Source organism: Henriciella barbarensis, from assembly GCF_003576345.1.
Classification (GTDB): domain Bacteria; phylum Pseudomonadota; class Alphaproteobacteria; order Caulobacterales; family Hyphomonadaceae; genus Henriciella; species Henriciella barbarensis.
Map to the genome: position 1 here is coordinate 1 of NZ_QWGB01000014.1, position 54,615 is coordinate 54,615.

The window sequence follows — 54,615 nt, forward strand, 5'->3', positions numbered from 1 at the left end:
TGACCCAGCCCCGTGATCCGGGCCGTTCATTCGGAGAGTCTGTTCGCCTTTCTTTCTGTTGGTTGGTTTGAGGTCAAGGCCCGGCGAGCGGAGCCACCGCGACGCTCAAGCGAGCCGGGCCGGTGTCTGCGGTGCTGAGCGGCATAGGTCAACGGAGCAAGTCCGCCGAGTGCGGTGTGCGGCCGTGTCGTGTTGTAATCGATCCGCCAGGCTTCGATGATGCGCCGGGCGTCACCGAGACTGTCGAAGAGATGCTCGTTCAGGCACTCGTCGCGCAGCCGGCCGTTGAAGCTTTCGACGAAGGCATTCTGTGTCGGCTTTCCCGGCGCGATGTAATGCCACTCGATGCCGACCTCGCGGACCCATTTCAGGATCGCATGACTGGTGAGCTCAGTGCCATTGTCGGAGACGATCATCTTCGGAGCGCCCCGCTGGGCGATGAGGCGGGACAGCTCCCTCGCGACCCGCACGCCGGACAAGGAGACATCGACGACCACAGCCAGGGCTTCCCGGGAGAAGTCGTCGACAACACAGAGCGTGCGGAACCGGCGGCCATCGCTGAGGGCATCCGACACGAAGTCCAGGCTCCATCGCTCATTCGCCTGTTCCGGCAGGAGCATGGGCGAACGCGTGCCTGTCGCCCGCTTTCGCCCGCGTCGTCGTTTCACGGCCAACCCCTCCTCGGCATAGATGCGGTAGATCTTCTTGTGATTGGCACTGAGGCCCTCGCGGTCCAGCAGGATGCCGAGCCTGCGATAGCCGAACCGGCGGCGTTCACCAGCCAGCTCCCGTAGCCTCTGGCGCAGCTTCTCGTCACCGCCATCGCGTTTCTCATACTGGAAGGTGGACCGATCGAGATCGGCCAGCAGGCAGGCCCGACGCTCCGACAGGCCATGCGTTTCCATCACGTGGTGCACGGCCTTCCGCTTCGCATCGGGCGTCAGAAGTTTTTTGTCGCCAGGTCCTTCAGGGCGGCATTGTCCAGCATGGCATCGGCCAGGAGGCGCTTCAGCTTCGAGTTCTCCTCCTCCAGCGTCTTCAACCGCCGGGCGTCCGACACCGTCATGCCGCCGAACTTCGCCTTGTACTTGTAGAAGGTCGCATCCGAGATGCCGTACTTGCGGCAGATATCGGCCGTCTTCACACCAGCTTCGTGCTCCCGGATCATCCCAATGATCTGTTCTTCGGAAAATCGTGATTTGCGCATCTGTCATCCTCTTCGTGTCGAGGACTCTGCAAATTCATGGCCGGAAATTACGGGGCTGGGTCAGATCGCATCGAGCGAGGCGTAGATTTCTGCAAATGCGGCCCCCTTAGAACTAGGCAGACGATCCTTCTGCGGGTACTTGGTGTCAATTTCGCCTTTGATACGGCTCAGGATGATTGCCCAGTTGCGCTCCGCAGGTTTTACCGGATCGGGAATATTCAGCAGCTCCGAAAACTTCTGAATGCCCACTTCCAACATGCGCATGGCGTGAAAAACCGCTGCAGTAGAACGCTGCAATGCCAAGCATTTGGATGCTTCTGAAAGTTCTCGTGCCGCATCAGGGAAAATGCGCTCAATGTCCCAATCGACCAGCTTCGCGGCGGGCTGCAACAAACCGTATTGAGCGCGGTCCAGTACCATAAACCCCATAAGGCCGACCTCGTCCGTAAGGCGAGTTTCAACGTCCTTAATAGCGACCCGCATGTCATCGACGCTCAATACGCTAGAGTTATTGTCCAATTCGTTTCGATATCTCTCGGCAGCCATATGGGCCAGCTCAGCGCCCACGAAACCAGTTGCCGCCGAAAGGTCCTTAAATTGGTTCGCCATAAAGGTACGAAACTCCGGGGTCAGCAATTCGCCCTTCGCCTCAATTGACCACTGCTCAATCTGTGCCCGAATGTTTGAAACGAGCGTCACAGTCTGGATGAAGCGTTGAGCGTTTAGATCCTTCATAAGTCTCGCAAAGCTCCAAATTTCTCCAGCCAGCGGGATGCGCCCGCAAGGCGATTCGATCTCAAGTTTCATAGGATATATCCAAACTCAAAGCGCTTGGGTACGCTTTGTATGATATTAGGAAAAATATCCTAATTATATACTTGACAAAGCAGGCCCTTTGGCTACCTTAGCAGCCAAGGAGAACAGCCAATGTCTATCGCTCTTACAGATCCGATCTTCACCGACGAGGACGCAGCGCGCGAGCATCTTGAGGCGCAGCGCTGGCCTGACGGCGCGGTGTGCCCACACTGCGGTTGCGTAGGCGAGGATCACGTAACTCCGATCAAGGGTGCCCGTGCGCGTCCATCCAAAGCCCATCCAGAGGGCAAGGAGCGCAAGGGCCTCTATCAATGCAACGGCTGCCGCAAGCAGTTCACCGTCACCGTTAAAACCGTGTTCGAACGCTCCAAGGTACCGCTCAACAAATGGCTGGCCGCTACCTACCTTCTGGCGTCTTCAAAGAAGGGCATGTCAGCCCACCAGCTGCACCGTATGCTTGGCGTTACCTACAAGACCGCTTGGTTCATGTTTCACCGCATCCGCGAAGCCATGAAGGAAGACAACTCCACGTCTGGCCCGCTCGGTGGCGAGGGCAAGATTGTCGAAGCCGACGAAACCTATATCGGCAAGCGTGACGTGCCTTACGTCTCCCCGCGCCGCATCAAGGAAGGTCGCCCGTTCCTCAAGTCGGGTGGCAACCAGAAGCGCCCTGTCGTCTCCCTCGTGGAGCGCGGTGGCCGTGTCCGTTCCTTCCATGTCCGTATCGCCAACAAGGCGCAGGTGCGTGACATTCTGGTCCGCAATGCAGACCGCAAGTCCCGCCTGTTCACTGACGAGTCGCGCCTCTACACCACGACCGGCCAAGAGTACGCAGACCACAAGACCGTCAATCACTCCGCCAAGGAGTATGCGCGCGGCGAGGTTCACACCAACACGATTGAGAACGTCTTTTCTGTCTTCAAGCGTGGCATGACTGGCGTGTACCAGCATTGCGGCGAAGCCCATCTTCACCGCTACCTCTCAGAGTTTGACTTCCGCTATAACCGCCGTCAGGCGCTAGGCGTGAATGACGAGGACCGTCACAACCAGCTTCTCAAAGCCGTGGCAGGCAAGCGCCTGACCTATCGGCGGACTGGTGAAGCCGCGCTCGCCTAAGCAGCTGGCGCGCGCCTTCAAGCGTCATCGAAAACGCAAAAAGACTCGACTTTGAAGAATCCTGTACGCCTAGTCCGCAGAGGAGGGGCGCATGGAGATTTACTCAGCACGTGTTGTTGTCGGCAGCAACTTATGCCGCTGTGATGTCATCTATCACGACGACGAGTATTGGCTTGTTGCAGAATGGCTCGACACCCCATCAGAAGGATGGTCATCCCCAGCGCGATTAGTTGGGCTGCGCGGGGTCGATCATAAGATTCTTCAGGGGAATGATCCCCGTATAGTGGTAAGCTACTCACTACCCACATTTCTTTTCGACACGCAGACCCCGTTACCGCAAGAACACGAGTACGAGGTTTGGGATCTCCCGCCAATCCGTATCCGCGATAAGAGGGGGATGAGCTAGTCATTCGCCCTTGCGGCGACGCCTCAGCGGATCAATCGGCCCCATCTTGTGCCGTCGCTCGGACTCGCGCTTAGCTTTAGCCTCGTCCTTTACGTCACCCTGCGGCTTTGGCTTCTGATCCATCAGCCGCTTCAGGGTGTCATTGAATTTCTTTTCGTCTTTTGAGTCTGTCATGCCTAAACGTAAGCCTAAAGTTCGCGTCGGGGTCAGGTGCGATGGATTCTTGCGCGAAATCCTCACAATACGAGAGTCGCCAAAAGGTGAGCTTCGCATTATGCCGCGCGTCGAGCGGTTTAGCACTAGCCACCCACTATCCGCGACCATCCTTACACCGCCGCCACGGATAACAGGAACGTACTTCTCAGTTCACAACTCACCGCGAAGCGACGGTGTTCTTTTCAAGTTTTCCCAGGAATTAGGCGACGGGCGCAGAAGCACCGTCGCTCAATTCGTAGAGGACGGGAAAACATCCGTGTGCAACGTTCTGTTCTCAAAAATCTGTCCCGAGCTTGACGAAACCTACACCCTTCGAGCGGGCAGACGAGATGAAACCGTAGAGCTAATGTCGTTCTCGTTGCGAGACCGAGCGTCTTTCGCTTTTTCTGTCGTCATAACCAACGCAGTTGATACCGCCGCCATTCCAGACGGGCACACCATGACAGCGCTTCGCTTCAGAAATTGGTTTGTGTGCATCCACTATAGTCTTTGCACGCTACCGTCTCGCGCTTTTGGGTCGATGCAGGTGGTTGGCACCAGTCCCATGCAAATGAACGGCGTCCCCGTGAACGAAGATGAACCTCGAAAGGTGAGGGCCAAAAACAGAGGCCAGCTAATCTCCGACATACTTGGGTATGAATCGGCCTGTGGTCGCCACCTACAGTTAGAGATTGCTAGCGCCATGTCTGAGCCACTCCGAAGCGCCTTTCTAGCTCAAGACTTTTACTTCCACACAAACCCAGCCGCACTATTGAGACGGCGCATGCAGCGCGGCGACATAATATTCGAATAGCTCCGCCGCTAGGTCGAATAGCGATGCGTCAGCAGTGTTTTCCCATTGCGCGATTATCTCAGTCGCCTTGACCGCCATATCTGGTGTCATGCGGTCTGGAAGGCTGCGCCCCCACATCGCGTCTTCATTCCCATCCTTCATAGGTATCCTTCCAGATACTCAACAATGGCGGGCGAATCGGGAGCCTGCTTTGTCAAGTATATAATTAGGAAAAATATCCTACACCTGTCTCGCGCACCTTAAGGTGGGACGCACGAGACAACAGGAGTAGGAAATGAACTCTACCAAAAACAGGCTCCATGACGAGCACAGCGTCCGCCTCGCAGTCGGGCTGACAGGATATGCGCTGCAAATCCCTTCTGAGGCGATCCTGTCTTCATCCGCGCGCGACCATCAGGTGGTGCGGGCCCGTCAGGTTGCAATGTATCTCTCGCATGTCGGGCTGGGGATGAGCCTTGCGCGCGTCGCAACAGCGTTGGAGCGGGACCGCTCTACCGTCGCGCATGGTTGCCACAGGATCGAGGATATGCGCGACGACCCGGACATCGATGCCTGGCTGGACCTGATGGAGAACAAGCTGCGCGAGGCTGCGGATGTCGGCCTATCTGGCGGCGGGCAGGGGTTTAGCCAGCGGCCGCTTCGGTGCCGGCGACCGACTTGATCCGTTCCAGCATGGAAGCAAGACCATTGGAGCGCTGCGCCGACAGCGCTTCGCTGACACCAATCTCATCGAAAAAGGACATCGCATCGAAGGCTGAAATTTCCGACGCCTTTGCACCGGAATAGAGCCGGATGAGGATGGCAATCAGGCCCGACACAATGAGTGCATCGGACTCAGCGCGGATCTTCAGTTGATCGCTATTCTCTGGCTCAATCACCATCCATACTTGGGAGGCGCAGCCGCGAACCCGAGTGTCTTCGCTCCGTTCGCTGGAGTCGAGTGGCGGGTTCGCCTTGCCCATATCAATGATGTGGGCGTAGCGGGTCTCCCAATCGTCGAGAAACTCAAACTCTGCAGAAATGTCCTGGGCGCGTTCTGTAACTGTCATGCCGCTCATTTGGGGCAGAAACAGGTAAAAGAAAACCCCGGCCCCCAGCTGAGGGTCGGGGCGAGAGATTGAATACGTGTGATCCTAGTTGCTGACCTTGGCGATGCAACTTCCAATCTCAGCAAGTGCATGCTCCCCAAGGCAGAATGGCACCTCGAAATGCTGGTGCGTCGCCGCGATGCACTGCTGAAGGTTGAGGTTGGCCATATTCATGCAGCCGGAGGTCTGACTTTCGGTCATAGCGCCCTGAATCGGTGCAGGGCCGGTCTGTTCACTGCCAAGCACGCGGTAGGCTGCAAGCGTGGCGATCTTGTCGGCGACCTGCTCACTGCCTGGGGCGACGCTGCGGCGGGTGCCGCCCGTAATGGTGCGTACATTTGCGACACGGACGCGATCCGAAGCACCGTTGATGTTGCGCCAGATCGATGGGGCACCGACCCGGCCGGCCGTCGAAAGGACATTGCCGATATCGGGCGCGCGGAAAGCGGTCGTCATGTCATTGCTGGCGGTACGGCCAATCAGCGATTCGGCGCGAAGGCGGGTCGCCAGTGCGCCGGAGTCGCCGAGCTTGCCCTTGGCCCAGCCATAGGACTGAAGGCTGTAGGCCTGCTGCTTGACCGTTTGCGCGGTAGCCTGGAGTCGCTGTGCATCAGCTGCGCCTGCATTGAGGGCTGCGCTGACAGCAGCAGAGCCGCCATGAAGTGTGCGGGCATAGCGCACATCATTCTGCAGGCCACGAACGAGGAAGTCGCGGCCATAATAGGCTTCGCCATCGCGGACGGCGGCGCGGAATTCAGGGTCCTGCGAGGCGATCAGCGCCGAATAGGCGATCCAGCCACGAGAGAGTTGGTTATGGTTCTGGCTGCCTAGATCGTTGAGCGCCGACTGGATCGACGCGACGTCCTCGAACCTTTTCTGTTCAAGTCGGGTCACGTCATTCTGATAGGTGGCATATACCGCTGCGGCCGTCGCGAGCGGGTCTGGTGCGGGCGCGATGCTGTAGGGCTGAACTGTCGGAATGGCCGCCGTGGAGGCAGGCTCAGAGGCCTGTTCAGACGTGTTGTCCTGGGCCGTGGCGGTAAGTGCCAAAAGCGTGCCGGCGGTCACTGCTGCGTGAATTCTTCCGAGTTTCATTCTGTTTCCCCTGAGACGCGAAGGCATGCCTCGCTCTATCATTCTGGCGCAACTCGCCATAATCTAGGGCATAATAGGCAACCGACTCAACTTGAATTCTTCACCCGCAAGGATGCGTGGCATTTCTAACCGACAGATGAACAGCTCGTCTAAAATCGCGGTAATATCTGCCTCCCTGATCTGGCTGGCGGGTGCCGTCGCTGCGGCTGTGCTGGCGGCGCGTGAGGGCATGCAGGGTTTGGTCGCGGTGGCGGTGTGTGCCTGCGCAGCGCTTCCAGCTGTTCTGACCATACTTGTCGCCTTGCGGGGGCGTCGTTGGCCGGTCGCACGAAAGTCCGTGCTCGCGATCCTGCCATGGATTGCGCTCGCATCCGGTCTCGTTTTCGTTACCGGTGGTTTCTACTCACCTGCGATTGCAACAGGCGCGCTTGCGCCGCTTCTCGTACTGGCCTTTGGCTGGCGCTCGCATGTGATCGAAGTCTGCGTGTTTGCGTTCCTCGGACTTGCAGGCAGCCTGGTGGCTGCAGCGTTTCTCAACGGCGCGCTGGATGACCCGGCGCTGAATATGTTCAGCGGCGTACTGTCCCTTAATGCCATCCTCGCTGGCGCTCTGCTGCTGGTCGCCATTCTTCAGCGCCAGTCCGCCGATGTCGCCGCAGCAGCTGCGCTGGAGCCGGTCCGCGCCGGTCCGGAGATCGACGAGGACAAACCTGCACGAACAGGCCCCGTCATGATCGTCGATGTTGCCGATGATGGCCGCGTGCGCATGGTGTCGGGCGAGATCGATGCGCCGGTCAAACCGCGCCAGAAGGAGCCTTTCGTCGACGCGTTCGATACCCCGTATCGTCCAAGGATCGAAGCAGCCCTCTCATCCGACGGCACGCGTCTTGATGTCGATATCGGGCGTTCTCCGCTTGAGCTGATCTTTGACCCGCACGCCGCCGGCATGCGGGTCTTCATGAGCCTGATGGAGGAGGCTGACGCAGAAGAGGGGGAGGAGGGCGCGCCCGACGAAGCCCCGGTCGATCGGGCAAGTGCGGCCGAAGAAGCGCTTGCAGAACGGACGGCCTTCTTTGCTAGCCTCGGTCATGAGCTCAAGACCCCGCTCAATGCCATCCTCGGCTTCTCCGACCTGATGCGCAATGAACTGCGCGGCGACCTGCCAGAAGCTTACCGCGAATATGTCGAGCTTATCCATGAAAGCGGCCAGGACCTGCTTCTTACGGTCGAGGACATTCTGGATTACGCCAAGGCTGAGTCCGGCCATATCCGGCTCGACCTGGAACCGGTTGATCTCGTCGCCAGCAGCGAGTCCGTCATTGCCCAGCTATCGGCCTTTGCTGATCGGGCAGGTGTATCCATCCGTCAGAAAGCGGGCAATGAAGTCTGGGCGCTGGCCGATGCGCGCGCAGTGCGCCAGATCTGGCAGAACCTTCTCTCCAATGCAATCAAGTACTCTCCTAGAGGGGCGATGGTCAGCATTGATGCGCGTGCGGGCTCTTCCACGGTCGCGCTTTCGGTTCGGGATATGGGCGCCGGAATGAGCGCCAGCGACCTTGAACAGGTTGCGCGTCCCTTCCAGCAGGGCAGTAATTCCAAGGGCAGGGCGGGCACTGGCCTCGGCCTTGCCGTCGTGAAGACGTTTGCGGACTTGATGCAGGGCAAGGTCATCATCGACACCGCGCCCGGAGAAGGCACGCGGGTTCGCGTCATTCTGCCGAAGGCGGAGCTTGAAGAGACTGAAGGCGCGATATTGGAAACGACCAGCGTCTAATTTGGTGTTGAAAGCCGGATGCGATCAGGATTTGAATTTGCGCCGCTCGATCCGAGTTTCGCGCAAGAGTAGCGCAAAGCCACTGACCAGCAGCGCGCCGATCATGACGATGACGACTTCGAGGGGCAGGACGGGCGAGCCGGTGACTTCGACAGCACGCGCAGACAGGAAATCCTTGCCGCCGAGCGACAGGGCATTCACGCTGGACGCTTCAGTTGCAGCTTTGATGGCTGCGCCTGTTTGAATGATTGTGCTGAACATGGCCCACTCCCTGACGGCGTATTAGTAAACTGTTAACGCTTGCGCAACTTGCAAGCATTGTGCCGTGAGAGAGAGGAGCGTGCTGCCTTGTTTGATGAACGCCTGCCGAGCTGGGTCTGGGTCGATGCCCTGATGCGCCGCGTACAGATCGCCGGGGCAAGCTGTTTCGTCTTGCAGAAGGGCGACAGGGAGCGCGGCGATGTGATCGTGAAAGTCGCGGACCTTCAGGGTAGCGCGCGGGTCTATGTGCCGCGCACCAGTATGGAAGGTACGCGCATCTTCTCCGATGTCCGCTTGCAGGGCGTGGGCGAAAGCGAAAGAGAGGCTGATGAGTATGTCAGCCGCGCCCGTAATCGCGACAGCGACCTTTGGGTGATCGAGATTGAAGATCGCGAGGCGCGCCACTTTCTGACAGAAGACATCGAAGCGCCTGCCGATTGAGTGTCCGGCCGGCGACGGAATCAGGCCAAGCCATTCATCATTGGAAAGGCGGATCCTGACTGCGAAAGGGAGAGACCGTGGCGAAGCTCTATTTCACCTATTCGGCAATGAATGCCGGCAAATCGACGATCCTCCTGCAATCGGCGCACAACTACCGTGAGCGCGGCATGACCGTCATGCTCTGGACATCTCATTTCACCAGGGCCGATGACGCGGAGGATGCGCGTATATCTTCTCGCATTGGCCTCGCCTCCGATGCGCACCGGTTCAATGGCGACGTTGACCTCTTCTCCGCGATTGAGACAGCGAATGCAGGCACGCCGCTGAGCGCGGTCCTGCTGGACGAGGCGCAATTCCTCAGCCGCGGGCAGGTCTGGCAGCTGTCACGGGTCGCAGACGAGCTGGGGATCCCCGTCCTCTGTTATGGCCTTCGCACAGACTTCCAGGGCAAGCTTTTCGAGGGCTCGGCAGAGCTGCTCGGGATTGCGGACAGCCTTCGCGAAATCCGCACCATCTGTCACTGTGGCAGGAAGGCGACGATGACAGCCCGGGTGGATGAGGCAGGCCAGCCTCAGACGGAAGGCCAGCAGGTCGACATCGACAAGGATCATTACCTTTCTCTCTGCCGCCAGCACTGGAAAGACGTTACTGGATTGCAAGCCGACTGACCGGAACAAGTGGGCTGTCATCTGGTTGATTGAGGCAGGAGCAGAACGCTCACAGCGCAAACCAGAAAGGATTTTGAAAATGCCTACTCCAGACGGACACACGACAGCCATCCGAGCCTCCCGCGTCATCGGGACGGACGTCTATTCCACCAGCGGCGACAAGATCGGTGAGATCGAGGACGTCATGCTGAACAAGCTCGACAACCAGATCATGTTTGCTGTCGTCGGCTTTGGCGGGTTCCTGGGCTTCGGTGAGAAGTTTCACGCTATCCCATGGTCGTCTCTGGACTATGAGAAGGACAAGGGCGGCTACATTGTCCCGTTCAGCGAAGAGCAGCTAAAGCAGGCCCCTTCGCACACGCTGAAAGAGCTGACCAAGGATGACGGCGCTGCCGCGCGCGACGCGGCCTTCGACTACTACAAGGTCGAGCGCTACTGGGTGGTCGGCGCGGACTAAACGGCCCTACATTTCAGGAGAAGCGGCGCTGCGAATGTGGCGCCGCTTTTTCGTGAAACCTTCCTATCGCCCACACCCGACCCGATTGCGGCCCAATTCGCCGGCGAGTGTCCCTCCATCGCATCTGATGAGGAGGACAAGTCATGGGCGTTCGCCGAAACACAGAATTTGCGCTGACTGCGCTGCTTTTATTCGTCATTGCAGGCGTAAGTGTGAAAGCTGACGCGGAGACTTCTGGCTCGCCGCAGATTGATTATGCCGGCTTCATGCAGACAGGCGGGGACGTCATGGCGCTGCGCTCCACGCGCCTCGTCAGCCTCACCGACTTCAATGAAATGGCCAGCGAGCCCGATACCATCATCCTTGATGCGCGAAGCGCCGAGGCTTTCGCGATGGGGCACATCGATGGTGCCATCAATGTCAATTTCGCCGACTTCACAGATGAGAAGCTGGCCGACCTGATCGCACATCGAGGCACGCGCATTCTCATCTATTGCAACAATAATTTCACTGACGATATCGCGCCAGTGATGCTGAAGCGGGCCCCGCTCGCGCTGAACATCCCGACTTTCATCAACCTGCACGGCTATGGCTACACCAATGTCTATGAGCTGGGAGAGCTCGTCAGCACGGATGATCCGGATGTGAACTGGGTGAGTTCGCCGCAAATGCCCTGAACCTCACCTGCGTACCGCCGGCGAAAGGCAGGCCGGCTTCCCCTCGCCGTGCCTGCCTTTCCTTATTTAGTTCTGCTAATGCGACCGTTACGCCGCTTGCACATCGGCGCTTTCGCCGTCATGTCACCCATCGACCATTGAATATTGGGACGACACCATGACGACTGCCAGCCAGCAAACTGCCGCGCCACGCGTCAATCCGAACGCACCAACCGAAGAGACTGTCCTCTCGGTAGAACATTACACCGACCGGCTTTTCTCTTTCCGCATCAGCCGCCCGCAAAGCTTCCGCTTCCGCTCGGGCGAGTTCGTCATGATCGGCCTGCCGCGCGAGAACGGCAAACCGCTCCTGCGCGCCTATTCGGTGGCCTCGCCATCCTGGGATGACTCGCTGGAATTCTATTCGATCAAGGTGCCGGACGGCCCGCTCACCTCGCGGCTTCAGAAGATCCAGCCGGGCGACAAGGTTCTGCTCGGCAAAAAACCGACAGGTACGCTGGTGCTCGACGCGCTGACGCCGGGCAAGCGGCTCTACATGTTCTCCACAGGGACGGGCTTTGCGCCTTTCGCCAGCCTGGTGCGCGACCCGGAGACCTATGAGAAGTTCGAGGACGTGATCGTCACTCATACCTGCCGCCAGAATGGGGAGCTGCAATACTCCACCAAACTGGTCGAGGACCTCGTCAATGATCCGCTCGTCGGTGAGATGGTGCACGGCAAGCTCAAGCTGTTCACCTCCTGCACGCAGGAGCAATCCGAGCGTATGGGGCGCCCGACAGACCTCATCCGCTCTGGCGAACTCTTCAAGCAGCTGGACCTGCCACCGCTCGATCCGTCAACGGACCGCGTGATGATCTGCGGCTCCATGCCAATGACGCTGGAGATGAAAGACCTCATGCAGGAAGCCGGTCTGACTGAGGGCTCGAATGCCGCCCCGGCCGAGTTTGTCATCGAGAAGGCGTTTGTGGGGTAGCCCCACCTCTTAGGTGAAGTGCTCGATTACCGTCTTCCCAGCGAAAGCTGGGACCCATGGCGGTTGATAGCTGACCACCCAGCCGCCATGGACCCTGACTTTCGTCAGGGAGGCGGCAATCCAGTTGTGGAGCGAATAGGTTGGGCTTAGCCCATCTGCCCGCGATGACGCAGCTTTGCGTCCGCCAGCACGCAGGCCATCATCGCTTCAGCGACAGGGACGGCGCGGATGCCGACGCAGGGGTCGTGGCGGCCTTTGGTACGCACATCGACTTCGTCACCGTCGCGGGTCACAGAGCGCGTTTGCGACAGAATAGAAGAGGTCGGCTTGATCGCGACGCGGACCACAACGTCCTGACCCGTGGAAATACCGCCTGCGACGCCGCCATTGTTGTTCGACAGGAAGCGCACGCCTTCATTGCCCATGCGCATCTCGTCGGCATTCTCTTCGCCAGAGTAGGAGGCGGCGGCAAAACCCGCGCCAATCTCGACGCCCTTGGCGGCATTGATACTCATCATGGCGCTCGCAAGCTCGCTGTCGAGCTTGCCATAGATGGGCGCGCCCCATCCGGCAGGCACGCCTGAAGCGTGGACCTCGACAATGGCACCTGCGCTGGAGCCTGCCTTGCGGGTCTCGTCCAGAAAGTCTTCCCACTGCGCGGCGGTCTTGGCGTCCGGGCACCAGAATGGGTTGTTGCCGGTCTCGTCCCAGTCCCAGTTCTCCGGGTCGATCATGTGCGGGCCAATCTGGATGACGGCGCCGCGAATGGTGATGCCATCACCGAGAACACGGCGCGCCACGGCGCCTGCGGCAACCCGCATGGCGGTTTCGCGCGCAGAGCTGCGCCCCCCGCCGCGATAGTCGCGGATGCCGTATTTCTGGTCATAGGCATAGTCGGCATGTCCGGGGCGGTAACGGTCGCGGATCTCCGAATAGTCCTTGGAGCGCTGGTCGACATTCTCGATCATCATCGAGATAGGCGTGCCGGTGGTGACCTGGCCATCGGTGCGGTCGTCAGCGAAGACGCCGGAGAGGATGCGCACCTCGTCCGGCTCCTTGCGCTGGGTCACGAAGCGGCTTGTGCCGGGCTTTCTCTTGTCGAGGAAGCCCTGCACATAAGCCTCATCCAGCGGCAGGTTTGGCGGGCAGCCATCCACCACGCATCCGATGGCCGCCCCGTGGCTTTCGCCCCAAGTGGTCACGCGGAAGAGGTGGCCGAACGTATTATGCGACATGGCTGCCCGTCTTTTTCAGTAAGCCTGCGGCCTTAGCTGAACAGATGCTCGACGGCGGCGCGCTCTTCGCGCAGCTCCGCATCGGTTGCATCCATCTTGCCGCGCGAGAACTCATTGATCTCGAGGCCCTGGACAATCTCATACTTGCCGTCCTTGCAGGTGCATGGATAGCCATAGATGACGCCCGGCTCGATGCCGTAGGAGCCCTCTGACGGAATGCCCATCGAGACCCACTCACCCTCGGGCGTGCCGAGGGCCCAGCTGCGCATATGGTCGATGGCGGCCGACGCAGCCGAAGCGGCAGAGGAAGCACCGCGCGCCTTGATTATCGCCGCGCCGCGTTGCTGCACGTCGGGGATGAAGGTGTCGGTGTACCAGGCGTCATCGACCTGCGGCTTGGCGTCTTTGCCTTTGACCGTCGCGTGGTGAATGTCCGGATACTGGGTCGCCGAGTGGTTGCCCCAGATGATGACGTTCTTGATGTCGGTATTGTGTGCGCCGGTCTTCTCGGCGAGCTGGCTCATCGCGCGATTATGGTCGAGACGGACCATGGCGGTGAAGCATTTCGGGTCGAGGTCCGGTGCGTTCTGCTGTGCGATGAGCGCGTTTGTGTTGGCCGGGTTGCCGACGACGAGGACTTTCACATCGCGCGAGGCGTGATCGTTGATCGCCTTTCCTTGCGGGCCAAAGATGCCGCCATTGGCTGACAGCAGGTCCTTGCGCTCCATGCCCTGCTTGCGCGGCATGGCGCCGACCAGAAGCGCATAGTCGCAATCCTTGAAGGCAACGTTCGGGTCGTCAGTCTGGACAATCTTGTTGAGCAGCGGGAAGGCGCAGTCATTGAGCTCCATCGTCACGCCTTCGAGCGCGCCGAGGGCCGGGGTGATTTCGAGCAGGTGAAGGTCGACGGGCTGGTCGGGGCCCAGCATGTCGCCAGCGGCGATACGGAAGAGCAGGGCGTAACCGATCTGACCAGCGGCACCTGTAACGGCAACTTTGACGGGCTTTTTCATGGGAGGTTTCCTTCCAGCATTGGCGTTCTGTCTATTGCGCGCATCAATGGCGAATTTGGAGAGCAAGGGCAAGCGCCGGACATGACCGCAGCGCGCTCTCCTGCGCCAGTTTGCCATTTGCCGCCGCGCGCGAACGCAATACGCTCATGCCTGAAAAGAAAAGACGAGGAGGATCAGACGATGACTTATGACTTCAAAGGCAAGAATGCGGTTGTGACCGGTGCGAGCCGTGGCATAGGACGCGCAATTGCGAAGACGCTGGCAGAGGGCGGTGCGCGTCTCGCGCTTGTGGCGCGTAGCGTCGAAGCACTGGAAGAGCTTGCCAAAGAGCTCCCAGGCGAGCCAGTCGTCATTCATGCCGACCTTGGGTCTTCCGATGGCTGGAAGCCAACGGCTGAAGCTATCATGGAGCAGCTGGGGCCCGTCGATATTCTCGTGAATAATGCTGGCGTCAGTGTTCATGAGCCGGCTGGCCGCGTCACGGAAGAGGGGCTCGATAACACCCTTAACGTAAACGTCCGCAATCTGATCCTGCTCACCGACGCGCTGACCGACAGCCTGAAGTCGCGCAAGGGGAATGTCGTCAACATTTCGTCCGTTTCGGCCAGCACGGGCAGCATCGGGCAGATCGCCTATTCAGCCTCCAAGGGCGCGGTAAACTCCATGACGCGTAACATGTCGATCGACCTTGGCCGGGCAGGCGTGCGCGTGAATGCCGTCGCCCCTGGCGTAATCGATGACGGCATGTGGACGACAGCCTTCGAGAGCGGGCGTGTCGACCGCGAGAAAACCATGGCCGGTATGGCCAAGGTCATTCCGCTGGAAGGGCGTTGGGGCAGCGCGCAGAATATTGCTGATGCTGTCGCATTCCTCGCCTCGGACAAGGCAGACTATATTACCGGCCAGGTGCTGCGCGTAGATGGCGGCATCCTCGCCTGATCAGGACCGAAAGAGTAGAAGATGAGCGACAAGAGTGTCATCCCGCCAACGCCGACAGAGGCGGACTATAAGCGCGACAGCGAAGGCAATCCGCTGATCCCGGACGTGGCTGATCCGCTGGCCCTGTTCAGGGACTGGATGGCGATAGCGCGCGAGAAGGAGCTCAACGACTCCAACGCCATGTCGCTTGCGACTGTGGATGGTTATGGGCGCCCGGATGTGCGGGTGGTGCTTCTGAAGTCTGTCGGTGAGGAGGGCTTCACCTTCTACACCAACTTTGAGAGCGCCAAGGGCGAACAGCTGAAGGCGAGCCTCCAAGCAGCGCTTGGCTTTCACTGGAAGTCGCTACGCCGGCAGGTCCGCGTGCGCGGTAGCGTCATCTCTGTGCCGGACGCAGAAGCGGATGAGTATTTCGCCTCGCGCGCCAAGGCCAGCCGCATCAGTGCCATCGCTTCGGATCAGTCGCGGCCTCTGCCATCACGAGATGTGTTTGCTGAGCGTATCGAAGCCCTGCAGGACAAGTATGCAGACCGGGACGATATTCCGCGTCCTGACAATTGGGGCGGTTATCGCGTCGTGCCGGAAAGCATCGAGTTCTGGCAGGACCAGGCTTTCCGCATGCATGACCGGCTGAAATTCACCATGAAGAACGGCGTCTGGGCGCCCGAGCGGCTCTACCCCTAGGGGTGGCCGCCCGGGCTACACGGTCAGACAAGTCCGGCGCTTTCGCGCTGAACGATGAGGTGCGGTACGCCATCGCTCGTCTTGTTCCACGAGATACCTTCCTCGGAAATCAACGCGCTTACGCGCTGCCGGATTCCTGAAAAGCTATCGAATTCAACAACATCCACCGGGTTATCAAAGTGGAGTATGATCTCGTACCCCATCCCGCCTGCGAGCTCTCGCACGCCATGGACGCGGCCTTCGAAAGGCTGCTTGAGGTAACGGCCGGACACGCGCTCACCGACCTGAATAGGGATGTCGGCCTGGTTCGACAGGCGTGCGGATGCTGTGTTCCAGTCGCGATAGCCCAGCTCATGGGCAACCGTCTCCAGCGCGCGGGCATGGCTTAGGCTTTCGCCGCGCTGCGCCGCTTCGGCGCGTAATTCTCGCGCATGGGCTTTCGCCTGCGCTCTTGTCGTAATGTTGAGTGACATCTTCCGTTCGTCTTTCACATCGATAGACCGGGCGCATGATGCGGGTGTTCGCCTTGCCGCTGGACCGGTCCCCTGATGGGAAGGACAGTTCCGGGAGGACGAGGCTTTCGCCCCGGAGATCTTCACCATCGGACTTTTCGTCCGGCGAACGGCAGGCGTCTCTCACCTTGGGGCGGGCAGATACGCCTGATCGCGGAAAACGTCAACTCTACCGCTTTGAAACGAGGTAGGGGCGCCTACAGCTCATCCACCCGTGCGCCGCGCGCTTCAAGAACGGGCTTCATCTCCCAGTAGGCTTTTGGCGTTCGGTAGAGCGGAATACGCGGATGAAGATGATGGATCACATGATACTGCATGCCCATCGATCCGATATTGCCGAGAATGGAGCGGAAGCTGCGTGTGTTGCGGTAGCGGCCCTGCTCGGTGGCAGGATGATGCGGCGCCCAGCTGAGATAATACTGGATATAGGTGAGCGCGATGTGACGTGGCAGCCACCAGAGCAACGCTGCCTCCAGCGCAAAACCAGTCCAGGCAAGTGTGAACAGCGTTCCGTAGAAGATCAGTTCATAGGCAATGAAATCGAGCGCGACATCTGCCCGGCCAATGCGGACAAGCGTGTCGCCATACGCATTTTTCTGACCCGGCTGCCGGTTCTGGATGCTTTTCCAGATTGCATAGAGCGGGCTGCGGGCGCTGGTGCCGTGGTCGGGGTCCAGCGCAGGATCATTGGCATGCTTGTGATGCTCAAGATGGGTCAGTTTCGCGACCCGGTAAGGCAATACAAGCGGTATCGTCGACAGATGGCCGACCAGTTCATTCAGCCAGCGCAGCCGCGCGCCGGGGAGGGCGATTATATCATGCTGGGCCTCATGCGAAGGCAGATAGCTGAGCATCACGTTCAGCGTCGCGACGACAAAGCCCGTCCAGAGGGGCATGATTCCTGACAATACCAGCGGCCAGAGGCTGAGCCAGACCGCAAGGTTCGTCAGGGCCCATGTGACCGCGAGCCAGGGGAATTTGCCGATGTGTCTGCGTGCGATGTCGCGCTCGATCCGCATCAGCTCAGCGTGGCTTTTCGAAGCGAGCTCACTCATACCCAGCGCCCCCTCACTTGCGCGGCCAACCCCAGCAGACCGGCAAGAACGAGCCCGACTGCCAGCGGACCGAGACCAAATGGAGGTGTAACTTCAAACGCTTGAATGATTTGCGCGATCAGCGGCGCCAGGAACCCAAAGGCAAAAATGAGCGGTCCGAACCTGAACAGGGTGCGTAATGCGGTTGCCATATGTTTCCTCCGAAGAGGAAAATGACACATGCGTCAACTTTTGGCAATGAGGCAGCTTTGACGTGAGTTCAGAGGTCTTCGACCCGCGCGCCTTGCGCCTCAAGCACAGGCTTCATTTCCCAATAGGCTTGCGGCGTACGCAGGAAGGGAATGCGTGGGTGCAGGTGGTGCACAACATGATACTGCATGCCGAGTGAGCCGATATTGCCCAGGGCGGCGCGGAAGCTGCGCGTATTGCGATAGCGGGCCGTTTCTTTGGCCGGATGGTGCGGCGCCCAGCTCAGATAATACTGGATGTAGACATAGCCGACATGGTGCGGCAGCCACCAGAGCGCTGCGGCTTCGATTGCGTGCCCGGTCCAGGCCATGGTGAACAGGGTCAGAAACCATGTCACCCGATAGAGCGCAGCGCCTTTCAGGACATCTTTTCGGCCAAGCCGTAGCAGCGTGCGGCTATAGGCGTTGTGACCGCCCTTCGACCTTGGCTGAATGTTCTGTATCGCTTTCCAGATCGCCTTCAGAGGCCCTGCGGCGCTAGAGCCATAGTCCGGGTCCAGCTCCGGGTGGTTTGTATGGAGGTGGTGCTCTCTATGTGTCGCCCGCGCGAGATCGAAGGGAAGGGCGAGCGGCACCGTAGAAACATGTCCGACCACTTCGTTTAGCCACCTTAGCCGGGAGCCGGGCCGGGCGATAATGTCGTGCTGGGCCTCATGCGAAGGAAGGTAGCCGATGATTGCCAGCACGGTTGCGGCAACAAACCCTGCCCAGACCGGGATGACATCCATGAATACGAGCGGCCAGAGGGCCAGCCAGCAAAGAAAGACACCGATGCCGGCCGTCACCGACAGCCATGGAAACTTTCCGATATGTTTGCGGGCGATATCGCGCTCGATCCGCGCCAGCTCTTTCGGTGTCAGCATGGAAAGGTCACGGTTCGACATCAGACCCAACGTCCCCGTAGCTGCGCTGGAATGGTGAACGCCATGGCGATCAGCAAACCAGCAAGAAGCGGCGGCATGCCAAACGGCAACGTGACTTTAGACGACTGCAGGATCTGTGCAGCCAGCGGCGTCAGGAAGCCGAGGCCGAAAATCATCGGACTAAGCTTGTATAATCGACGTAGCACGACTTTCTGCATGGTCGGATTGTCCCCCAATTTGCGGAACTCTGACGGGCGCCAGGAAATGCGTTCCCAGCGGCCAGCCGGTTCTTCTACTGAGGATTAATCGCCGAAAATGGTGAATATTATCTTTCTAAAGATAAAATTTTGAGGCTTTCTGGCAAGATTCTTCGCGGCTAGAAGCCAATTCATGCCTAGCGCAAACAGGTTTCAGTCGCGTGAATGAAACGCGCTGGAAGGCCGCTCTCGCTCACGAGCCGGTAAGGCGTGTCCGTCGCGAGGAGAACAAGCCCGTTTTCTATCAGTGATACGTACTCGGACGGGTCACCATCAGCCCAGTATTGATCGTCAAGCCGCTCGCCCGGACGGCCAAGCGTGCCAAAGGCGCTCTCTATATCCTTGCTGGCAAGCCCGCGCCATTTGCCGAAGCTTGGCTCTCGTGTGCCGGTCCAGGCGACGAGCTTGTCAGGATCGACACCGCCTTCGAGAAGGGCGGCTTCATGGTCGCGGTTGCCGACACCGGCGGTCATCATCAGGTCTGGCGCAATCTCTGCGACCTGCCAGGCCTGTTCGTCTGAATAGGTGATGATAATGACATTATTTTCGGCGCCGGCCGCACGAACCTCTCCGATGATATTACGGAAGCTCGTTGTTTCCTTGCGGTCCAGTTCGAGAATCGCACCCGTCTCAACCGCCCAGTCCAGCGCTTCTGCAAGTGTTGGCGGATTGAACGCTGTGACCCGTCCTTCACTGTCGACCAGGCGCAGCCGCGAGATGTTCTGCCAGGCTGTGTCGGCGACTGCGCCTCTGCCAGTCGTCGTGCGGGTGAGGGAGCGGTCGTGCATGAGGAAGAGAACGCCGTCGCGGCTTTCGGCCACGTCGATCTCCATCATGGGGATGCCGGCATCGAGTGCATGCTGAAATGTCTCGACGGCATTTTCAGGAAAGCCCGGGGCAGGCCCGCCGCGATGAGCCGCGATCAGCACACCGCCTTCCTCGCGCACACAATCAAATAGTCGGGGCAGGTCGCGATCAGTTGGGACCTCGGCGACAGCCTGTTCCTGCTCGACAGGTGATTCTGTTGCCGCAGCATCAGAGGTCTCCGCCGGTGCTGTCGCCGCCTCATTGCAGCCGGTCAGAACTGCGCCCAGCAACAGGGCGCCTGCCAGAAAATGGGTCTGGGACATATGACCTCGCTCGCCATCGCTTGCCGTAGAAGTAGCTGGGACATAGAAGAAACCGAACGCCACGGAAACCCGTGAAAACAATTCTGGAGGAAAGAACATGCACGGCTTGATGCAAAACTGGCAGCTGACCGTCGACAAGGTGCTCGACCACGCCGCCCACAATCATGGCGACCGCGAGATCGTTACACGCGAAGTCGAAGGCAACGTCACCCGTACGACTTACAAGGCCCTGCATGAGCGCGCCAAGATGGTCTCCTCCGCGCTGAAGGAAGAAGGCATCAAACTTGGCGACCGCGTCGCAACGCTGGCCTGGAATACGGCCCGCCACATGGAGGCCTGGTATGGCACAATGGGGATTGGCGCGGTGCTGCACACAATCAATCCGCGCCTTCACCCGGACCAGGTTGCCTGGATCGCCAACCACGCCGAAGACCGCATCCTGCTCTTTGATACGACCTTCCTGCCAATCGTTGAAGCGGCCAAGAGCCAGTTCAAAACGATCGAGAAGTTCGTCGTCCTGACATCGCCAGACAACATGCCGGACAATTCTCTTGGTGCGGTATCCTATGAAGACTGGATCAAGGGCAAATCGACCGATGTGGTCTGGGGTGATTTCGACGAGCAGACCGCCTGCGGCCTCTGTTACACGTCGGGCACGACCGGCAATCCGAAGGGCGTGCTCTATTCTCACCGCTCCAATGTGCTGCACACCTACACGACGATGGGCGTCGATACGCTTGGCATGGGCGCCGCTGACGTCGTTCTTCCCGTCGTCCCTATGTTCCACGCCAATGCCTGGGGGCTTGCCTTCGCCTGCCCAGCCACCGGCGCAAAGCTGGTCATGCCGGGCGCCGATATGTCCGGCCAGGCCATCTATGAGCTGCTCGACAAGGAGAAAGTGACGATCACCGCCGCTGTGCCGACGGTCTGGCTGCTGCTGCTCACTTATCTTGAAGAGAACAATCTGAAGCTGCCTCATCTGCGCAAGGTCATTATCGGTGGCTCTGCCGTGCCGGAGCGGATCCTGCGCGCCTTCGAAGAGAATTATGACGTTCAGGTCTTCCACGCCTGGGGCATGACAGAGCTTTCGCCAATGGGCACGCTCGGCGCGCTTCCGGCTGCGCTCATCGATGCGCCGCATGAAGAGCAGATCGCTTTCAAGCTGAAGCAGGGCCGTCCGCCATTTGGTGTCGAGCTCAAGATTGTCGATGATGAAGGCAATGAGCTCCCACGAGACGGCGAAACATCCGGCCGCCTGATGTGCCGCGGGCCTGCTATCTCCAAATCCTACTTCAAGGCTGAAGAGCTGGCAGTGGACGAAGATGGCTGGTTCGATACAGGCGACGTCGCCACGCTGGACCGTCATTCGACCATGCAGATCACCGACCGTGCCAAGGATGTCATCAAGTCCGGCGGTGAGTGGATCAGCTCCATCGACATCGAAAACTTCGCTGTCGGCCATCCAAAGGTCGCGAACGCCGCCGCCATTGGCATCTATCACCCGAAATGGGATGAGCGCCCGCTGCTCGTCGTACAGCCAGCGCCCGGCGAAACGCCAAGCAAGGAAGACGTGCTGAAACAGCTCGAAGGCAAGATCGCCAAATGGTGGACGCCGGATGATGTCCAATTCGTCGATGAAATTCCACTGGGCGCGACCGGCAAGATCAACAAGCTCAGACTCCGCGAGATGTTCTCGGACTACAAGCTGCCGACGGCCTGATCTGATGGATCTGAACCTGAAGGATAAAGTGGTCTTTGTCGCGGGCGCGAGCCGCGGCATCGGGCTCGGTATTGTTGAGACGCTTCTGGAAGAAGGTGCCCGTGTTGCCATCGCGGCACGCGGCGCCGAGAAGCTTGAGGAAGAACGCGCCCGCCTCGCCAGCCAGTATGGCGAGGACCGCCTCTGGGCGCGTGCTGGCGACCTGCGTGAGACGAAAACGCTCGAAGAGATGGTCCAGGCCATCGAGAGCGAGTTTGGTCCGCTATGGGGCGCGGTCGCTAATGTCGGTCTTCATCCATGTCCACCGGGCTTCGATGTCGATGACGACACCTGGACGGCCGGCATGCAGCAGAACCTCGACAGCGCTTTCCGCCTTGCCCGCACCTGCCTGCGCAAGATGGAGCCTCGCGGCGAAGGGTCGATTGTTGCGATTTCCTCCATCGCGGGCATGGGCGCGCTTGGCACGCCGCTTACCTATGGCACCGCCAAGGCGGCGATGAACCATATGGTCAAGGAACTGGCACGGATCACAGGCCCGTCCGGCGTTCGCATCAACGCGATCTCGCCTGGCAACATCATCTTCCCGGGCGGCGCCTGGGAAGAACGTAGCGAAGGGGAACGGGGCGACGCCTGGAAGAAGTGGATCCGGCGTGAAGTCCCGCTGCAACGTTTTGGCAAGCCGGAAGAGATCGGGTCGACGGCCGCCTATCTGCTCAGTGAGCGGGCGAGTTTCGTCACCGGGGCTATCGTCCCGGTCGATGGCGGCCAGACGCGATAGCCGCCGCTTCCTCAAGGGGAAGGTTTGTCAAAGCAGGTTGCCGGGATAGATCTCGGCGCAATCTAACAGGTTACAGTCGGGGAGGCTGAAATGAGCGATACGACGAAAAAGGCTGGATGGCGTCTGACCGTGGCGGGTGTCGCGCTCGGCGTGTCGATCTTCACCGTGCTCTGGTTTGCAGCAGCCGCACTCGGTTCGAAGTTTGGGCTCTGGGGCTGGCAGTTCGGTCTTGGCACCATGATTCTCGGCTGGGGGCCGGGCCTTACTTTCTTCGCGCTCGGCCTCGCTGTGATCGCGATTATCATTGCTCTGATAAAGGCGCCACGTTTCCAACCTACACTGCTTGCACTCGCCGCACTTCTCATCGCGCTCATGGTGTTCTTCCGAATTGCAGGGTTTGGCGCACAGGCCGCTTCACTGCCGCCGATCCATGATGTTCAGACTGATTGGTCAGAGCCGATTGCATTGTCGGAGTCGCTTATCGCCCAACGCCGCAGCGATGGTGCGCTTAATGAGGTCCAGGACGACCCGACGATTACAGAAGGCGCGGACGGCCGCTGGCCGGGCATGGGTGGCCGCCGCGTTGCCGAAGTTCAGGAAGAGGCTGAGCGCGAACGCACTGTGGACGGTGAGACGGTAGAGCCTGCCTATGACCGCCCGATTGAACCGGTCTATTTCGACCAGTCGCCGGGTGAGATTGCGTCCTACGCACTCCAGATTGCAGAGGATCGCGGCTGGGACATCTTCTCGCGCCCCGAAACCGGTCAGGATGTCGAGCGCACTGTGCTGGAAGCGACCGAAACCTCGACCTGGTTCGGCTTCAAGGATGACGTGGCCATCCGCATCCGCGCCGTGGAAGGCGCAACCCGCGTCGACATGCGCTCCATCAGCCGCGTCGGTCTTTCGGACCTCGGCATGAATGCGCGGCGTGTCTCTTCCTTCATGGACGAACTCGAAGCCCGCGCAAACGGCCGCCGCCAGCCTTAAATTTGAGAGTTCTAGCTCAGCCCTAAAGACTACCGCCGCCCCACCGAAAGGTGGGGTCCATGGCGGCTGGGCCGTCGCCTTTCAACCGCCATGGGTCCCAGCTTTTGCTGGGAGGGCGGGGGAAGGTAGGTTTGCGTTTCGCCTTCAATGCATGAGAACGCCCCCTCCGCCCCTCACCCTGAGCCTGTCGAAGGACCCAGCACCTCCCCCGTGCACGGGGGAGGATGGCACTAGGCGGCTGGTTGTCTTTCTTCCCCCGCCTGCGGGGGAAGTGGCTCGCGAATGCGAGTCGAAGGGGGCATCTTCACCAATCGACGATGACGTAAAACCACTATATCCTGGTCAAGCCGCGTGACTGGCGCTTGGGTGGTTCACCACCGGGGAGCGCGGTGCTGACACGCCGTGCGCCTGGGCATGAACCTCACCTTTCAAAGGAGGGCTGCCCATGCCTGAGCTTTCACCAATCTCTGTTGCGTTTCTCGTCTTTCCGAACGTCACCCAGCTTGACCTGACAGGCCCGGCGCAGGTGCTCTCGCGGCTCGGCAACACAACCGTCGATCTACTCTGGAAGACCAAAGCCCCTGTGCCGACGGATGCGGGTTTTTCATTGCTGCCGACGAAAACATTCGCCGATATTGAAAGCGCCGACATTCTTTGCGTGCCGGGCGGCTTTGGCACCATGGATGTTATCCAGGACGAGGAGGCGCTGGGCTGGGTACGGAAGGCGGGCGCTGAAGCAAGTTGGGTTACCAGCGTCTGTACCGGCTCCATCGTGCTCGGCGCAGCAGGCCTCCTCAAAGGCTACCGCGCCACGACGCACTGGGCGTCGCATGAGCAGCTTGAATTCTTCGGCGCCGCACCGGTGAAGCAGCGTGTCGTCTCCGACCGAAACCGTGTGACCGGCGGCGGGGTAACGGCTGGCATTGGCTTCGGTCTCGCGCTCGCGGCAAAGATCAGAGGCGAAGACCACGCCAAATTCATCCAGCTGTCCATCGAGTATGACCCGCAGCCGCCTTTCGACAGCGGCTCACCGGCCAAGGCTGATGCGGTGGCCCCGGAGCGTTATTGGGGGCTGATGAACAAGTCTGCACCCGGACGTGCCGCCAAAGTGAAAGCGATAGCGAAAGGGCTTGGTTTCTAGCCCCTCTTTCCGCCGAGGTCTCTCCATAGTGCACAGGAAGGGGGCCCTGGCGGTCAGTTTAATCCTCTGTCTTCATGACGTGTGGGTAGTATTCCTCGTCCCACTCGTCCGGGCGCAGAAGCACTTTGCCGTGCTTGAAGACCTTGTCTTCTTCGCCATAGGGGACGACCGAGAGCGGAACATCGGTGGCGAACTCAATTGCGGGATCGCCGAAATTATCAAGGTGGAAATGTTCCCATTTCCTGTCCAGCTTCTGTAGCTCAGCCACCAGCAGATCACGGCCGCTCTCGTTCAGATATAGCTCGAACTGGCCGTCCCGATTTATACTAACAGTCACTCTAGGTTTCATGCCTAGAGTTAAGCCACGCATGAAATTCCATGTCTACGACGTCTGCTGCGGCGCCTTCCAGCGGAACTCTGACCGCACCGTCGGATTAGCGTCGGCGGTCTCGACGTGGCCTTCCTCGACGAGCTTCAGCATGTGGCCGAGGACGGACAGGGCGGCGGCCGGATGCAGGCGCTTGTCGACGTCGGCATACATGGTCTCGACCATTTTCGGGATGTTGGTCTCACCCGCTTCGAGATGCTTGATTATAGCCGATTCCCGATCCAGCCGGTGATTGCGATAGGACTGGATGAAGCCGTTCACATCTTCGCGGATCGGTGAGCCGTGCGTCGGCCATAGGATGTCGAAATAGCGTTCCTCGATCTTGTCGAGCGAGCGCATATAGTCGCCCATATTGCCATCCGGCGGGGCAACGATCGTCGTGGACCAGCCCATGATATGATCGCCGGTCAGGCAGGCATTCTCTTCGCGCAGGCCAAAGCAGAGGTGGTTGCAGGTGTGACCGGGCGTCTCAATGACGTCGAGCGTCCAGCCGGGCCCGGAGATGACGTCGCCATCACCGATCTGAACGTCTGGCATGAAGCCGAGGTCGTCGGCGGAGCCGAGCTCGCCTTTTGCCGTCGGCACGCCGGAATTCTTCGCATAGGTCGCGCAGCCTGCCCAGTTTGCGAGCGGTTGTGCCAGCGGGGAGTGGTCCGAGTGACCATGCGTGACGAGGACGTGCGTAATTGTCTCGTTCTTCAGGATTTCTTTCAGCGCGTCGAAGTGCTCTGACAGTTCAGGGCCGGGGTCGATCACGGCAACCTTGCCATGACCGATGATATAGACGCCGGTGCCCACAAAGGTGAACGGGCCGGGATTGTTCGCAACCACCCGGCGGATGAGCGGGGAGACCTGCTCAACCTTGCCATATTCGAAATCGATTTCTTTGATGTATGGAATTCCCAAGTGAACTCCCTCACCCTGGATTGTGAAACTCTGGATTATCTGCCCTAGGCACTGCGCTTTGGCGCGAAGGCGCGGACAAAGGCCCGGGCCATGCGACGTGTCGCCTTCAGCTTGTCACCAAGATTCAGGGCTACAGGCGGCCCCATATCTGTCTTGTTGGCATCGACGATGAAGATCTTGCCGGATTTGCGGTCGCGCAGAACATCCACGCCGCCCCACTCAAGACCGATCTCCTTGGCGAAAGCCGAAATGACGTCGATTTCCTCCGCTGAGTAGCACTTGCGCGGCTCGTCCAGGATGACGTCGACATTCTCATTGAGAAAGCGGCGCGCAATCGGACGGCGCTTGCGGAAAACAACAGTTGGCGTGCCGCCCACGATACAGCAGCGCAGGTCTTCAACCAGGCCGCCTTCGATCTCATTGTCGATCAGGCGCTGATAGGTCTTGTTCTCGAGCGGCTCGATGGGGCCTTCGATGATACGCCCATCATGGCACGCATTCTTTTCGGACTTCTCGACCATCGGCCCTTCATAGCTGAGCGGATCGACCTTCAGGCTGTAGCCTGCCGCGCGTCCAAAGCTCTCCGCGACGCAGGTCTTCGAGATATCATTGCAACCGAAATTGACGAGACGAGCGCCCGGCTTCGTCTTCGGCGTGCTGGAATCGACATGGGTTGAGTCGTCGAACTGGAAGACGATATCGGCCTGTGAGACGTCGGAAATCAGCTTGGACCCCGACGCGTGCATCACGGGCCAGATGAAATACCAGGGGCGCGGCTTGTCGGGATGGAACGCGATGGTCGGGCGTTTGTGCCCGGTAATACGGCGCCAGGTGCGCCAGGATTGCGCCATCGTGTAAAAGGTCAGCCAGGTGAAGATATCGTTGGCCAGCTGGCGGTTCGCAGGCACCCGGTGACCCGTTTTCTTCACGAGCCAGGCACCGTCTTCGTATTTGAAATCTGCCAGCCAGTTTCTGGACATTCAGTATCCCCTGCGTGCGGGCGGTGGTGAACGAATTACCGGCGCCGGAATCGCACGTCTTCCTCAAGGCTTCAATTCATAAAGCCCTGAAGTTTCGTGATCAAACTTTTACTGCCGCTGCGCTGAAACGCGCGAGACCTAGAGCAGAGGCTTCAGGCCGGAGAGATCATAGCCCGCTGCAGCGCCAGCTTCGATGATCTCGTCCGACTGCCCCTGGCCGCCATGGCTGAGTGCCCAAGCGGTGATGGAGCGCGTACCCGTCCGGCAATAGGCCAGCGCAGGGGCGGGGGCTTCGGCAAGGATCGAGTTCATGCGCTCGATGATTTCAGGGGTAGGCGCACCGGAAAAGGGCAGGGCGACAAAGGTCAGGCCAAGCTCTTCGGTACGGGCCCGGATCGAACCCATGCGCGGCTGGTCAACGCCGCCTTCACCATCTGGCCGGTTGGCGATGATGGTCTTGAAACCGGCCTTGGCGATGGCGTCGACATCGTCTTCGGAAATTTGTGGCGCAACAGAAAAACTGTCTGTTACGGTTCGGATATCTGCCATCTGGTACCTCAGTGTCATGTAGCGTTGACAAGCATTCGTCTGGCGTGAACCTAGGAAGCCAGCAGCGGGCTGCCAAGTCCGCCTTTCGCCTATACTTGAAGATCGCCTGAGAGTTTCCCTACGTGTCAGCGCTGCAGCGAAGTCTTTCCCGCATCCCATGGGCCTACGTAATCCGGCGGCTGCTTTTCGCGATCCCGACACTTCTGGTCATCATCGCCGTCGCATTCTTCATGATGCGGCTCGCGCCCGGCGGCCCGTTTGACGGCGAGCGCAAGTTGAATGCAGCAACCGAGGCGGCCATCGCGGCAAAGTTCGGCATGGACCAGCCGCTCTGGAAACAGTTCGTCGACTATGTGCTCGGCGTCTTGCAGGGCGATTTTGGTCCATCGATGAAAACGCTCGGCAAGAGCGTGAACGACCTGATCGCTGACGGCCTTCCGGTCAGCCTGGCAATTGGCTCACTCGCCATGCTCGTCGCGCTGATTGTCGGCACGAGCCTTGGTATTTTCGCGGGCCTTCGCCAGAACACGACCGGTGACTATACCGTCATGGGTTTCGCCATGGCGGGTATTTCGATCCCGACCTTTGTGACAGGCCCGCTCCTGATCCTCGCCTTTGCGCTTGGTGCAGGCTGGTTCGCCGTTGGCGGGCTGGGTGAGTATCCGAACATCGGCATGACATTCAACAACATGACCCTGCCGGTCCTGACGCTTGCCTTGCCGCAGATCGCCATCATCTCACGCCTCATGCGCGCCTCCACGATTGAGACGATGCGCTCACCGCATGTGCGTACGGCGCGTGCCAAGGGCCTGCCAGAGCGCACGGTCATCATGCGGCACGTCCTGCCATCGGCGATCCTGCCGCTGGTCTCCTATGCCGGGCCGGCCATGGCCCGCGTGATGACGGGCTCACTCGTCATCGAACGGATCTTCGGCCTGCCAGGGATGGGGTCCTACTTCGTCGATGGCGCGATCAACCGTGACTATACCCTCGTGATGGGCGCGCTGATCATCTACGCAACGCTGATCGTGCTGTTCAACCTGATCGCCGACATCCTCTACGCCTTGCTCGACCCGAAAGTGAAGTACGACTGATGGTTGATACGCTGGACATGACAGGCCGGAAGGATCCGGTCGAACAGGCTCTCGCTGGCGGCCGCTCGCTCTGGGACGATGCCAAGCGGCGCCTGTTTAACAACAAGGCGGCCGTGATCTCCATGTGGGTGCTCGGTGTGATGATCTTCCTCGCCGCTTTCGGACCGTTCCTCTGGGTACATGACTACAGCCAGATCTCTGCACAGACGGAGCTCGCGCCAACCTTCGACAACTGGCACCTGTTGGGCACGGATGAGCAGGGCCGCGACCTCGTCGCGCGCAACCTGCTCGGGCTTCGCATTTCGCTGGCTGTCGGCATGGTGGCGACGCTTGTCTCGCTTGTCATCGGCGTCACATGGGGTGCGATCGCAGGCTATGTCGGCGGGCGCACAGACAATTTCATGATGCGGTTCGTGGACGTGCTCTACGCCATGCCGTTCATCTTTTTCGTAATCCTGCTGCTGACCGTTTTCGGCCGCAACATCATCCTGATCTTCGCCGCCATTGGCGCGGTCGAGTGGCTGACCATGAGCCGGATCGTGCGTGGCCAGACCCTTGCCATCAAAGGCAAGGAATTCATTGAGGCCGCCCGCGCCGCGGGCGTATCCGGCCCGGCCATTATCCGCCGTCACATCCTGCCCAACGTGGTCGGCCCGGTGGCCGTCTACGTTACACTCACGATCCCGGTCGTTATCATGGCGGAAAGCTTCCTCTCCTTCCTGGGGCTCGGCGTGAATGAGCCGCTGACCTCGCTCGGCGTGCTGATTTCAAACGGTGCGAAGGAAATGCAGGACAAGCCGTGGCTACTTATGGCGCCGGCGATCCTGATGGCGGTGACGCTGCTCTGCCTCAACTTCATCGGCGATGGCCTGCGCGACGCGCTCGACCCGAAAGAGCGCTAGACGCTGCGTCACGTTCAAGGCGGCTTTTCATGGCCGCAAATTTTACGCTAAAGCCCAACGCCATGACAGACGCGCCCTTCATCGACCTGAAATCGACCCATAATCCCTATCGCTGGTACCTGCCGGTAGAGGAACGCTATTGCGTTGGCCCGCCGGGCAAGAAATTCCTGTTTGGCGGCGTCGGCCTTGGCACGGCGATTACAGCGCTGGAGCGTACGACAGGCCGGCCCTGCATCTGGGCCACGGCGCAATATCTTTCCTTTGCCAATCCGCCGGATGTGCTGGACGTCGATGTCCGTTCACCCGTTGTCGGCAAGAATATCACCCAGGCGCGCGTCCTTGGCCATATCAAGGACCGCGAGATCTTCACGGTGAATGCGGCTGTCGGCGAGCGCGAGTCCGAACACTCGAAGCAATGGCAGACAAAACCGGATGTCGCGCGGCCAGAGGATTGCCCGCCCATGCCGCGCTTCGACAAGCACAATGTCGACCTGCACCACTATCTCGACATGCGTGTCGCGCAGGGGCGCTATTCGCCAGACCGCGCGATCGAGGGCGGCAGCAGCAAGGATGGTCGCGTCGTGCTTTGGGGGCGGTCCAAGACAGGCCACCCGATCGATTCGGCCATGCTCGCCATCATCAATGACTTCGTGCCGTCGGGAACCAGCCATGCGCTCGGCCTGCCGGCCGGCGCAAACTCGCTCGATAATACGCTGCGCATCCATAATATCGTCGAGACTGAGTGGGTCTGTTGCGATATCCAGATCGAAGGCGTTCATAATGGCTTCGTGCATGGCCGTGTCGCCATGTTCGCAGATGACGGGACGCTGATGGCCACGGGCAGCCAGTCCGGCATCATCCGCTTCTTCGACCCGGAAGCGTTCAAGGCGCGGTTCGAAAAGTCCTGATTTTTCGGAGAAGAGGCGCCGCCAGAACGCGCCGCAAAAGTGCCGGGGTGCATTCTGTCACCATGTCCGGCTTTTTGGGGACGCAGCCATTCTGGCCGTGCGGGGGATAGGACAGGCTGCAGGCTTTCTGCCTGCAGCTGATCTGTCATTGGATGGCCATTCTGGCTTCCTGACCTAGACTATGCGTGAGCGGCCCGGACCGTTCCCATGTTTCTGCAGAAAAACGTAATGTGCCAGATTGGGGCAACTGCAATGGCTATTGCAGGGCGGCGTGCGTCGCGTCTGAATTGGCTGCGCAGCTGTTCTGCGCGCCATGAACTTCTATGGGACGGCGTTTGTCGGCCGATAGCGCAGCGGCCGCAGCAATGGCCTCAGCGTCCGAAAACATGGTCGCGAGACGCTTCAGGCTTTCTTCGCGCGCAGCCGGTGTTTCGGCGCTCTCCAGCGCCATGAGCTGTGTTTCGCCTTCTTCAGCCATGCCTCGAAAGATGCACCCAAGATCTGACGGCCCGCCTGAGCCATCAATCCAGCTGCCAAGCCGGCCGGCGGTCAGCGCAAAGCGGCCGATCTCGGTCTCATAGCTGGCCGGGATGCTGGCATCGCTTTCCAGAAGATCGATTGTGTCCTCATAAAGCGCGCTTGCTTTCGTCCCCCAGTCGCGGGCGAGGTCCGGCGACGCTGCCGCTGAGAAGGGCAGGACGACGAAGACAAGAGAGGCGATCAGACGTTTCATCAGGACACAACTTTCATAATTCTCCTGAGACGCGAAGCAAGCCAGATGCCAGTCGCCTGAGGGGAGGCGTGGGCCGGCCTCGCCTTGACTTCCCACAACGCGCTCCATATCCACCCCGGTAATGAACACAGAGCTGCATCACCATCATCACCACGCGTGACGCGCCGCATGAGGCGCGACCCAGTCCGGCTGCGCCTCTCTTTCAAGTGTTCATACCATCTTTTTGAACCGCCAGAGGCCAAAGCCGCGACAATGGGTTTCGCGTCTTGTCCAGCGTGTCTGCTTCACACCTTTCCCGGCTTCGTCTAAGCGAAGCGCGACTGACCAGACAGGACCTCCAATATGGCCAAGAAGAAACAGGACCCGGACGCCCCGAAAAGTGGCAAGGACCTCGCGCGAAAGCCGCGCGGCTTTCCAGATCGCCGCGAAGCGCTGATCCATGCCCAGGCCGAGATGATCGACCGGGTCACCTCCGTCTACCGCCGTTGGGGTTTTGAGGCACTTGATACCGGCGCCTGGGAATATGCAGACGCGCTCGGAAAGTTCTTGCCAGACGATGACCGCCCGAATGCCGGTGTCTTCTCCATGCAGGATGATGACGAGCAGTGGGTATCGCTGCGCTATGACCTGACAGCGCCGCTCGCCCGTTTCGCAGCCGAGAACTGGCAAACCCTGCCAAAGCCCTTCCGCCGCTATGCCGCCGGGCCTGTCTGGCGCAATGAAAAGCCGGGCCCGGGCCGTTTCCGTGAATTCCTGCAATGTGACGCTGATACGGTCGGCGCGGCGGGCGCGCATGCCGATGCCGAAATGGTCGCCATGGCCGCCGAAGCCATGCGGGCCGCCGGCGCTGGAGATGGAGAGTTTGCCGTCCGCGTGAATACGCGCCGCCTGCTCAACGCAGTGCTTGAAGGCGTAGGGGCGAATAGTGACACCGCGCGCCTAACAATCCTCCGTGCGCTCGACAAGCTGGACCGGCTTGGCGAAGAAGGCGTCAAACTCCTGCTCGGCCCGGGCCGAGAAGATGAAAGCGGCGACTTCACCAAGGGAGCAGGGCTCGGAACGTCAGAGATTGACCGCGTGATGGCGTTCGCGAAAGCGGGCCGACCGACACGCGGCGAAACGCTTGAGGCGCTCGGCCGCGCGGTCGGCACAGGTGAAGAGGCTGAGGCTGGCCTTGCCGAACTCACTGCCATCGCGCGCGGCCTCGAAGCCTTCAATTGTCCGGACACGGACGTTCTGTTCGACCCGTCCGTTGTGCGTGGGCTTGAATACTATACCGGCCCTGTCTTTGAGGCTGAGCTACTGCGTGAGACGGTCGACGAGGATGGCAACACCGTCCGCATCGGCTCTGTTGGTGGCGGCGGGCGTTATGATGATCTCGTCGCCCGCTTCACAGGCGAGAAAGTCCCCGCGACCGGCTTCTCTGTCGGTATTTCCCGATTGGCGACGGCTTTCGCCATATCCGGTGATATCGAGACGCTGAACGGCCCGGTCGTCATTCTCAACATGAACCGCGATGACCCGACCGAAGCGCTCAAACTCGCGACTGAACTTCGCGCCGCTGGTATCCGCGCCGAGGCCTATATGGGCAGCTCCGGCATGCGCCCTCAGATGAAGTATGCAGACCGGCGCGGCGCGCCCGTCGCTGTCATGGTCGGTGAGGATGAGATCGCCAAAGGCGTTGTCACCATCAAGGATCTGAAAGAGGGCGCCAAGCAGGCAGCCGCAATCAAGTCCAATGAGGAGTACCGTGAAGCCCGCCCCGGCCAGTTCGAAGCTCCGCGCAGCGAAATGGTGGCCCGCATCCGCGAAATCGTGGAGGCGTCGGAATGAGCACACCAGCTGACATCTTCTCCCGCCTTGGTGGCGACATCGTCGATCCGCCAATCGTCATGCCCGCCAGCCAGCCGCTGGAGCTTTCGGGCGAAGCCGTCCGCGCACGCCTCTGCGTTTTCGTGAATGAACTCGGCGAGGAATGCGCGCTCCGCCCCGACCTCACCCTGCCTGTCGCATTGGCGCAAGCCGAAGAGGGCATCAACGGCGAGACAGTGAAACGCTATGCCGCTCGCGCGTTCCGCCTGCCCGTCGTGTCTGGCGATGCGCTTGAATTTACGCAGGTCGGTTTCGAACGCTACGGTGCGCCATCCAATGCGGAAACCGATGCCGAAACCTTCGCGCTCGTTTGTGAAGCAGCTGGCACCGCTGGCGTCGCTGATTGCGAAGCGCGGATGGGTGACCTTGCCGTCTTCCCGGCCTTCGTGGATGCACTCGGTCTCGCGCCGGGGCTCGCCGATGCGCTGAAGCGGGCCTTCCGTCAGGCAGGCGGTGTCTCTGCGCTGCTTAACTCCGGCGGCTCTGAGCCCGTCCACGGCCTTGCCGCCCGCCTCAAGGGCGCGCGCCCGGAGGAGGCGAAGGCTATCGTCGCTGACATCTTTGCACTTGCCGGTATCCAGCCACAGGGTCACCGCACCCTCGACGAGATTGTCGAAGGCCTTCTGGCGCAGGCTGCCGACGCCGAACATGGCGCCGCGCCCGATACCGCGCGCCAGACGCTTGAAGCTGTCATGGCCGTGAACTGCCCGCCCGCGCAGGCGGCTGACAAGCTGCTCGCCACCTCCCGTCAGGCAGGCCTTGAAGGCCTCGACCCGGTCCTGGACCGGCTTCAGACCCGTACCGACCGTATGACAGAGCTCGCGCCCGCCTTCATGACCGATGCGCGCTTCGGCACGCCATTCGGTCGCCGCTTCAACTATTATGATGGCTTCCTGTTTGAGCTGTTTAACCCCGGCGAAGCCGACGGCCGCCGCCCATTCGGGGCAGGCGGGCGCTATGACACGCTTCTGGCACGTCTCTCCGGCGGCAAGGTCGAAGCGACCGGCATCGGCGGCGTCGTCCGCCCTGACCGTCTGACAAAAGGAGCCACCGCATGACCCGGCTCAAACTCGCCATCCCGTCCAAGGGTCGCCTGAAAGACAATGCAGAGAACTGGCTCGCCCGCGCTGGCTTCAAACTGCGCCAGTCCGGCGGTGACCGCGGCTATACCGCAGAGCTGAAAGGCCTGCCGGATGCCGATGTGCTGCTCCTCTCCGCACGAGAGATTGCGCAGGGCCTGATCGACGGTGCATTCCATATCGGCGTGACCGGTGAGGACCTTCTCAACGACCTTTCGGCAGACCTTGCCCGCGACGCATCCGTCATCAAGCGGCTGGAATTTGGCGGGGCCGATGTGGTCGTCGCCGTGCCTGCGGCCTGGCTCGACGTGAACACGATGGCTGACCTTGAAGCTGCCGGGGCGGGCTTCCGCCAGCGCCATGGCCGGCGCATGAAAGTCGCCACGAAATACCTCCGTCTCACCCGTAACTATTTCTCTGAAAAGTCTGTGGGTGAGTACCGTCTCGTCGAAAGCGCCGGCGCGACAGAGGCGGCTCCGGCCTCCGGTCAAGCTGAAGTCATTGTCGATATCACCTCGACCGGTACGACACTGCGCGCCAACAGCCTCAAGGTTCTCGATGACGGCGTGATCCTGAAAAGCCGCGCCGCCCTGGCGGGGTCGCTCCGTGCCGACTGGTCGGGCGGGGCGAAAGACGTGCTCCAGAAACTCCTCGCCTCGATCGAAGCCGTGGAATCGGCGGATGCGACCAGCCTTCTGGTCGTTGGCGGGAAGGTCGAGGAATCACTTCGCGATTCGCTTGGCCTTGCCAAAGTCTCCGCCAATTCCTTCCTCAGCCCATCCGGGAAAGCGGTGGAAAATGCCCGAAAACTTACTGAATCTGGAGTGAATTCGGTCTCTATCCTCAAATCGGACTTCATTTTCTCCCAGGCGACGCCCTCCTATGAGGCATTCATTGCCCAATTTTCGACACGTGCTTGACTCTGTGACAGAAAATTAGCATTCAGATAAGGCAAGTTTCTGGGAGGAAACGCTGCAATACTTTTTACGGGCGCGGCCACAAGCCGCGCCTTTTTTTATGCGCCGTTCAAGTGTCGCTGCACTCCCCTGTTAACTCCCGAAAGAAAAAGGCCCCGGTGGGGCCTTTATAAGTCACTTCCGATTTTTGAAGGGCCCGGCTGGCGGCTCAGGGTCAGGGCGTCAGGGTTTGCTACCAGCCGGGTTTAGTTATTATTGTTTTTCAATATATGACTTATCGATAAACGTCAAGCGCTTATCGAAAAACATAATGAAATATTCGTAATCCAGCCCATTCGGAGAGCGGAAGCGGCGCATTTAATGGGGCGCGCCTTGATTGACCACAGCGCAAGCGACATGGCTTGCATGCAGAGTTGCAATTGCAACTTTCTGTGTTCGCCAGCTTCAGGCTCGCCTTCAGCGCCGCAAAGGCCCATGTGTTGACTTTGAAATCAGCGCCAGCCATCCCCAAGACTAACGCAGTCCTGAACCCTCTAGGAGCTTGAGAAAAATGTCAGATCCGCGCGCCCACATCATGCCCGTCTACGCCCCGCCATCGGAGGTGTTCGTGCGAGGCGAGGGTGTGAACCTCATCACAGAGGAAGGTGACAGCTATCTTGACTTCGTGGCCGGTATCGCGGTCAGCTCGCTCGGCCACTCGCACCCACAGCTGGTCGAAGTCCTTCAGGAACAGGCCGGAAATCTCTGGCACCTCTCCAACATGTTCCGCGTCCGCGCGGGCGAGGAGCTGGCCGACAAGATGTGCGCCCGCACCTTTGCGGATCGTGTCTTCTTCACCAATTCCGGCACCGAAGCGGTTGAGTGCGCGCTGAAAGCCGCCCGCAAGTATCACTGGTCGAAGGGTAATGAGGACCGCATCGAGTTCATCACCTTCACCGGCGCTTTCCATGGCCGCTCGCTAGGCGCGATCAATGCTGGCGGTAACCCGAAATACCTCGAAGGCTTCGGCCCGGAAATTCCCGGCTTCCGCCAGCTTGAGTGGGGCGATCATGACGCCCTGAACGAAGCGGTGACAGACAAGACCTGCGCGGTCTTCGTTGAGCCTGTGCAGGGCGAAGGCGGCGTGCGCGCCATGCCAGAAGAATGCCTGACCGGCCTTCGCAAGCTCTGCGACGAGACCGGCACGCTGCTTATCTATGACGAAGTCCAATGCGGCATGGGCCGGACGGGCAAGCTCTTCGCGCATGAATGGGCCGAGCACGCTGAACCGGACATCATGTGCGTCGCAAAGGGTGTCGGCGGCGGCTTCCCGTTCGGCGCCTGCCTGATGACCGAAGAGGTTGGCCTACCCATGCAGCCCGGCTCCCACGGCTCGACCTATGGCGGCAACCCGCTTGCCATGGCCGTCGGCAATGCTGTCTGGGACATTATTTCGGACGAGGAGTTCCTCGCCGAAGTGCGCCGGGTCGCTGGTACGGTTGCCCAAGGCCTCAAATCCCTCGCAGACAGTCATGCCGACAAGGTCGAAGGCGTCACGGGCAAGGGCCTCCTGACCGGCCTCAAGCTGAAATCAGCGCCAAAGCCTGTCCAGAATGCCTGCCGCGAAAAGGGCCTTCTTGTCGGCGTCGCCGGTAATAATGTCCTGCGCCTCGCGCCGCCGCTCATCATCAAGGACGAAGACGTCCGCAAAGCCGTCAGCGTTATGGATGAGGCGCTGAGCGAGTGGGAAATGGAGGGGTGAGCTGGTTCGAGAATTACACGACGGCGCGCAAATTCGTCGTGATCTGGAACCTACTACTTTTGCCCTTTGTCGGTCTCTTTATCGCGCTGAACTGGCGAATGCTTCTTGAGGACCTCGGCGTTCTCCTGCTCATTCCGTTGGGCGCCGCCGTGATTGTTTTCCCGTTTATCTGGTATCTGACACGACGCGGCGGTCCCATAGACTTCGAACTGTAAACGCAGCCAGCCAGGTTCTTCGCACTGAATTAAAAAAGCCGGCCCCGAAAGGCCGGCTTTCTCATGTCTGGCTAAAGCCAAGACCTACTTCTTGGTCATGCCCTTCATGCCCATGCGGCCGATCTCGTTGCGGCCGACGACCATGTGGTGCACTTCGTCCGGGCCGTCCGCGAGGCGCAGCGTACGCTGGCTGGTGTACATGTCGGCCAGCGGCGTCCACTGGGATACGCCGGTTGCGCCGTGCATCTGGATGGCATCGTCGATGATCTTGCAGACCTTCTCCGGCACCATCGCCTTCACCATGGAAATCCAGACGCGGGCTTCCTTGTTGCCGAGGACGTCCATCGCCTTGGCAGCTTTCAGCACCATCAGGCGGCAAGCCTCGATCTCGATGCGGGCGCGGGAGACTTTCTCCTGATTGCCGCCGAGCTTGATGAGTGGCTGACCGAAGGCATCACGGCTCATGCCGCGTTCCAGCATCAGGTCGAGCGCCTTTTCTGCCGCGCCGATGGAGCGCATGCAGTGGTGGATGCGGCCTGGGCCGAGGCGCAGCTGGGAGATCTCGAAGCCGCGACCAACGCCGAGCAGGATGTTCTCTTCCGGCACTTTCACATCCGTGAAGCGGATATGCATGTGGCCGTGCGGCGCGTCATCCTTGCCGAAGACATGCATCGGGCCGAGAACTTCGACGCCTGGCGTGTCAATCGGGACGAGGATCTGCGACTGCTGCTCGTGGCTCTGGCCGTCAGGATCGGTCTGCACCATGACGATCATGATCTTGCAGCGCGGGTCGCCGGCACCAGAGGCATAGTACTTCTCGCCATTGATGACCCACTCGCCATTTTTCAGGACGGCTTCCGTGCGGACATTACGCGCGTCCGAACAGGCCGTGTGGGGCTCTGTCATTGCGAAGGCAGAGCGGATTTCGCCGGCGAGCAGAGGCTTCAGCCACTGTTCCTTCTGTGCCTTCGTGCCGACGCGTTCGAGCACTTCCATATTGCCGGTGTCAGGCGCAGCGCAGTTCATGCACTCTGATGCGAGTGAGTTCTTGCCAAGCTCGGCGGCGATATACGCATAGTCGAGGTTTGGCAGGCCTTCGCCGGTTTCAGCGTCCGGCAGGAAGAAGTTCCAGAGGCCCTGATCCTTGGCTTTCTGCTTGACCGCGTCGAGCAGCTCAAGCTGGCCGGGAACATAGGAAAAGCGGTCTGCGCGGCCTTCGCCAAGTTCGTGGAACTTGACGCTCATCGGCTCGACTTCTTCCTTGATGAAGCGTTTGACGTGCTCATAGAGCGGCACCGACTTTTCAGACATGCGCAGGTCATTGAGATCGTCGCGTACATTTACTGTACCGAGTGTTGCGGTATCCATTTGGTGATCCTCCCGAAGATCGCGTGTTGGTGGTGGCTGGCTGCCCGGCTGGCCCGAACAGTTGATTGTTTCACTAGTGAAGTATATCCTCCAGGACGAGGACTCGCAAGGGGCAGGAATGACGCACGACACACGAAACCCGCGAATCTACTCGCGCCTTCAGATTGCTGCCCAGCTCTATCGCAAGGTCGCAGATCGCCAGTTGGTCGAGACGGCAGGCCTGACCGCGCCGCAACTTGGCGTGCTGACGCGGGTCGCCTCGGCAAAGGCGCTCAACCAGACGAGCCTCGCGCGCGATCTCCGCCTGAATGACTCCGCCATTACGGCCATGGTACGCCGTCTTATCGGTATGGGAATGCTGGAAAAGACGCGAAGCGAGAGCGACAGCCGCGCCTTCGTCCTGAAGCTGACCGAGCAGGGTCAGGCGGCGATCGACCGCGCGGTCAACCAGCCCATCGCCATCAATCGCCGCATCGAAGAGGAATTCGGCGCAGAGGCGCTACTGCAATTCACCGAAAAGCTGAACCGCATCATCGCCCTCTGCGACGAGGAATCCATGGTCGAGGCTGAAGGGTAGAAGTAGGTCAGAGCCGACTCTTCGGATTGGCGTCACCCTGGATGGCGCAGCCATCTGGGGGGCATCTCCTGTCTCTGAGTTCGGCCGCACAGGTCGAAGGGTGTCCAATTCTCCGAGAATTGGAGGCCCAACTACCGTTGCGATCATATAGAGGCGTCAGAAGCTGGACCCTCAGACCGCTAGCGCGGTCGAGGGTGACGCCAGATAGGCAGGTCAACGCACCAGCTCGAACCAGAGATCACGCCAGTCAGGGTTCTGTGCTTCAATCAGATTGATCTTGTTTTGTCGTCGGTAGGACTTGATAGATTTCTCACGATAGATGGCCTGCGAGACGAGGTCGTGGACCTCGTACCAGACGAGGTGCTTGCAACCATATCGCTTCGTAAATCCCGGAATGTGACCCTCGCGGTGTTCGCCCACGCGTCTTACTAGATCCGATGTGACGCCGGTATAAAGCGTACCATTGCGACGATTGGCCAGCATGTAGACGGCGGTCACCTTATCCCAGCTTGCCATCTTTGCCTGCCATCAGTGTTAGGCGTCACCCTCGACCGCGCTAGCGGTCTGAGGGCCCATCTCCTGCCTTCGCCATGATCGCCACGTGGAAGTTCAGTAGATGGTCTTCCAGATGGGCTTCGCGGCCTTAAGCCGCCGCGCTTTCGCGCTTCGCAACGCGGTCGAACCAGGCAGCGATATTCTTGAAGTCGCGGTTCAGCGGTTGGCCGACTTGTTCACCGAAAGCGAGGAAGCAGAACAGCAGGATGTCGGCGAGGGTGAACTTGTCACCGGCGACATAGTCGCGGTTCGCCATCTGCTTGTCGAGAAACGCGACATTGTCCTGCGTGAAGGCTTTCAGACCATCGGCCGCTTCTGGCAGGCAGCGCACACGGTCCTTGAACATTGGCAGGCCCTCGGCCCCGCGAAAGGCGGTCGTCATGGGCTCGACGATCTTGAGGTCGACCCAGCGGGTCCAGCGGCGGGTCTGGGCGCGCTCTTCCGGCGTCGCGCCGATCAGGCTGTCGCCGGGGCTGGTTTCGTCCAGATACTCGCAGATCGCCGTGATTTCGGTAATGAGCGCGCCGTCATCGAGCACCAGCGCTGGTGACTGACCGTGCGGGTTCTTTTCCAGATAGTCGGGTTGCCGGTTCGCGCCGGCCATGATGTCGATCTCTTCTTTTGGAATATCGACCCCGCGCTCTGCCATGAACATGCGTACGACGTGCGGGTTTGGTCCGACGGAATTATAGAGTTTCATGGCGCGTCTCCTCAGGCGTGTTTGTCTTCTCAGACACCCGAGACTATCGGCGCTAACCAGTGCGGCAAGCCATGACGCAGGGTTCAGCGAGACTTCTTCGAACGCTCGAAACGCTTCGACTTATCTGTTTTTTCGGCCTTCTGCCTGGCCGTTCTGGTCGTCAGGCCGCGCTCGCGACGGCTGATGACGCCATTTACTTCAGCGCCAGCGCAGATCGCAAATGATGAGAGCCAGAGCCACATGAGAAGCGCTGCAACGGCGCCCAGGGACCCGAACGTCTCATTATAATCGGCGAAGGCGCTGAGATAGAAAGAGAAGGCGACCGAGGCGAGCAGCCAGATGACGCCAGCAACAATTGCGCCCGGCAGAATTGGCCGCGAGCGGCTTTCATGTGAACGCACGGTGTGCGGACGGGCTGTTCGCATGAAGGCATAGATGCCAAGCAGGAACAGGCTGACCAGGCCGAGCCAGCGAATGATGCGCAGCAGGGCATCTACGAAAGCGCCAAGCTGAAGCGCTTTGATGATCGGTGGCACCGCGCCAATCGCCGCGAGCGATATAATCGCAAACACAATAGCGCCAGCGGTAAATCCGAGGGCCAGAAGGTTCTGTTTAAGGAAACCACGCTTGGCGGGCCGGTCATAAGTCACCGCGATCGCAAGGAGGAGGGCATTCGCGCCGCGCGATGCCGACCAGAGGGCGATGATGAGTGAGAGAAGCGCGCCCCATGACAGGCCTGACGACTGCGACTCTGCGATGCGGATCATCTGCGCAGTGATGAGCCTGTACGCCTCTTCAGGCAGAAAGGTCTGCATGATCTCAAAATAGTCGCGAAGGTCGGCGGAGCTTGTGAACAGGCCCCAGACCATCAGCGCACAAGCAACGGCCGGGAAAACTGACAGGAAGGCGTAAAAGGCCACGCCGCCAGACACCAGGGCCACATCATCGTCGCCAATGCGCCCGAATGTGCGCGTCACAACGTTCACAACAGGATAGCCCCACCGTTTGTAGAGCGGGGCGTTCCTGATCTTGTAGAGTATTTCCGAACCAATCATCAGCCTAACAACTCCGGCGACAAAGGCCCGTTCCGGCGTCCCCTTGACGCAGGACGCCCCAGCGTCAGTATCGGATGAAGCTGAATTCTGGAGGGACGTGACATGCTGAAGAACCCGAAAAACTGGCTCGCCATTATTCTGGTCGCGCTGATCATCATCTTCGCGCTTCAGAACATGGAGCTCATTAGCGTCAACTTTCTGGGCTTTGGTTTCGAGACGCGCCGGGTGCTTCTGATCTTCTTCTGCGTCGTGATAGGTTTTGTGCTGGGCAAGAGCATCCGCTTCAAACGCAGTTGAGCTGATAGAGGGGTGCAGCCAGTTTGCGCCAGAACGGACAGGTGAGGAATTTCGCAGGTATTTTTCGAGCCGCTCTGATGGCCTGCCTATGCACCGTGGCTGCACCGTCAGTGCACCATGGATACGCTCAATCTTCTGCAGGACAGGTGCAAGACTTTCCGACGGTAGAGAGAAGCGACGCTGAACGCGATGTCGACGCGCTCTGCGCGCTCGTGCGTGAGCACTATGTCTATTTCGCGCCGCGCGAGGATGTCTGGGACGCGACGTGCGAAAGCGCGAAACAGGAGGCCCGAACCGAAGCTGCCGCCACCCCTGCGGGTCACCTCAAACTGCTCGAACACATGCTCGACCAGCTCTGGGACAACCACGTATCGCTCAACGTCAACTCGCCGACCTCACCGCGGCTGGTGCCGTCCGGAAGCGACTACTGGATTGATTTTACAGGTGGAAATGCCGTCGTGACCGCGGTGCGGCCAAGCTCTGGCGCGGCCAAAGCGGGTCTGAAGGTGGGTGACCGCGTGGTCGCGATGAATGGCATGCCTGTGTTGAGCGCGGCCAGCGACCGCATCAGACATGGCCGAAACGCCGTCAGCGAAGCGCGGCTTGTCTGGGCCCTGAATGCGCAGGCGGCTGGATATCGCGGCCAGATGCGCGGTGTGACCGTCGAACGAGGCGGGACGGAGCTGGACCTCTTTCTCGATGAGCCGATGCCTGAGCCGTCTGGCGAACTGGTCACCTATCAGCGCCTTAAAGGCAATATTGGCTATATCAGGATCGATGACTCGCTTGGCGATGACGCTGCGGTGGCCGCGTTTGATGCGGCGCTTGAAAAGCTGGAAGGCGCTTCAGGCTGGGTGATCGACCTTCGAAATACGCCGGGCGGCGGCAATACTAGCGTGGCCGAACCCATGCTCGGCCGCTTCATTCGCGGCGTAAAGCCCTATCAGAAGGCGGGTCCCCGCTGGGAAGGCGAAGCCGTCCGACATGTTGCGTCGAGGGGGCCTTGGCGTGTCAAAGGCCGGGTGGCCGTGCTCGCCGGGCGTTGGACAGGCAGTATGGGCGAGGGGCTGGCGATCGGTTTTGACGGGCTTCGCCGGGCACGGGTCTTCGGGTCACCGATGGCGGCACTGGCAGGCGGAGTTGAAGGTTTTGAACTACCTGCCAGCGGCTGGTCGGTGCGCCTGCCGAGCTATAACCTCTATCATATGAAGGGCATGGAGCGGCATGTCTGGCACCCGCCATACGCTGTGATTGCAGACAATGGCGCAGGTCCGGACGTCGCGCTGCAGGCCGCAAAGGACTGGCTCAACCGCTAGTCGCCAGCATCCCCATCACCATCGTCGCTGTCTGACAGGGAAGACGAGCCACCCGTCTGTTCTTCCTTGGTTGGAGACGCAGGGCTCGCCGATGCCGGGGCAGGTTTAGGCCCGCTGTCGGAGACCTTTGCGCCGTCCTTGAGCAAGGCAAACTCACCGACATTGCGGAAATTGATATCGCGCTGCGGGAAGGGGATCTCGATCTCGTATTTGTAGAGGGCTGTGTGCAGCTCCCAATTATAGTCGGCTTTCACGCGGGACGGCTTCTTCACCGCCTCTTCGGTGAGCCAGACGACGAGCTCGAAATCGAGGCTGGAATCGCCAAAACCGACAAGCCAGACCTGCGGCTCGCGGCCCGGGATGCCGCTGAACGTCCATGGCACGGCTTCGGCAGCTTCGAGCGCTGCTGTCTTTACCAGTTCCTTGTCGGTGCCATAAGCGACACCGAAACCGATCCGCATACGCCGGCGCGCATCGCGCAGGGTCCAGTTGATGACCTGCGCCTTGATGAACTCTTCATTGGGGACGAGGATATCGACATTGTCATTCGTCGTGACGAGTGTCGAGCGGATGTTGATCTCCTTGACGAGGCCCGTCACGCCGGACTGCAGCTCAATAAAATCGCCAACCTTAACAGAGCGCTCGAAGAGGATGATGATGCCGGAGATGAAGTTCGAAAAAATCGACTGAAGGCCAAAACCGATACCAACACCGAGAGCACCGCCAAAGACGGTCAGTGCGGTCAGATTGATGCCCAGCGTCGACATGGCGACGATGATCGCCGCAGCCATGAAGCCCACTTTCAGGACCTGCCCGAGAAGTCCGGCCATCGATGGGTTGAGCGACTTGTTGGATTTCAGCTGAGACTGCGCGGCATCGCCAGCGATGCGTCCAAGCCAGAGCGCGACAACCGCAATGAAAATACTCGTTATGACGCGCAGCAAGGTCACCTTGACGCCGGCTACGGTGAAGGCAGCTGCGTTCAGCGCATCCACGACGGGGTCGAGGAGGTGGAGGATATAGAGCGCGGCGACAGTCCAGGCGATGACGGCAATGGCGGTCTGCCAGAAGCCAGGCTGCATATTGGCCGTAACAAAGCGAACCACGATCCAGGCATTCATCAGGCTGGCCGCAACGCGCAGCCCTTCGTTGGGAAAGCCTAGAGACTCAAAAACGGCCGTCGCGATCCAGAGGCCGACGACGGTGAAGGCAGGCCAGACAATCTTGGCGACCGAGTTGGCGAGACGCGTCAGGACATCACGGGTTTCACGTTCGTCGGCCCAGGCGCGAAGCCGTCTGGCGGGATAGCGGGAGCCCACATAGCCGAGCCCCAGTGCTGCCAGCACGGCCAGAAGCTGCCAGAGCGAGCCCATTGAGATGAAGCTGTCCTGAAAAGACTTGAAGGTCGACATGGCGCCTTCGCTTATCTCTTCCCATTCGATATTGGCTTCAACGAAGCTGTTGCTTTCTTCGCCGGCCTGATCGCCGGAACCATCCTGCGCGGACTGTGCACCCGGCATAGCCTGTCGAGCGAGGAACGAGGCAATCGTCATCAGAGCCATTTGAGTTTCCTGAAAATGAAGAACTGAAAGCCCATAAGGATGACCAGCGCACTGCAGGTGATCCAGAAGGCATTGGTAGAATCGACGCCGGGCATGCCGCCCACATTGATGCCGAGGAGGCCGGTCAGAAAGCCGAGCGGCAGGAAAATCGCCGCAACGATGGACAGCATGTACATCGTCTGGTTCATTTTGGCCTGTGCGCGGTTGTTAAGATCATCCTGCAGCACGATGGCGCTTTCCTTTGAAACATCAAGGTCTTCTAGATACCGTTTGAGGCGTTCGCCGCTCTCCCTGATATCTGTAAGACTGTCTTCCGATAGCCAGGGCGGCGGCGATTTCTGGATCGCCAGCATCGCCTCATGTTGCGGTGACATATAGCGTTTCAGCGCGAGGCAGTTACGCCGGATGGTCGCGATCTCCGAGAGAAGTTCCTCGACATCGGTGTCTTCATCTTCCTCCATCTCATCGATACGATCATTCATATCGACGATGGAGTAATTCATCTTGATGACGAGCTGTTCGGCAAGCGTCGTAAAAAGATCGCCAGCCGAGCAGGGTCCGCGACCAGCGAGCAATTCCTGATGGACATCGCGCGGGGTCTGAAGGCGCCTGCGTCGCAGCGTGATCAGCCGCTGGCCATCACTCCAGATCTGCATGGCGATCATGTCTTCAGGTTCTGCGCCCGGATTGAAATTGATGCCGCGCAGAACAGCGATGAGATTGTCTCTTTCCCGGAAGGCGCGTGGGCGAGTTTCGTTCGAGAGGAGAAGCTCGGCCGTCGCTTCGCACAGGTTAAGGGACTTAATCAGCCAGTCGTCGAGATCCTCATACATCCGGTCGAGGTGAAGCCAGAGGACCTCACCAGACCTTGATGGCGCCCAGTTTCGGGCAGTCTGCCAGTCGATTTCTGTTGCGCCGCCCCGGCCATCCAGAATGCAGCCGATAAGCATGGGCCCATCAGCGGGCTTGTCGGGCAGTACCGGCGCATCTGTTGGAACGAGTGCAGTTGTCATCGTTCAGACTGTACGTCTGGCACGCCCAAAGGCAAGAATGCGCAATCCAGCTCAGTCTTTCGAAAGAGCTGTGCTCATAGCCTGCAGCAGGTCTGCCTGATTGTATGGTTTCTTGAGCACTGGAACGTTTGGGAACTTAGACGAGAGCACGCTGGAGTCGCCATAGCCGGTCGCAAATATGAACGGCGTGCCAGCTTCTTGAAGATCATGCGCCACCGGTTCGCTGGTCTCATTCCCGAGATTGACGTCCAGAAGCGCAATCCGGAACTCTGTCGTTGCCATGGCCTGACGCGCTTCACGCACGGACGAGCAGACGGCAACATTGTCGGCGCCAGCTTCCATGAGAATGTCTTCGGCGTCGAGCGCAATGATCATATTGTCCTCGACCAGAAGGACCGGCCCGTCGAGCCCGGATTGCGGGTCCTGCCGGGCGGCTGACAGAGGCATGCTCATCGTCGAAGCGTAAGCTGCGTCGACAAATTCCGAAACGTGCTTTGCGGGAATGACGAAGTCAGCCTCGAGACCCGTGAAAGCGTAGCGGACATCGGCGGTGCCACCGAGCTCATGCGGAATCGACCGGGTGATGATTGTCGTGCCAAAGCCCTGACGGGTCGGTGCCTGAACCGCCGGCCCGCCGCGCTCGCGCCACTCAAGAACAAGTTCGTTCTCGGCGCCGGGCTTTACTTCCATGATGATTTCGCCTTCGGAATCGGCCAGTGCGCCATACTTGGCCGAATTCGTCGTAAGTTCGTGCAGGACGAGGGACATTGTGCTGAAGGCGTTCGGCATGAGGAGGACGTCGGGACCTTTGACACGAACGCGAGAGGCCTTGTTTCCAAGATAGGCTTCCGTTTCCGTGCGGATCAGCCCCTGCAGGGAAGCGGGCCCCCAATTGTCTTCGGTGAGCTGGTCGTGGGCACGCGCGAGTGCATGCACGCGATTGCCAATAATGTTGCTCAGTTCTTCGACAGAGCCTGCTTCACGCGAACTCTGGCCAACGAGGCCGCGGATCAGGTTCAGGATATTGCGGACACGGTGATTGAGCTCTGCAATGAGGAGTTCCTGGCGCTCGTTCGCGCGCATGCGTTCCTGATTGGCTTCATCAGACATGCGTAGGACAACTTCGAGCAGGGTCACGCGCAGCTGCTCGGCCGCCGCGATCTCAGACTTCAGCCAGGGCATGGATTGGCCCGTGACGGTCTGCTGCCAGGTCTCAAAACTCTTTCGCGGCGTCAGGCGCGCGCCATTCGGACCAAGCGTTACAGGCTTTTCCGGGTTGCCGGCCCAGTTCACCTTGCGAGTAAACTCCTGCCGGAAGAGGACGACGTAATCGCGCGGGCGGCGTGATACGGGCACCGCGAGCAGGCCCGCGGCGCGTGCGACATAGTCCTGCGCGGGTGGATGAACTGCGCCAAGCTCATCGGTGGCATAGGCGCGCCCGCCAGCCGTCGTGTTCAGGAAGCGGATAATACCCATGACTTCGTCGCGTGTGGGCGTGGTGCCAAGCGTGACGAACTCCCCATCGACATAGGCCGCCACGCCGTCATTCGGAATGACAGAACTCAATGCTTCGGCAATCGTCTGAAAGTGCTCGCGCACCGACTGGCCACCGGCAAGCTGGGCCATAAGCCTGTCGTGAAGCACCTGCACACGGCGTGTGTGTTCACTCGCTTCGTCTGCAAGAAGTTGGCCCAGTACGAAGCTGAAGAGCTGGGCGAACAGCTCTGCAGCCGATCGGATTTCGTAGGAGAGGACGCGCGGCTCATAGTGGTGGCACGCAAAGAGGCCCCAGAGGTTTTCGCGGTGCAGGATCGACACTGACAGGGACGCGTCCACGCCCATATTCTTCAGATACTCGATATGGATCGGCGAAACCGCCCGCAGGCCGCTCATGGACAGGTCGAGCGGCTGGCCTTCAGGACTGCGCTCGGGAATGATTGGCGAGACGCTTTCGCGCACATTCGAGATGATGCGAAGCAAATTGCGGCGATAGAGCTCGCGAGCCTGCTGGGGGATGTCGGTGGCCGGGTAATGAAGGCCGAGGAAGGAATCGACATTCGGGCTGACGGCTTCTGCGATGACCTCGCCGGACTGGTCAGCGCCAAAGCGGTACACCATCACACGGTCAAAGCCGGTCAGCGCCTTCATCTGGCGCGCCGCAATCTTGCAAAGCTCACGCACCGTCTTCGCCTTGCGCACGCGGTCGACCATCGGGCGCACATAGGAGGTGTAGTCCGAGGTTATCTCGGCGCGCTGGGGTTCGATCTCGATCAGGACTGATTGTCCTGAAATATGGACCGCCGCGTTGAACTTCTCATCCGACCCGGTCAGCAGGTTGAGGCCAAACAGGCGCTCCACGGCGTCATCGCCTTCGAGGCGCTGCACGCGGCTGCGTATATCCTGCAGGGCAGCGGGGGCGATTATGTCTTTCAGCGGCTCACCGATGAGCGCCTCGGGGTCTTTCGACAGAAAGTCGGCGACGTTCAGAGAGACATGCTGGATCAGCCAGTCAGAATTGACGGCAATCAGGCAGCCGAATTGCTGCACGTGGCCCAGAATATGGATAGGCTCACGATCGCAATTGGTGAGGTCAATCTTCGTGTCGGGCGACACGGTATTCTTAGTCATGCGGGAATACGGGCTTTCTGAACTGAACGATGCGCTGTCTCAAACCACAGGAAAGCCGTTTGAGCCGAAGCGATTATCTTGTTTTCTTCATCTTCGCTGCCTGTCCACAGCTTGAGCGTCGTGCTGACGTTCTTCCACATCTCGTCACTCTCGGGGCAGGAAAAATAGCGGGTCGCGAAGACGACAACTGGATCGCTGGATGCCTTTATATCGGAGAGGAGTATTCGGGCACCAAGGCGTGAACCTGCAATTACATACATCAGCCCGAGTGGGTGAATGTCATTGTCATTCACCTCTACCTGATCGACGCTTGGCGCAGCAACTCCAAGGGTCGCGAGGTCAGCTTCAATCGCGGCGAGCATCACACGCAATGTGCGTTCATGACTGAATGTCTGGCAGCTGGGCAGTGCGGCGAGGCTGCGGCGCAAGGCGACCGCGTGGGCCTGAAGGGTGATGGACAGGCCTTCGCGGGTCGCGATTTCATGCTGTCCGAACAGGGCGTCGACGGACATATGAGCATCGCGGGTTTGTTCTCGAAGGCGTCGCCTCAAGCTCATCATCTGTCCGCTGGCCCCCTGTCCCAGTCGTCGCGGCATTCCGGCACATATTCAATGTATCACTACGTCACAAGCCAGAAGTGTGCGGCGCCAAACGTATGAAATCGTCTGGTGTGCGAATTCGTTCCAGAAGACGAGCTGAAAAATGGTAGTTTTTGCATCCCGTGCTGTTTTGCTCTACAGCGCGCGCTTCGAATTTAGGCGCATCAGGCGCAAAGTGGAAGGCAGACAGGCCATGGCGATCAGGCATTTCCTCGATATCTGGCAGCTTGAAGCCAGCGAGCTTCGCGAGATACTTAATCTGGCGCATTCGATGAAGGCGGCCCGTAAAGGCTGGCCGAAAGGCCGTGTCGACGAAGGTGCCCCGCTGGATGGCCACATCCTGGCGATGATCTTCGAAAAGTCCTCCACCCGTACACGCACCAGCTTTGATGTGGGCATTCGCCAACTTGGTGGCACGTCCATCGTTGTGAACTCAGCCGACATGCAGCTCGGCCGCGGTGAGAGCATTGGCGACACGGCCCGCGTCCTGTCACGCTATGTCGACATGGTGATGATCCGCGCAAATGATCATGGCGATGTCGAAGACTTCGCGGATGCCGCCAGTGTGCCAGTCATCAACGGGCTGACCAACCGCTCGCACCCCTGTCAGATCATGGCGGACCTGCTGACACTCGAGGAGAATGGGCTGGACCTGAAGGGCGCGCGTCTTGCCTGGGTGGGTGATGGCAATAATGTCTGCTCATCCTTTATCCATGCCGCGCCGAAGTTTGGCTTTACCCTCGCTGTTGGTACGCCGGACCGCTATGTGCCGGATGACGATGATATCGAGCTCGCGCGAGAAATGCAGGGCCGGGTGGAGCTTTACAGCAATGCCGAAGATGCCGTCGCTGGCGCTGACGTCGTGATTGCCGACACCTTCGTTTCCATGGGCGACACCGATGCCGATGAGCGTCTCGAAGAGCTCGAGCCGTTTGCCGTCACTGAGGAGCTTATGGATTTGGCCCAGCCGGGCGCGAAGTTCCTGCACTGTCTGCCTGCGCATCGCGGCGAAGAGGTCGACAGCGAAGTGATCGACGGGCCGAACTCGCTGGTCTTCGAGGAGGCCGAAAACCGCCTGCACGCGCAAAAGGCGATCATGCGGTGGTGTCTGGACAAATAGGTTCGCGCCGTCAGAGTGCTGCCCGGTGAATCGACGCCGGGAGGATGAGGCATGCTGACGAAACGCGATCTGTTGAAGAGAGGCGGCGCGGCCGGACTGATTCTGGCGGCGGGCAGTGGTGCAGCCCGCGCGCAGGCCCCGGCGGACGATGCGCTCCAAAGCATGGCTGACGGCGCAGAGCCGATCGGTAAGGCAGAACACGAAGCCCGCATCGACAAAGTCCAAGCTCTCATGCAGGCGCAGGACATCAAGGCGCTGGTCATCGAGGCTGGGTCGGGGCTGGTCTACTTCACGGGGCTGCAATGGTGGCGCTCGGAGCGCTTTACCGGCGTTGTCATTCCGCAAGAAGGCATGCCGGTCGTCATCACGCCTTACTTCGAAGAGCCGTCCGTCCGCGAGACGGTGAAGGCCGACGTCGAGGTGCGGACCTGGCACGAGAATGAGAACCCGTTCGCGCTGGTTGCGGCGACGCTTGGCGATTGGGGTTATGAGGATGGCAAGGTCGCGATTGAGGAAACGGTCCGGCACTTTGTCTCGAACGGCATCGCTGAGGCCGCGCCTGCATTTGACCTCGTGTCCGGCATGAGCGTCACGCGCGGTGTGCGCATGTACAAATCCTCTGCCGAGATCGCCCTGATGCAGACCGCGAACGACATCACGCTGGCTGCCTATAAGTACATCTATCCGCGCGTTGAGCTCGGTATGAGCCAGGGCGACATCTCCGCCATGATGAGCGAGGCCACGCGCCAGCTCGGCGGTGCAGTCGAGTTTTCCATGGTGCTGCTGAACGAGGCGAGCGCCTATCCGCACGGTACACGCAGTCCGCAGACCGTGCGTGAGGGCACTGTCATCCTGATGGATTGCGGCTGCGGAGTGCATGACTACGAGTCCGATATTTCGCGCACCTGGGTGTTCGGTGAGCCGACCGCGAAGCAGCGCGAAGTCTGGAACACGGTGAAGGAAGGGCAGGAGCTGGCGCTGGAAACCGCGCAGCTCGGCGTGCGGGCAGGCCTCGTAGATGAGACGGTACGGGCCTTTTATGAGCAGAAGGGGTACGGACCTCGCTACAGAACGCCGGGCCTTTCTCACAGGCTGGGTCACGGCATCGGCCTTGATGGGCACGAGCCGGTGAATTTCGTCGAAGGCGAAGACACCCCGCTCGCCCCCGGCATGTGCTTTTCCAACGAGCCGGGCATCTATATTTTCGGAGAGTTTGGCGTGCGTCTGGAGGATTGCCTCTACATGACGGACGACGGGCCAAAGCTGTTCAGCCCGTTCTCGAAGTCGATCGACGCCCCATTCGCCTGAGCCGACAAATCGCTAAATCGCCGCGAAGAATCCTCTGGCGAGCCACTTTGCTTTATGCAAACCCTGTTGGCGTTCAGAGGGGGACATCCAATGCGTCAGACTATTCCTGCACTCGCAATCTTCGCGCTCGCCGCGCCAGCTTTCGGTCAGGAGGCGGCGAATTTCAGCCAGCCATACTGGATCGAGAGCCCGGTCATCGAGGCCATCGGGCGCGCAGAGCTTCAGGTCGATCCCAACCGATCCAATTTCTCTGTCGGCTTCAAGAATACGGCCCGCACCTCAGCCGAAGCAACTCGGCTTGCAACGGCGCGGGCCAAGCGCGCCTATGACGCAATGCTGGGCGTTGCGGGCGATGACTTGACGATTGAGAGCCGCGTCAGCGTTTCGGCCATCTACAATCAGGTCGAAGATGATGAGGGCAATCTGGTCACCGATTATTCGGCCGACAATATCCGCGGCTATGAGGCGAGCGTTCTTTATTCCGTCGGGGTGAAAGACCTCTCCAAGGCGAGCCGGACGCGCGCGGCGGCGCTAGCTGTCGGGCCGGAAACCTCCAGCTATTTCAGCAATAGCCTTCAGCGCGATACCGACATCCTTCAGGCCGCCTATCGGGCCGCAATTGTCGATGCGCGAGAGCGCGCGCAGCTGCCGAACACGCCGGACCGGATGGGCGTCAGCGCCGAAGCCTGCCTCGTCTACGAGATCCGCCAGTAGGTGGTAGCGGCGTCAGTTGATCTGGAATTTCCGACGGGCTGCTAGGCCCGCGAGGAAGATCAGGATAATCGCTGAGATCGACTGAAACGTGGTGAGTGCTTTGAGGGCGAGGGGTGTGCCGCCCACAAAATCGCGGTCCACCCGGCCCTCGACCTGGCCGCAGGGAGCCTCCAGCCCGACGCCATCGGCTGCCAGCATCTGGCCGATCATGGAGCATTGATCGGGATCACCCCAGCCGCCGAACGGAAAGACCCTGCTGAAGGAATAAGACAGCGTTTCGCCCCAGTCGACCGCGCTATAGGGCGCGAAGAGGTCGTGTCCGAAATGGGCAGGTCCCGTGGTACCCATCAGCGTGTAGACACCCGCCAGTACAAAGCTACCCACGAGCAACCAGCCAATGGGCAAGAGGACCGAATTGCCATAATCGGCGCTCCACCCATAAAGATGGGACAACCATTGCTCTGAGATGTTGATGGCGGGGCGGCGCCGCTTGCGGCGGGCGCGCAGTTCCAACTTGTGGAACCGGCCTTCCTCATGGCGATCCCGGCGATCTTCCATGAGGTGTTTCAGTGTGCGGTAGCAGTCTTCCAGTTTGCCGAAGTATTTCGCGCGTTCGGACTTTCCGACGTCGCCCTCAGATTTCAGCTTGCAGAACTCGTCCTCGTCTGCTTGTCGCTTTTCGTTGAAGACCTCCAGCCAGGTTCCATACTCAATTTCGTTTTCGCCTTTTGCTCGCCTCGCACTGTTCTCGGCATTGAACAGGCGGTTCAGCCCTTCATTCCATGTCCTCTTATATTTCGTAGGCACAACCTTCACCATCTTGTCGCGCGTGAGCCCATCTTGAAACCACGTGTTTCGGAATGTGATTCCGCGATGCAGCTTGCTGTCGTGGAAAGCGGCAGGACGCAGAAATACGCTGTTTTCGAAAGACGTTTGCGAATGAAAATCGCGATTGGCGAAATTAGCGTCTCCTAGAAACAGGGTGCATGCGAAACTAGCATCCGGAAAGGACCGCTGTGCGACCCAAGTCGCATGCTGAGGGATATCGAGATTGAGTCTGCCAAAGTCAGAATCCGATGTCAGCGTACCAGCGATGCTATCCGTTGCAACGCTTGCCCCTTTACCGGTGAACACGGCTCTATCGGCGAATACGGTTTTGTCGAAGCTGGCGAAGATCGCAAAGGAGGCTTTGCTGAAAATTGCCGAGGCAGCAAAGGCAGTTTCATCGAACCAAGCAGTACCGGCGAATACGGCACCAGGGAAGAGCGCATAGCCGGCAAAAAAGACATTGTGAAACCGAGAGGAACCGGCAAAGGTGGCGCAGCTGAAATTGGCTTGCCCCGCGAAGTTAGAACCATTGAACCGAGCGTCGCCGTCGAACTTGGCATCAATGAAGCTAACATTTTCTAGAAAAATAGCGCCTGTGAAACGAGCATCTCCGGCGAAATTGGCATCCCTAAAGTCTGAGCCACGCGTAAAGACGGCGTTCGCAAAATTAGCTCCGCTCGCAAACCGTGTCTGCCCAAATAAGCTTTTTCCACGGAATGAGACTCCATCGAAGCTAACGGAGCCGGAAAAGAGCGCCTCCTCGAAGGACGTATAACCGTTGAAAGTCGTTTGATGAAAAGAAGTAATCTGATGAAAGGTAGACATCTTGAACAGCGCGTCTTTGCTAAATGAGGCCTGCTCAAAAATAGCTCCTCCGTTAAACGAAGTCTCGTAGAACCCGGTATCGTTGGCAAAAGCGGCGTCTCGAAACTCGACGTCCCTAGCAAAGGTTGAAAAGGCAAACCTAGTATACCCGGTAAAGCAACAGCTCCTAAAACTAACTGCTAGCTGTTTGCCTTCCTCTGCCTCCGGAAGAAGGCGTGGCGTAAAACGATCAATCGAAAAGTCAGCGAAGATAACGCCTTGAAATTGAGCTCGCCAATCAACTTCAGATCGATGAGTTTCTTCGAAAGCGCGCTCATTGACTTGATTGAGGCGCGTTTCGATCAAATGATTTAATGCGTCTGAAGACCAGTCGAGCTTTGGTGTCCGCGATCCATCGGGCCAGTGAAGAGGCAGATGAAGCCGTGTGAACAGGTATGTATGGCCTTCTGCATCCGACCAATTGATAAGATGATCAGCTTGATCGCGCCAGTAGTCCTGCAGGGTGGCTTTCCGCGCTTCGGGTCCGAAACGCGTTATTGCATCGGGGTGCCCCGTGCGCCGATCATATTCCTCATCCGGCACCGGCTCCGCGCCCGGTTTCGGCACGACCCAACCCTCCCAAGGCTTCTTCGCCAGCCCCTCCCAGGACCAGTCTTCTTTCCACCAGCGGTCCCACCATTCCTGGCTGATACCGTCTACGCCGCCTGCCATGATGTGTTCCCCGCTGCCGAACCCGCCATCCGCACCTTAGCCCAGCTTGCGTGCAGGTTGAAAGGTGCTTTCCCTTGCGGTGCCCCTTTGCAGTCCAAGACGTCTGGGCCACTCTCCAGCTTGAAGAGGCTGCGCCAAAGCAGCCCGCAAACAGGAGGAAACCCCATGAAAGCTGCCGTACTGCGCGAGCCGAACAAGCCGCTGTCGATTGAAGAGGTCTCGATTTCCAAGCCGGGGCCCCGTGAGGTGCTGGTGCGCCTGAAGGCGGTTGGTGTCTGCCATTCCGACGTGCACTTCTGGGATGGGGCTTTCCCGCATGAGCTGCCGACGATCCTTGGTCATGAGAGCGCGGGCGTCGTCGAGCAGGTGGGCAGCATGGTGTCGGCGGTGAAGCCGGGCGATCATGTGGTCTCGATCCTCTCACCATTTTGCGGAACGTGCGAGTTCTGCCTGACTGGGCATATGTCGGTCTGCCACACGGTGAACCGGCCGCTGTTCAACCGCGCGCCTGATGATGCGCCGCGGCTTTATGCAGGCAAGGAAACGCTCAACCAGTTCCTGAACCTTTCCTCCTTTGCTGAACAGATCCTGGTGCATGAGAACAC

Annotated in this window: 58 protein-coding genes and 1 riboswitch (1 of these 59 only partly in view); of the genes, 29 read left to right on the forward strand and 29 right to left on the reverse strand. The window is 59.7% G+C overall.

The window, feature by feature from the left end; genetic code table 11:
• Positions 1 to 26: 26 nt before the first annotated feature.
• A protein-coding gene (locus D1224_RS14390; RefSeq protein WP_119377970.1) for an IS3 family transposase occupies positions 27 to 1,207 on the reverse strand; the annotation gives its coding sequence in 2 pieces (ribosomal slippage) (positions 27 to 958 and positions 958 to 1,207; 1,182 coding nt in all).
• Positions 1,208 to 1,267: 60 nt separating this feature from the next.
• Complete coding sequence (locus D1224_RS14395) at positions 1,268 to 2,014, reverse strand: hypothetical protein (protein WP_147372409.1); 747 nt, start codon at positions 2,012 to 2,014, stop codon at positions 1,268 to 1,270.
• A gap of 120 nt (positions 2,015 to 2,134) precedes the next feature.
• Between D1224_RS14395 and D1224_RS14400 the strand changes: the two genes are divergently transcribed.
• Complete coding sequence (locus tag D1224_RS14400) at positions 2,135 to 3,139, forward strand: IS1595 family transposase (protein ID WP_119380638.1); 1,005 nt, start codon at positions 2,135 to 2,137, stop codon at positions 3,137 to 3,139.
• Positions 3,140 to 3,545: 406 nt separating this feature from the next.
• Here D1224_RS14400 and D1224_RS16555 read toward each other — a convergent pair whose 3' ends face one another.
• Together D1224_RS16555 and D1224_RS14410 are read right to left on the reverse strand one after the other, a co-directional pair.
• On the reverse strand, positions 3,546 to 3,719 hold the full coding sequence (locus D1224_RS16555) for a hypothetical protein (RefSeq protein ID WP_182482317.1): 174 nt from the start codon (positions 3,717 to 3,719) through the stop codon (positions 3,546 to 3,548).
• A 790-nt stretch (positions 3,720 to 4,509) separates the two neighbouring features.
• Positions 4,510 to 4,695, reverse strand: a complete 186-nt coding sequence (locus tag D1224_RS14410; protein ID WP_119380640.1) for a hypothetical protein — start codon at positions 4,693 to 4,695, stop codon at positions 4,510 to 4,512.
• A 133-nt stretch (positions 4,696 to 4,828) separates the two neighbouring features.
• Between D1224_RS14410 and D1224_RS14415 the strand changes: the two genes are divergently transcribed.
• Positions 4,829 to 5,215 (forward strand): helix-turn-helix domain-containing protein, encoded by a 387-nt coding sequence (locus D1224_RS14415; protein WP_119380641.1) that lies wholly within the window; start codon positions 4,829 to 4,831, stop codon positions 5,213 to 5,215.
• Here the strand turns inward: D1224_RS14415 and D1224_RS14420 are convergent.
• Both D1224_RS14420 and D1224_RS14425 read right to left on the reverse strand, forming a co-directional pair.
• Positions 5,178 to 5,603 carry a SufE family protein gene (locus D1224_RS14420; RefSeq protein ID WP_119380642.1) on the reverse strand — a complete coding sequence of 142 codons (426 nt, stop codon included), beginning with the start codon at positions 5,601 to 5,603 and terminating at the stop codon, positions 5,178 to 5,180. The two genes, D1224_RS14415 and D1224_RS14420, sit on opposite strands and share 38 nt — an antisense overlap.
• A gap of 84 nt (positions 5,604 to 5,687) precedes the next feature.
• Positions 5,688 to 6,737: a hypothetical protein gene (locus D1224_RS14425; protein ID WP_119380643.1), complete on the reverse strand. Its 1,050-nt coding sequence runs from the start codon at positions 6,735 to 6,737 to the stop codon at positions 5,688 to 5,690.
• 136 nt (positions 6,738 to 6,873) lie between these two features.
• On the opposite strand from D1224_RS14425, the gene D1224_RS14430 reads away from it, so the two are divergent.
• Complete coding sequence (locus tag D1224_RS14430) at positions 6,874 to 8,511, forward strand: sensor histidine kinase (RefSeq protein WP_182482318.1); 1,638 nt, start codon at positions 6,874 to 6,876, stop codon at positions 8,509 to 8,511.
• A 24-nt stretch (positions 8,512 to 8,535) separates the two neighbouring features.
• Here the strand turns inward: D1224_RS14430 and D1224_RS14435 are convergent, their stop codons facing one another.
• Positions 8,536 to 8,772, reverse strand: coding sequence for a hypothetical protein (locus D1224_RS14435; RefSeq protein WP_119380645.1), 237 nt, complete (start codon positions 8,770 to 8,772; stop codon positions 8,536 to 8,538).
• A gap of 87 nt (positions 8,773 to 8,859) precedes the next feature.
• Here D1224_RS14435 and D1224_RS14440 point away from each other — a divergent pair, with 87 nt between their 5' ends.
• From D1224_RS14440 to D1224_RS14460, 5 genes are all read left to right on the forward strand, one after another.
• A complete protein-coding gene (locus D1224_RS14440; protein ID WP_233350566.1) occupies positions 8,860 to 9,213 on the forward strand; it encodes a DUF1491 family protein in 354 nt (117 codons plus the stop codon).
• A 77-nt stretch (positions 9,214 to 9,290) separates the two neighbouring features.
• Positions 9,291 to 9,881: a thymidine kinase gene (locus D1224_RS14445; protein WP_119380646.1), complete on the forward strand. Its 591-nt coding sequence runs from the start codon at positions 9,291 to 9,293 to the stop codon at positions 9,879 to 9,881.
• A 79-nt stretch (positions 9,882 to 9,960) separates the two neighbouring features.
• Positions 9,961 to 10,338, forward strand: a complete 378-nt coding sequence (locus tag D1224_RS14450; protein ID WP_119380647.1) for a PRC-barrel domain-containing protein — start codon at positions 9,961 to 9,963, stop codon at positions 10,336 to 10,338.
• 143 nt (positions 10,339 to 10,481) lie between these two features.
• On the forward strand, positions 10,482 to 11,015 hold the full coding sequence (locus tag D1224_RS14455) for a rhodanese-like domain-containing protein (RefSeq protein ID WP_119380648.1): 534 nt from the start codon (positions 10,482 to 10,484) through the stop codon (positions 11,013 to 11,015).
• Between the two features lie 157 nt (positions 11,016 to 11,172).
• Positions 11,173 to 11,988 (forward strand): ferredoxin--NADP reductase, encoded by an 816-nt coding sequence (locus tag D1224_RS14460; protein ID WP_119380649.1) that lies wholly within the window; start codon positions 11,173 to 11,175, stop codon positions 11,986 to 11,988.
• A gap of 146 nt (positions 11,989 to 12,134) precedes the next feature.
• Here D1224_RS14460 and aroC read toward each other — a convergent pair whose 3' ends face one another.
• Entirely contained in the window at positions 12,135 to 13,223 is a 1,089-nt protein-coding gene (gene aroC, locus D1224_RS14465; protein WP_119380650.1) for a chorismate synthase, read from the reverse strand.
• A gap of 32 nt (positions 13,224 to 13,255) precedes the next feature.
• Positions 13,256 to 14,236 (reverse strand): malate dehydrogenase, encoded by a 981-nt coding sequence (locus D1224_RS14470; RefSeq protein WP_119380651.1) that lies wholly within the window; start codon positions 14,234 to 14,236, stop codon positions 13,256 to 13,258.
• A 180-nt stretch (positions 14,237 to 14,416) separates the two neighbouring features.
• On the opposite strand from D1224_RS14470, the gene D1224_RS14475 reads away from it, so the two are divergent.
• Together D1224_RS14475 and pdxH are read left to right on the forward strand one after the other, a co-directional pair.
• Entirely contained in the window at positions 14,417 to 15,175 is a 759-nt protein-coding gene (locus D1224_RS14475) for an SDR family NAD(P)-dependent oxidoreductase (RefSeq protein WP_182482319.1), read from the forward strand.
• Between the two features lie 21 nt (positions 15,176 to 15,196).
• Positions 15,197 to 15,859, forward strand: a complete 663-nt coding sequence (pdxH, locus tag D1224_RS14480; protein WP_119380653.1) for a pyridoxamine 5'-phosphate oxidase — start codon at positions 15,197 to 15,199, stop codon at positions 15,857 to 15,859.
• Positions 15,860 to 15,882: 23 nt separating this feature from the next.
• Here pdxH and D1224_RS14485 read toward each other — a convergent pair whose 3' ends face one another.
• The 6 genes from D1224_RS14485 to D1224_RS14510 all read right to left on the reverse strand — a co-directional run bounded on the left by D1224_RS14485 (position 15,883) and on the right by D1224_RS14510 (position 19,924).
• Positions 15,883 to 16,332 (reverse strand): glyoxalase superfamily protein, encoded by a 450-nt coding sequence (locus tag D1224_RS14485; RefSeq protein WP_119380654.1) that lies wholly within the window; start codon positions 16,330 to 16,332, stop codon positions 15,883 to 15,885.
• 236 nt (positions 16,333 to 16,568) lie between these two features.
• Positions 16,569 to 17,426: a fatty acid desaturase gene (locus D1224_RS14490; RefSeq protein WP_119380655.1), complete on the reverse strand. Its 858-nt coding sequence runs from the start codon at positions 17,424 to 17,426 to the stop codon at positions 16,569 to 16,571.
• Positions 17,423 to 17,617: a hypothetical protein gene (locus D1224_RS14495; protein ID WP_119380656.1), complete on the reverse strand. Its 195-nt coding sequence runs from the start codon at positions 17,615 to 17,617 to the stop codon at positions 17,423 to 17,425. Before D1224_RS14495 ends, D1224_RS14490 begins: the two co-directional genes overlap by 4 nt.
• Positions 17,618 to 17,685: 68 nt before the next feature.
• Positions 17,686 to 18,558 carry a fatty acid desaturase gene (locus D1224_RS14500; protein ID WP_119380657.1) on the reverse strand — a complete coding sequence of 291 codons (873 nt, stop codon included), beginning with the start codon at positions 18,556 to 18,558 and terminating at the stop codon, positions 17,686 to 17,688.
• Positions 18,558 to 18,755 carry a hypothetical protein gene (locus D1224_RS14505; RefSeq protein WP_119380658.1) on the reverse strand — a complete coding sequence of 66 codons (198 nt, stop codon included), beginning with the start codon at positions 18,753 to 18,755 and terminating at the stop codon, positions 18,558 to 18,560. The genes D1224_RS14500 and D1224_RS14505 overlap by 1 nt, the downstream gene beginning before the upstream one ends.
• A gap of 176 nt (positions 18,756 to 18,931) precedes the next feature.
• On the reverse strand, positions 18,932 to 19,924 hold the full coding sequence (locus tag D1224_RS14510; RefSeq protein WP_119380980.1) for a glycerophosphodiester phosphodiesterase family protein: 993 nt from the start codon (positions 19,922 to 19,924) through the stop codon (positions 18,932 to 18,934).
• A 97-nt stretch (positions 19,925 to 20,021) separates the two neighbouring features.
• Between D1224_RS14510 and D1224_RS14515 the strand changes: the two genes are divergently transcribed.
• The 4 genes from D1224_RS14515 (at position 20,022) to D1224_RS14530 (ending at position 24,550) form a co-directional block, all read left to right on the forward strand.
• Positions 20,022 to 21,644 (forward strand): long-chain-fatty-acid--CoA ligase, encoded by a 1,623-nt coding sequence (locus D1224_RS14515; RefSeq protein WP_119380659.1) that lies wholly within the window; start codon positions 20,022 to 20,024, stop codon positions 21,642 to 21,644.
• Between the two features lie 4 nt (positions 21,645 to 21,648).
• Positions 21,649 to 22,422 (forward strand): SDR family NAD(P)-dependent oxidoreductase, encoded by a 774-nt coding sequence (locus D1224_RS14520; protein WP_119380660.1) that lies wholly within the window; start codon positions 21,649 to 21,651, stop codon positions 22,420 to 22,422.
• 90 nt (positions 22,423 to 22,512) lie between these two features.
• A complete protein-coding gene (locus tag D1224_RS14525; RefSeq protein WP_119380661.1) occupies positions 22,513 to 23,409 on the forward strand; it encodes a DUF1499 domain-containing protein in 897 nt (298 codons plus the stop codon).
• A 341-nt stretch (positions 23,410 to 23,750) separates the two neighbouring features.
• Positions 23,751 to 23,830, forward strand: a riboswitch (ZMP/ZTP riboswitch).
• 24 nt (positions 23,831 to 23,854) lie between these two features.
• Complete coding sequence (locus tag D1224_RS14530; protein ID WP_119380662.1) at positions 23,855 to 24,550, forward strand: DJ-1/PfpI family protein; 696 nt, start codon at positions 23,855 to 23,857, stop codon at positions 24,548 to 24,550.
• A gap of 58 nt (positions 24,551 to 24,608) precedes the next feature.
• Here the strand turns inward: D1224_RS14530 and D1224_RS14535 are convergent, their stop codons facing one another.
• The 4 genes from D1224_RS14535 to D1224_RS14550 form a co-directional block, all read right to left on the reverse strand.
• A complete protein-coding gene (locus D1224_RS14535) occupies positions 24,609 to 24,887 on the reverse strand; it encodes a hypothetical protein (protein ID WP_233350567.1) in 279 nt (92 codons plus the stop codon).
• A gap of 45 nt (positions 24,888 to 24,932) precedes the next feature.
• Positions 24,933 to 25,844, reverse strand: coding sequence for an MBL fold metallo-hydrolase (locus D1224_RS14540; RefSeq protein WP_119380663.1), 912 nt, complete (start codon positions 25,842 to 25,844; stop codon positions 24,933 to 24,935).
• Positions 25,845 to 25,888: 44 nt separating this feature from the next.
• Complete coding sequence (locus tag D1224_RS14545) at positions 25,889 to 26,824, reverse strand: hypothetical protein (protein WP_119380664.1); 936 nt, start codon at positions 26,822 to 26,824, stop codon at positions 25,889 to 25,891.
• Between the two features lie 138 nt (positions 26,825 to 26,962).
• Complete coding sequence (locus D1224_RS14550) at positions 26,963 to 27,373, reverse strand: TIGR01244 family sulfur transferase (RefSeq protein WP_119380665.1); 411 nt, start codon at positions 27,371 to 27,373, stop codon at positions 26,963 to 26,965.
• A 122-nt stretch (positions 27,374 to 27,495) separates the two neighbouring features.
• Between D1224_RS14550 and D1224_RS14555 the strand changes: the two genes are divergently transcribed.
• Genes D1224_RS14555 through D1224_RS14565 form a run of 3 tightly spaced genes read left to right on the forward strand, consistent with a single transcriptional unit; the run spans position 27,496 to position 30,277 of the window.
• Positions 27,496 to 28,467 (forward strand): ABC transporter permease, encoded by a 972-nt coding sequence (locus D1224_RS14555; RefSeq protein WP_233350568.1) that lies wholly within the window; start codon positions 27,496 to 27,498, stop codon positions 28,465 to 28,467.
• Complete coding sequence (locus D1224_RS14560; RefSeq protein ID WP_119380666.1) at positions 28,467 to 29,369, forward strand: ABC transporter permease; 903 nt, start codon at positions 28,467 to 28,469, stop codon at positions 29,367 to 29,369. The genes D1224_RS14555 and D1224_RS14560 overlap by 1 nt, the downstream gene beginning before the upstream one ends.
• A 29-nt stretch (positions 29,370 to 29,398) precedes the next feature.
• The gene (locus D1224_RS14565; RefSeq protein ID WP_119380667.1) at positions 29,399 to 30,277 is read left to right on the forward strand and encodes an acyl-CoA thioesterase; all 879 of its coding nucleotides are present in this window, start codon (positions 29,399 to 29,401) and stop codon (positions 30,275 to 30,277) included.
• Between the two features lie 256 nt (positions 30,278 to 30,533).
• On the opposite strand, the gene D1224_RS14570 is transcribed toward D1224_RS14565, so the two are convergent.
• Positions 30,534 to 31,010: a hypothetical protein gene (locus D1224_RS14570; RefSeq protein WP_119380668.1), complete on the reverse strand. Its 477-nt coding sequence runs from the start codon at positions 31,008 to 31,010 to the stop codon at positions 30,534 to 30,536.
• A gap of 342 nt (positions 31,011 to 31,352) precedes the next feature.
• On the opposite strand from D1224_RS14570, the gene hisS reads away from it, so the two are divergent.
• From hisS to D1224_RS14595, 5 genes are all read left to right on the forward strand, one after another.
• Positions 31,353 to 32,843 carry a histidine--tRNA ligase gene (gene hisS / locus D1224_RS14575; protein ID WP_119380669.1) on the forward strand — a complete coding sequence of 497 codons (1,491 nt, stop codon included), beginning with the start codon at positions 31,353 to 31,355 and terminating at the stop codon, positions 32,841 to 32,843.
• Complete coding sequence (locus D1224_RS14580) at positions 32,840 to 33,940, forward strand: ATP phosphoribosyltransferase regulatory subunit (protein ID WP_119380670.1); 1,101 nt, start codon at positions 32,840 to 32,842, stop codon at positions 33,938 to 33,940. The genes hisS and D1224_RS14580 overlap by 4 nt, the downstream gene beginning before the upstream one ends.
• Positions 33,937 to 34,881, forward strand: coding sequence for an ATP phosphoribosyltransferase (gene hisG, locus D1224_RS14585; RefSeq protein ID WP_119380671.1), 945 nt, complete (start codon positions 33,937 to 33,939; stop codon positions 34,879 to 34,881). Before D1224_RS14580 ends, hisG begins: the two co-directional genes overlap by 4 nt.
• A 547-nt stretch (positions 34,882 to 35,428) precedes the next feature.
• Positions 35,429 to 36,619, forward strand: a complete 1,191-nt coding sequence (locus tag D1224_RS14590) for an aspartate aminotransferase family protein (RefSeq protein ID WP_119380672.1) — start codon at positions 35,429 to 35,431, stop codon at positions 36,617 to 36,619.
• Complete coding sequence (locus tag D1224_RS14595) at positions 36,616 to 36,834, forward strand: hypothetical protein (RefSeq protein WP_119380673.1); 219 nt, start codon at positions 36,616 to 36,618, stop codon at positions 36,832 to 36,834. The genes D1224_RS14590 and D1224_RS14595 overlap by 4 nt, the downstream gene beginning before the upstream one ends.
• 84 nt (positions 36,835 to 36,918) lie before the next feature.
• Here the strand turns inward: D1224_RS14595 and D1224_RS14600 are convergent, their stop codons facing one another.
• Positions 36,919 to 38,202 (reverse strand): acyl-CoA dehydrogenase family protein, encoded by a 1,284-nt coding sequence (locus tag D1224_RS14600; RefSeq protein ID WP_119380674.1) that lies wholly within the window; start codon positions 38,200 to 38,202, stop codon positions 36,919 to 36,921.
• Positions 38,203 to 38,320: 118 nt separating this feature from the next.
• Between D1224_RS14600 and D1224_RS14605 the strand changes: the two genes are divergently transcribed.
• Positions 38,321 to 38,779, forward strand: coding sequence for a MarR family winged helix-turn-helix transcriptional regulator (locus D1224_RS14605; RefSeq protein WP_119380675.1), 459 nt, complete (start codon positions 38,321 to 38,323; stop codon positions 38,777 to 38,779).
• 213 nt (positions 38,780 to 38,992) lie between these two features.
• Here D1224_RS14605 and D1224_RS14610 read toward each other — a convergent pair whose 3' ends face one another.
• From D1224_RS14610 to D1224_RS14620, 3 genes are all read right to left on the reverse strand, one after another.
• Positions 38,993 to 39,295, reverse strand: coding sequence for a GIY-YIG nuclease family protein (locus D1224_RS14610; protein WP_119380676.1), 303 nt, complete (start codon positions 39,293 to 39,295; stop codon positions 38,993 to 38,995).
• Positions 39,296 to 39,422: 127 nt separating this feature from the next.
• Positions 39,423 to 40,034: a glutathione S-transferase family protein gene (locus D1224_RS14615; protein WP_119380677.1), complete on the reverse strand. Its 612-nt coding sequence runs from the start codon at positions 40,032 to 40,034 to the stop codon at positions 39,423 to 39,425.
• An 83-nt stretch (positions 40,035 to 40,117) separates the two neighbouring features.
• Positions 40,118 to 41,089, reverse strand: coding sequence for a YihY/virulence factor BrkB family protein (locus tag D1224_RS14620; protein ID WP_119380678.1), 972 nt, complete (start codon positions 41,087 to 41,089; stop codon positions 40,118 to 40,120).
• A 102-nt stretch (positions 41,090 to 41,191) separates the two neighbouring features.
• On the opposite strand from D1224_RS14620, the gene D1224_RS14625 reads away from it, so the two are divergent.
• Together D1224_RS14625 and D1224_RS14630 are read left to right on the forward strand one after the other, a co-directional pair.
• Positions 41,192 to 41,386 (forward strand): LapA family protein, encoded by a 195-nt coding sequence (locus D1224_RS14625; RefSeq protein ID WP_119380679.1) that lies wholly within the window; start codon positions 41,192 to 41,194, stop codon positions 41,384 to 41,386.
• A gap of 146 nt (positions 41,387 to 41,532) precedes the next feature.
• On the forward strand, positions 41,533 to 42,702 hold the full coding sequence (locus D1224_RS14630; protein WP_182482320.1) for a S41 family peptidase: 1,170 nt from the start codon (positions 41,533 to 41,535) through the stop codon (positions 42,700 to 42,702).
• Here D1224_RS14630 and D1224_RS14635 read toward each other — a convergent pair.
• Genes D1224_RS14635 through D1224_RS14650 form a run of 4 tightly spaced genes read right to left on the reverse strand, consistent with a single transcriptional unit; the run spans position 42,699 to position 48,501 of the window.
• Complete coding sequence (locus tag D1224_RS14635) at positions 42,699 to 44,264, reverse strand: mechanosensitive ion channel family protein (RefSeq protein ID WP_233350569.1); 1,566 nt, start codon at positions 44,262 to 44,264, stop codon at positions 42,699 to 42,701. The two genes, D1224_RS14630 and D1224_RS14635, sit on opposite strands and share 4 nt — an antisense overlap.
• Positions 44,255 to 45,277, reverse strand: coding sequence for a zinc transporter ZntB (locus D1224_RS14640; RefSeq protein ID WP_119380681.1), 1,023 nt, complete (start codon positions 45,275 to 45,277; stop codon positions 44,255 to 44,257). Before D1224_RS14640 ends, D1224_RS14635 begins: the two co-directional genes overlap by 10 nt.
• A gap of 51 nt (positions 45,278 to 45,328) precedes the next feature.
• Positions 45,329 to 47,905 (reverse strand): HWE histidine kinase domain-containing protein, encoded by a 2,577-nt coding sequence (locus D1224_RS14645; RefSeq protein ID WP_119380682.1) that lies wholly within the window; start codon positions 47,903 to 47,905, stop codon positions 45,329 to 45,331.
• Complete coding sequence (locus D1224_RS14650; protein WP_182482321.1) at positions 47,902 to 48,501, reverse strand: biliverdin-producing heme oxygenase; 600 nt, start codon at positions 48,499 to 48,501, stop codon at positions 47,902 to 47,904. The genes D1224_RS14645 and D1224_RS14650 overlap by 4 nt, the downstream gene beginning before the upstream one ends.
• A 196-nt stretch (positions 48,502 to 48,697) precedes the next feature.
• Here D1224_RS14650 and argF point away from each other — a divergent pair, with 196 nt between their 5' ends.
• The 3 genes from argF (at position 48,698) to D1224_RS14665 (ending at position 51,646) form a co-directional block, all read left to right on the forward strand.
• Positions 48,698 to 49,624: an ornithine carbamoyltransferase gene (argF, locus tag D1224_RS14655; RefSeq protein WP_119380984.1), complete on the forward strand. Its 927-nt coding sequence runs from the start codon at positions 48,698 to 48,700 to the stop codon at positions 49,622 to 49,624.
• 51 nt (positions 49,625 to 49,675) lie between these two features.
• Complete coding sequence (locus D1224_RS14660) at positions 49,676 to 50,932, forward strand: M24 family metallopeptidase (protein ID WP_119380684.1); 1,257 nt, start codon at positions 49,676 to 49,678, stop codon at positions 50,930 to 50,932.
• A 90-nt stretch (positions 50,933 to 51,022) separates the two neighbouring features.
• Positions 51,023 to 51,646 carry an SIMPL domain-containing protein gene (locus tag D1224_RS14665; protein WP_182482322.1) on the forward strand — a complete coding sequence of 208 codons (624 nt, stop codon included), beginning with the start codon at positions 51,023 to 51,025 and terminating at the stop codon, positions 51,644 to 51,646.
• A gap of 12 nt (positions 51,647 to 51,658) precedes the next feature.
• Here D1224_RS14665 and D1224_RS14670 read toward each other — a convergent pair whose 3' ends face one another.
• Positions 51,659 to 54,010: a pentapeptide repeat-containing protein gene (locus D1224_RS14670; RefSeq protein WP_119380686.1), complete on the reverse strand. Its 2,352-nt coding sequence runs from the start codon at positions 54,008 to 54,010 to the stop codon at positions 51,659 to 51,661.
• Positions 54,011 to 54,175: 165 nt separating this feature from the next.
• Here D1224_RS14670 and D1224_RS14675 point away from each other — a divergent pair, with 165 nt between their 5' ends.
• Positions 54,176 to 54,615 carry the start of a Zn-dependent alcohol dehydrogenase gene (locus D1224_RS14675; protein ID WP_119380687.1) on the forward strand. Its footprint extends 661 nt past the window's final position, so only the first 440 of its 1,101 coding nucleotides appear in the window; the start codon lies at positions 54,176 to 54,178; the stop codon falls past the right edge of the window.

What these genes read in the sequence shown, in the direction of transcription:
- D1224_RS14520 (WP_119380660.1), top strand. Translation starts at nt 21,649, where the DNA reads ATGGATCTGAACCTGAAGGATAAAGTGGTCTTTGTCGCGGGCGCGAGC.
- D1224_RS14435 (WP_119380645.1), bottom strand. Translation starts at nt 8,772, where the DNA reads ATGTTCAGCACAATCATTCAAACAGGCGCAGCCATCAAAGCTGCAACT.
- aroC (WP_119380650.1), bottom strand. Translation starts at nt 13,223, where the DNA reads ATGTCGCATAATACGTTCGGCCACCTCTTCCGCGTGACCACTTGGGGC.
- D1224_RS14510 (WP_119380980.1), bottom strand. Translation starts at nt 19,924, where the DNA reads ATGTCCCAGACCCATTTTCTGGCAGGCGCCCTGTTGCTGGGCGCAGTT.
- D1224_RS14645 (WP_119380682.1), bottom strand. Translation starts at nt 47,905, where the DNA reads ATGACTAAGAATACCGTGTCGCCCGACACGAAGATTGACCTCACCAAT.
- D1224_RS14460 (WP_119380649.1), top strand. Translation starts at nt 11,173, where the DNA reads ATGACGACTGCCAGCCAGCAAACTGCCGCGCCACGCGTCAATCCGAAC.
- D1224_RS14665 (WP_182482322.1), top strand. Translation starts at nt 51,023, where the DNA reads ATGCGTCAGACTATTCCTGCACTCGCAATCTTCGCGCTCGCCGCGCCA.
- D1224_RS14495 (WP_119380656.1), bottom strand. Translation starts at nt 17,617, where the DNA reads ATGGCAACCGCATTACGCACCCTGTTCAGGTTCGGACCGCTCATTTTT.
- D1224_RS14580 (WP_119380670.1), top strand. Translation starts at nt 32,840, where the DNA reads ATGAGCACACCAGCTGACATCTTCTCCCGCCTTGGTGGCGACATCGTC.
- D1224_RS14470 (WP_119380651.1), bottom strand. Translation starts at nt 14,236, where the DNA reads ATGAAAAAGCCCGTCAAAGTTGCCGTTACAGGTGCCGCTGGTCAGATC.
- D1224_RS14420 (WP_119380642.1), bottom strand. Translation starts at nt 5,603, where the DNA reads ATGACAGTTACAGAACGCGCCCAGGACATTTCTGCAGAGTTTGAGTTT.
- D1224_RS14425 (WP_119380643.1), bottom strand. Translation starts at nt 6,737, where the DNA reads ATGAAACTCGGAAGAATTCACGCAGCAGTGACCGCCGGCACGCTTTTG.
- D1224_RS16555 (WP_182482317.1), bottom strand. Translation starts at nt 3,719, where the DNA reads ATGACAGACTCAAAAGACGAAAAGAAATTCAATGACACCCTGAAGCGG.
- D1224_RS14500 (WP_119380657.1), bottom strand. Translation starts at nt 18,558, where the DNA reads ATGTCGAACCGTGACCTTTCCATGCTGACACCGAAAGAGCTGGCGCGG.
- D1224_RS14600 (WP_119380674.1), bottom strand. Translation starts at nt 38,202, where the DNA reads ATGGATACCGCAACACTCGGTACAGTAAATGTACGCGACGATCTCAAT.
- hisG (WP_119380671.1), top strand. Translation starts at nt 33,937, where the DNA reads ATGACCCGGCTCAAACTCGCCATCCCGTCCAAGGGTCGCCTGAAAGAC.
- D1224_RS14415 (WP_119380641.1), top strand. Translation starts at nt 4,829, where the DNA reads ATGAACTCTACCAAAAACAGGCTCCATGACGAGCACAGCGTCCGCCTC.
- D1224_RS14625 (WP_119380679.1), top strand. Translation starts at nt 41,192, where the DNA reads ATGCTGAAGAACCCGAAAAACTGGCTCGCCATTATTCTGGTCGCGCTG.
- D1224_RS14450 (WP_119380647.1), top strand. Translation starts at nt 9,961, where the DNA reads ATGCCTACTCCAGACGGACACACGACAGCCATCCGAGCCTCCCGCGTC.
- D1224_RS14515 (WP_119380659.1), top strand. Translation starts at nt 20,022, where the DNA reads ATGCACGGCTTGATGCAAAACTGGCAGCTGACCGTCGACAAGGTGCTC.
- D1224_RS14565 (WP_119380667.1), top strand. Translation starts at nt 29,399, where the DNA reads ATGGCCGCAAATTTTACGCTAAAGCCCAACGCCATGACAGACGCGCCC.
- D1224_RS14620 (WP_119380678.1), bottom strand. Translation starts at nt 41,089, where the DNA reads ATGATTGGTTCGGAAATACTCTACAAGATCAGGAACGCCCCGCTCTAC.
- D1224_RS14590 (WP_119380672.1), top strand. Translation starts at nt 35,429, where the DNA reads ATGTCAGATCCGCGCGCCCACATCATGCCCGTCTACGCCCCGCCATCG.
- pdxH (WP_119380653.1), top strand. Translation starts at nt 15,197, where the DNA reads ATGAGCGACAAGAGTGTCATCCCGCCAACGCCGACAGAGGCGGACTAT.
- D1224_RS14525 (WP_119380661.1), top strand. Translation starts at nt 22,513, where the DNA reads ATGAGCGATACGACGAAAAAGGCTGGATGGCGTCTGACCGTGGCGGGT.
- D1224_RS14455 (WP_119380648.1), top strand. Translation starts at nt 10,482, where the DNA reads ATGGGCGTTCGCCGAAACACAGAATTTGCGCTGACTGCGCTGCTTTTA.
- D1224_RS14475 (WP_182482319.1), top strand. Translation starts at nt 14,417, where the DNA reads ATGACTTATGACTTCAAAGGCAAGAATGCGGTTGTGACCGGTGCGAGC.
- D1224_RS14635 (WP_233350569.1), bottom strand. Translation starts at nt 44,264, where the DNA reads ATGGCTCTGATGACGATTGCCTCGTTCCTCGCTCGACAGGCTATGCCG.
- D1224_RS14670 (WP_119380686.1), bottom strand. Translation starts at nt 54,010, where the DNA reads ATGGCAGGCGGCGTAGACGGTATCAGCCAGGAATGGTGGGACCGCTGG.
- D1224_RS14485 (WP_119380654.1), bottom strand. Translation starts at nt 16,332, where the DNA reads ATGTCACTCAACATTACGACAAGAGCGCAGGCGAAAGCCCATGCGCGA.
- D1224_RS14490 (WP_119380655.1), bottom strand. Translation starts at nt 17,426, where the DNA reads ATGAGTGAGCTCGCTTCGAAAAGCCACGCTGAGCTGATGCGGATCGAG.
- D1224_RS14545 (WP_119380664.1), bottom strand. Translation starts at nt 26,824, where the DNA reads ATGTCCAGAAACTGGCTGGCAGATTTCAAATACGAAGACGGTGCCTGG.
- hisS (WP_119380669.1), top strand. Translation starts at nt 31,353, where the DNA reads ATGGCCAAGAAGAAACAGGACCCGGACGCCCCGAAAAGTGGCAAGGAC.
- D1224_RS14505 (WP_119380658.1), bottom strand. Translation starts at nt 18,755, where the DNA reads ATGCAGAAAGTCGTGCTACGTCGATTATACAAGCTTAGTCCGATGATT.
- D1224_RS14615 (WP_119380677.1), bottom strand. Translation starts at nt 40,034, where the DNA reads ATGAAACTCTATAATTCCGTCGGACCAAACCCGCACGTCGTACGCATG.
- D1224_RS14550 (WP_119380665.1), bottom strand. Translation starts at nt 27,373, where the DNA reads ATGGCAGATATCCGAACCGTAACAGACAGTTTTTCTGTTGCGCCACAA.
- D1224_RS14610 (WP_119380676.1), bottom strand. Translation starts at nt 39,295, where the DNA reads ATGGCAAGCTGGGATAAGGTGACCGCCGTCTACATGCTGGCCAATCGT.
- D1224_RS14395 (WP_147372409.1), bottom strand. Translation starts at nt 2,014, where the DNA reads ATGAAACTTGAGATCGAATCGCCTTGCGGGCGCATCCCGCTGGCTGGA.
- D1224_RS14640 (WP_119380681.1), bottom strand. Translation starts at nt 45,277, where the DNA reads ATGACAACTGCACTCGTTCCAACAGATGCGCCGGTACTGCCCGACAAG.
- argF (WP_119380984.1), top strand. Translation starts at nt 48,698, where the DNA reads ATGGCGATCAGGCATTTCCTCGATATCTGGCAGCTTGAAGCCAGCGAG.
- D1224_RS14400 (WP_119380638.1), top strand. Translation starts at nt 2,135, where the DNA reads ATGTCTATCGCTCTTACAGATCCGATCTTCACCGACGAGGACGCAGCG.
- D1224_RS14660 (WP_119380684.1), top strand. Translation starts at nt 49,676, where the DNA reads ATGCTGACGAAACGCGATCTGTTGAAGAGAGGCGGCGCGGCCGGACTG.
- D1224_RS14560 (WP_119380666.1), top strand. Translation starts at nt 28,467, where the DNA reads ATGGTTGATACGCTGGACATGACAGGCCGGAAGGATCCGGTCGAACAG.
- D1224_RS14605 (WP_119380675.1), top strand. Translation starts at nt 38,321, where the DNA reads ATGACGCACGACACACGAAACCCGCGAATCTACTCGCGCCTTCAGATT.
- D1224_RS14410 (WP_119380640.1), bottom strand. Translation starts at nt 4,695, where the DNA reads ATGAAGGATGGGAATGAAGACGCGATGTGGGGGCGCAGCCTTCCAGAC.
- D1224_RS14570 (WP_119380668.1), bottom strand. Translation starts at nt 31,010, where the DNA reads ATGAAACGTCTGATCGCCTCTCTTGTCTTCGTCGTCCTGCCCTTCTCA.
- D1224_RS14430 (WP_182482318.1), top strand. Translation starts at nt 6,874, where the DNA reads ATGAACAGCTCGTCTAAAATCGCGGTAATATCTGCCTCCCTGATCTGG.
- D1224_RS14530 (WP_119380662.1), top strand. Translation starts at nt 23,855, where the DNA reads ATGCCTGAGCTTTCACCAATCTCTGTTGCGTTTCTCGTCTTTCCGAAC.
- D1224_RS14650 (WP_182482321.1), bottom strand. Translation starts at nt 48,501, where the DNA reads ATGCCGCGACGACTGGGACAGGGGGCCAGCGGACAGATGATGAGCTTG.